General features: G+C 57.7%; 47 protein-coding genes and 1 tRNA gene (2 of these 48 cut by a window edge). 21 read left to right on the forward strand and 27 right to left on the reverse strand.

Annotated features, from left to right (window positions below):
* The 5 genes from DIT72_RS02510 to astE all read left to right on the forward strand — a co-directional run.
* Positions 1-346 carry the 3' portion of an ABC transporter ATP-binding protein gene (locus tag DIT72_RS02510; RefSeq protein WP_135953618.1) on the forward strand. It extends 425 nt beyond the left edge of the window, so only the last 346 of its 771 coding nucleotides appear in the window; its start codon lies off the left edge, out of view; it ends in the stop codon at positions 344-346.
* Between the two features lie 87 nt (positions 347-433).
* Complete coding sequence (locus DIT72_RS02515) at positions 434-1186, forward strand: transporter substrate-binding domain-containing protein (RefSeq protein ID WP_135953619.1); 753 nt, start codon at positions 434-436, stop codon at positions 1184-1186.
* A 51-nt stretch (positions 1187-1237) separates the two neighbouring features.
* Entirely contained in the window at positions 1238-1942 is a 705-nt protein-coding gene (locus tag DIT72_RS02520; RefSeq protein ID WP_135953620.1) for an ABC transporter permease, read from the forward strand.
* A gap of 3 nt (positions 1943-1945) precedes the next feature.
* Positions 1946-2668 (forward strand): ABC transporter permease, encoded by a 723-nt coding sequence (locus DIT72_RS02525; RefSeq protein ID WP_135953621.1) that lies wholly within the window; start codon positions 1946-1948, stop codon positions 2666-2668.
* Between the two features lie 34 nt (positions 2669-2702).
* Entirely contained in the window at positions 2703-3749 is a 1047-nt protein-coding gene (gene astE / locus DIT72_RS02530; protein ID WP_135953622.1) for a succinylglutamate desuccinylase, read from the forward strand.
* A gap of 14 nt (positions 3750-3763) precedes the next feature.
* Here astE and DIT72_RS02535 read toward each other — a convergent pair whose 3' ends face one another.
* Both DIT72_RS02535 and DIT72_RS02540 read right to left on the reverse strand, forming a co-directional pair.
* On the reverse strand, positions 3764-6793 hold the full coding sequence (locus tag DIT72_RS02535) for an efflux RND transporter permease subunit (protein ID WP_135953623.1): 3030 nt from the start codon (positions 6791-6793) through the stop codon (positions 3764-3766).
* The gene (locus DIT72_RS02540; RefSeq protein ID WP_135953624.1) at positions 6793-7872 is read right to left on the reverse strand and encodes an efflux RND transporter periplasmic adaptor subunit; all 1080 of its coding nucleotides are present in this window, start codon (positions 7870-7872) and stop codon (positions 6793-6795) included. Before DIT72_RS02540 ends, DIT72_RS02535 begins: the two co-directional genes overlap by 1 nt.
* Before the next feature lie 164 nt (positions 7873-8036).
* Between DIT72_RS02540 and DIT72_RS02545 the strand changes: the two genes are divergently transcribed.
* The gene (locus DIT72_RS02545) at positions 8037-8678 is read left to right on the forward strand and encodes a TetR/AcrR family transcriptional regulator (RefSeq protein WP_135953625.1); all 642 of its coding nucleotides are present in this window, start codon (positions 8037-8039) and stop codon (positions 8676-8678) included.
* Positions 8679-8982: 304 nt separating this feature from the next.
* On the opposite strand, the gene astB is transcribed toward DIT72_RS02545, so the two are convergent.
* From astB to DIT72_RS02575, 6 genes are read right to left on the reverse strand one after another with little or no spacing between them, the layout of a single operon-like run.
* Complete coding sequence (gene astB, locus DIT72_RS02550; RefSeq protein ID WP_135953626.1) at positions 8983-10323, reverse strand: N-succinylarginine dihydrolase; 1341 nt, start codon at positions 10321-10323, stop codon at positions 8983-8985.
* 12 nt (positions 10324-10335) lie between these two features.
* Positions 10336-11811 (reverse strand): succinylglutamate-semialdehyde dehydrogenase, encoded by a 1476-nt coding sequence (gene astD, locus DIT72_RS02555; RefSeq protein ID WP_135953627.1) that lies wholly within the window; start codon positions 11809-11811, stop codon positions 10336-10338.
* A gap of 5 nt (positions 11812-11816) precedes the next feature.
* Positions 11817-12863 carry an arginine N-succinyltransferase gene (gene astA / locus DIT72_RS02560; protein ID WP_135953628.1) on the reverse strand — a complete coding sequence of 349 codons (1047 nt, stop codon included), beginning with the start codon at positions 12861-12863 and terminating at the stop codon, positions 11817-11819.
* 28 nt (positions 12864-12891) lie between these two features.
* On the reverse strand, positions 12892-13908 hold the full coding sequence (locus DIT72_RS02565; RefSeq protein WP_135953629.1) for an arginine N-succinyltransferase: 1017 nt from the start codon (positions 13906-13908) through the stop codon (positions 12892-12894).
* 35 nt (positions 13909-13943) lie between these two features.
* A complete protein-coding gene (locus tag DIT72_RS02570; protein WP_135953630.1) occupies positions 13944-15161 on the reverse strand; it encodes an aspartate aminotransferase family protein in 1218 nt (405 codons plus the stop codon).
* Positions 15162-15209: 48 nt separating this feature from the next.
* Positions 15210-16661, reverse strand: a complete 1452-nt coding sequence (locus tag DIT72_RS02575; RefSeq protein WP_135953631.1) for an exonuclease domain-containing protein — start codon at positions 16659-16661, stop codon at positions 15210-15212.
* 209 nt (positions 16662-16870) lie between these two features.
* Between DIT72_RS02575 and DIT72_RS02580 the strand changes: the two genes are divergently transcribed.
* Positions 16871-18019: a DcaP family trimeric outer membrane transporter gene (locus DIT72_RS02580; protein ID WP_135953632.1), complete on the forward strand. Its 1149-nt coding sequence runs from the start codon at positions 16871-16873 to the stop codon at positions 18017-18019.
* A gap of 262 nt (positions 18020-18281) precedes the next feature.
* Here DIT72_RS02580 and aceF read toward each other — a convergent pair whose 3' ends face one another.
* Positions 18282-20003, reverse strand: coding sequence for a dihydrolipoyllysine-residue acetyltransferase (gene aceF, locus DIT72_RS02585; protein WP_135953633.1), 1722 nt, complete (start codon positions 20001-20003; stop codon positions 18282-18284).
* A gap of 10 nt (positions 20004-20013) precedes the next feature.
* Entirely contained in the window at positions 20014-22683 is a 2670-nt protein-coding gene (aceE, locus tag DIT72_RS02590) for a pyruvate dehydrogenase (acetyl-transferring), homodimeric type (protein WP_135953634.1), read from the reverse strand.
* 537 nt (positions 22684-23220) lie between these two features.
* Here aceE and DIT72_RS02595 point away from each other — a divergent pair.
* Positions 23221-24585 carry a KamA family radical SAM protein gene (locus DIT72_RS02595; protein ID WP_135953635.1) on the forward strand — a complete coding sequence of 455 codons (1365 nt, stop codon included), beginning with the start codon at positions 23221-23223 and terminating at the stop codon, positions 24583-24585.
* Positions 24586-24668: 83 nt separating this feature from the next.
* Here DIT72_RS02595 and DIT72_RS02600 read toward each other — a convergent pair whose 3' ends face one another.
* Positions 24669-26099: a hypothetical protein gene (locus tag DIT72_RS02600; protein ID WP_135953636.1), complete on the reverse strand. Its 1431-nt coding sequence runs from the start codon at positions 26097-26099 to the stop codon at positions 24669-24671.
* A 279-nt stretch (positions 26100-26378) separates the two neighbouring features.
* The gene (locus tag DIT72_RS02605) at positions 26379-27248 is read right to left on the reverse strand and encodes a tetratricopeptide repeat protein (protein WP_135953637.1); all 870 of its coding nucleotides are present in this window, start codon (positions 27246-27248) and stop codon (positions 26379-26381) included.
* Between the two features lie 215 nt (positions 27249-27463).
* Here DIT72_RS02605 and lon point away from each other — a divergent pair, with 215 nt between their 5' ends.
* From lon to DIT72_RS02620, 3 genes are all read left to right on the forward strand, one after another.
* Complete coding sequence (gene lon / locus DIT72_RS02610) at positions 27464-29914, forward strand: endopeptidase La (RefSeq protein WP_135953638.1); 2451 nt, start codon at positions 27464-27466, stop codon at positions 29912-29914.
* Between the two features lie 145 nt (positions 29915-30059).
* The gene (locus DIT72_RS02615) at positions 30060-31325 is read left to right on the forward strand and encodes a PQQ-dependent sugar dehydrogenase (protein ID WP_135953639.1); all 1266 of its coding nucleotides are present in this window, start codon (positions 30060-30062) and stop codon (positions 31323-31325) included.
* Positions 31326-31380: 55 nt separating this feature from the next.
* Positions 31381-31722, forward strand: a complete 342-nt coding sequence (locus DIT72_RS02620; protein WP_228260713.1) for a c-type cytochrome — start codon at positions 31381-31383, stop codon at positions 31720-31722.
* Positions 31723-31745: 23 nt separating this feature from the next.
* Here DIT72_RS02620 and DIT72_RS02625 read toward each other — a convergent pair whose 3' ends face one another.
* Positions 31746-32246, reverse strand: coding sequence for a MarR family winged helix-turn-helix transcriptional regulator (locus DIT72_RS02625; protein ID WP_135953640.1), 501 nt, complete (start codon positions 32244-32246; stop codon positions 31746-31748).
* Positions 32247-32462: 216 nt separating this feature from the next.
* On the opposite strand from DIT72_RS02625, the gene DIT72_RS02630 reads away from it, so the two are divergent.
* The 9 genes from DIT72_RS02630 (at position 32463) to DIT72_RS02670 (ending at position 41866) form a co-directional block, all read left to right on the forward strand.
* A complete protein-coding gene (locus tag DIT72_RS02630; RefSeq protein WP_135953641.1) occupies positions 32463-33413 on the forward strand; it encodes a tetratricopeptide repeat protein in 951 nt (316 codons plus the stop codon).
* 79 nt (positions 33414-33492) lie between these two features.
* On the forward strand, positions 33493-34605 hold the full coding sequence (locus tag DIT72_RS02635; protein WP_135953642.1) for a branched-chain amino acid ABC transporter substrate-binding protein: 1113 nt from the start codon (positions 33493-33495) through the stop codon (positions 34603-34605).
* A gap of 162 nt (positions 34606-34767) precedes the next feature.
* On the forward strand, positions 34768-35691 hold the full coding sequence (gene livH, locus DIT72_RS02640) for a high-affinity branched-chain amino acid ABC transporter permease LivH (protein WP_135953643.1): 924 nt from the start codon (positions 34768-34770) through the stop codon (positions 35689-35691).
* On the forward strand, positions 35691-36962 hold the full coding sequence (locus DIT72_RS02645; protein ID WP_135953644.1) for a high-affinity branched-chain amino acid ABC transporter permease LivM: 1272 nt from the start codon (positions 35691-35693) through the stop codon (positions 36960-36962). Before livH ends, DIT72_RS02645 begins: the two co-directional genes overlap by 1 nt.
* Positions 36963-36968: 6 nt before the next feature.
* Positions 36969-37724: a high-affinity branched-chain amino acid ABC transporter ATP-binding protein LivG gene (livG, locus tag DIT72_RS02650; protein WP_135953645.1), complete on the forward strand. Its 756-nt coding sequence runs from the start codon at positions 36969-36971 to the stop codon at positions 37722-37724.
* Positions 37725-37733: 9 nt separating this feature from the next.
* Entirely contained in the window at positions 37734-38435 is a 702-nt protein-coding gene (locus tag DIT72_RS02655) for an ABC transporter ATP-binding protein (RefSeq protein WP_135953646.1), read from the forward strand.
* A gap of 168 nt (positions 38436-38603) precedes the next feature.
* Positions 38604-39068 carry a DUF3015 domain-containing protein gene (locus DIT72_RS02660; RefSeq protein ID WP_135953647.1) on the forward strand — a complete coding sequence of 155 codons (465 nt, stop codon included), beginning with the start codon at positions 38604-38606 and terminating at the stop codon, positions 39066-39068.
* 96 nt (positions 39069-39164) lie between these two features.
* Positions 39165-41030 (forward strand): Lnb N-terminal periplasmic domain-containing protein, encoded by a 1866-nt coding sequence (locus DIT72_RS02665; protein ID WP_135953648.1) that lies wholly within the window; start codon positions 39165-39167, stop codon positions 41028-41030.
* Complete coding sequence (locus DIT72_RS02670; RefSeq protein ID WP_135953649.1) at positions 41000-41866, forward strand: alpha/beta hydrolase; 867 nt, start codon at positions 41000-41002, stop codon at positions 41864-41866. The genes DIT72_RS02665 and DIT72_RS02670 overlap by 31 nt, the downstream gene beginning before the upstream one ends.
* Positions 41867-42057: 191 nt before the next feature.
* On the opposite strand, the gene pnp is transcribed toward DIT72_RS02670, so the two are convergent.
* The 14 genes from pnp to rlmE form a co-directional block, all read right to left on the reverse strand.
* A complete protein-coding gene (pnp, locus tag DIT72_RS02675; RefSeq protein WP_135953650.1) occupies positions 42058-44181 on the reverse strand; it encodes a polyribonucleotide nucleotidyltransferase in 2124 nt (707 codons plus the stop codon).
* Positions 44182-44494: 313 nt separating this feature from the next.
* The gene (gene rpsO, locus DIT72_RS02680) at positions 44495-44764 is read right to left on the reverse strand and encodes a 30S ribosomal protein S15 (protein ID WP_135953651.1); all 270 of its coding nucleotides are present in this window, start codon (positions 44762-44764) and stop codon (positions 44495-44497) included.
* 93 nt (positions 44765-44857) lie between these two features.
* A complete protein-coding gene (truB, locus tag DIT72_RS02685; RefSeq protein WP_135953652.1) occupies positions 44858-45778 on the reverse strand; it encodes a tRNA pseudouridine(55) synthase TruB in 921 nt (306 codons plus the stop codon).
* The gene (rbfA, locus tag DIT72_RS02690) at positions 45775-46182 is read right to left on the reverse strand and encodes a 30S ribosome-binding factor RbfA (protein WP_135953653.1); all 408 of its coding nucleotides are present in this window, start codon (positions 46180-46182) and stop codon (positions 45775-45777) included. Before rbfA ends, truB begins: the two co-directional genes overlap by 4 nt.
* Positions 46182-48743: a translation initiation factor IF-2 gene (gene infB / locus DIT72_RS02695; RefSeq protein WP_135953654.1), complete on the reverse strand. Its 2562-nt coding sequence runs from the start codon at positions 48741-48743 to the stop codon at positions 46182-46184. Before infB ends, rbfA begins: the two co-directional genes overlap by 1 nt.
* 17 nt (positions 48744-48760) lie before the next feature.
* The gene (nusA, locus tag DIT72_RS02700; RefSeq protein ID WP_135953655.1) at positions 48761-50251 is read right to left on the reverse strand and encodes a transcription termination factor NusA; all 1491 of its coding nucleotides are present in this window, start codon (positions 50249-50251) and stop codon (positions 48761-48763) included.
* 41 nt (positions 50252-50292) lie between these two features.
* On the reverse strand, positions 50293-50754 hold the full coding sequence (gene rimP / locus DIT72_RS02705; protein ID WP_135953656.1) for a ribosome maturation factor RimP: 462 nt from the start codon (positions 50752-50754) through the stop codon (positions 50293-50295).
* Between the two features lie 341 nt (positions 50755-51095).
* A tRNA-Leu gene (locus DIT72_RS02710) sits at positions 51096-51180 on the reverse strand.
* Between the two features lie 7 nt (positions 51181-51187).
* Complete coding sequence (gene secG / locus DIT72_RS02715; protein ID WP_135953657.1) at positions 51188-51562, reverse strand: preprotein translocase subunit SecG; 375 nt, start codon at positions 51560-51562, stop codon at positions 51188-51190.
* Positions 51563-51611: 49 nt separating this feature from the next.
* Positions 51612-52370, reverse strand: coding sequence for a triose-phosphate isomerase (gene tpiA, locus DIT72_RS02720; RefSeq protein ID WP_135953658.1), 759 nt, complete (start codon positions 52368-52370; stop codon positions 51612-51614).
* A 75-nt stretch (positions 52371-52445) separates the two neighbouring features.
* Positions 52446-53789: a phosphoglucosamine mutase gene (gene glmM / locus DIT72_RS02725; protein ID WP_135953659.1), complete on the reverse strand. Its 1344-nt coding sequence runs from the start codon at positions 53787-53789 to the stop codon at positions 52446-52448.
* A complete protein-coding gene (gene folP / locus DIT72_RS02730) occupies positions 53786-54619 on the reverse strand; it encodes a dihydropteroate synthase (protein WP_135953660.1) in 834 nt (277 codons plus the stop codon). The genes glmM and folP overlap by 4 nt, the downstream gene beginning before the upstream one ends.
* Before the next feature lie 93 nt (positions 54620-54712).
* Entirely contained in the window at positions 54713-56656 is a 1944-nt protein-coding gene (gene ftsH, locus DIT72_RS02735) for an ATP-dependent zinc metalloprotease FtsH (RefSeq protein WP_211578536.1), read from the reverse strand.
* A 155-nt stretch (positions 56657-56811) separates the two neighbouring features.
* Positions 56812-57432: a 23S rRNA (uridine(2552)-2'-O)-methyltransferase RlmE gene (gene rlmE, locus DIT72_RS02740; protein WP_135953662.1), complete on the reverse strand. Its 621-nt coding sequence runs from the start codon at positions 57430-57432 to the stop codon at positions 56812-56814.
* Between the two features lie 155 nt (positions 57433-57587).
* Between rlmE and yhbY the strand changes: the two genes are divergently transcribed.
* Positions 57588-57671: the 5' portion of a ribosome assembly RNA-binding protein YhbY gene (gene yhbY / locus DIT72_RS02745; RefSeq protein WP_135953663.1), read on the forward strand. The gene runs 228 nt beyond the window's last position; the window shows 84 of its 312 coding nt (coding positions 1-84); its start codon is at positions 57588-57590; the stop codon falls past the right edge of the window.

Genomic DNA, 57671 nt, shown 5'->3' on the forward strand with positions numbered 1-57671 from the left:
CTATGAGCGCAAGGACTACTACCCTGCCCAGATGTCCGGCGGGCAGCAGCAGCGGGCAGCCATCGCCCGGGCACTGGCCATGGAGCCGGAAGTCATGCTGTTTGACGAGCCCACCTCCGCTCTTGATCCGGAGCTGGTGGGCGAAGTATTGAGAGTCATGCAGAACCTGGCCGAAGAAGGCAGAACCATGATCGTGGTCACCCACGAGATGTCTTTTGCACGGGATGTATCGTCCCAGGTCCTGTTCCTGCATCAGGGCGTCATCGAAGAGCAGGGTACACCGGACAAGGTCTTCGACAATCCGGATTCGGAACGAATGAGGCAGTTTCTGGCCCCCAATTTCTGATGTGCGTGCTATCTTGAAATCAGCAAAAAGGCAGGCCACTGCCGATAATAAAGCTCACAAGGCAAATAACGACTGGAGAAGTGACTCATGAAAAAAATGATTATTGCAGCAAGCGTAGCCCTGTCCATGATGGCAGGCGTCGCTCAGGCCCAGGAACGCGATCTTCGCATTGCATTCGACGTCCCCTATGCGCCTTTCGAGTACAAGGATGACGACGGCGAGCTGACCGGTTTCGAAGTGGAACTGGCCGAAGCCATGTGCGAAGAGATGAACGCTGACTGCGAATTTGTGATTCAGGCATGGGACGGCATGATTCCGGGCCTGATGGCGCGCAAGTTCGACCTGATCATGTCGTCCATGTCCATCACCCCCGAGCGTGCGGAGCGGGTCCTTTTCTCGGAGCCGTATTACAACACCCCGGGCGGCTGGTTCGCACGTGAAGGCTTCGACACCGACGTAACCGACATGGACGCCATGGAAGGAAAAACCGTTGGCGTGCAGCGCGGCACGACCATGGACACCTACGTAACCGAAGAGATGGGTGGCATCGTCAAAATCAAACGCTACACCACGGCTGACGACATGGTTCTTGACCTGGAAGGTCAGCGCCTGGATGTGGTCTTTGTGGACTACCCGGTTGGCGAGCAGACCATCCTCAGCAAAGAAGGATTCAAGGAAGTCGGGGAGCCGGTCAAGCTTGGCCAGGGTGTAGGCGTTGCCATGCGCAAGCGTGACGAGGATCTGGCAGAAGAAGTAAACGAAGCCCTCGCCACCCTGAAGGACGATGGTACCTACGACGCCATCATGAACAAGTACTTCGATTACGACATCAAGATGTAAAACTGGCCCAGGGGCAGCCGTTTTGGCTGCCCCTGCTCACCGGATGCTTCCATGATCGACTTGAAAGGCTACGGCCCGGCCTTGCTGGATGGGGCGGTGGTCACCATTGAACTGGCGCTTCTTTCCCTAGCCCTCTCTTTGACTCTCGGCCTGATTGGCGCCTCTGCCAAATTGTCCAAAAGCCGTGTGGCCAGCGGGATAGCAACCACTTACACCACCCTGATCCGCGGCGTACCGGATCTGGTGATGATGCTGCTGTTTTATTACGGCGGACAGGTTGCCGTTAATAACCTGTCTGATTATCTGTACGACGCCTATGGCGTGGATTTCTTCTTCCAGTTTGATCCATTTATCGCCGGTGTTCTTACCATTGGCCTGATCTTTGGTGCCTACATGGCAGAAACCTTTCGCGGCGCTTTCCTGGCCGTGGAACGCGGCCAGATTGAAGCGGCCCGCGCCTATGGCTTCAGCCGCTGGCGCACATTCCACAGAATCATATTGCCGCAAATGCTCCGCCATGCCCTGCCCGGCATAGGCAACAACTGGCAGGTGCTGCTGAAAACCACGGCACTGGTGTCCATTATTGGCCTGACGGATATGGTGCGCGTTGCCGAAGAAGCCGCCAAGGCCGAACGCATGCCATTCCATTTCTTCATTCCGGTGGCGTTTGTCTACCTCAGCCTGACGGCCATTTCCGAGCTGTTTATCAAGTGGCTTACCAAACGCGCCAATGTTGGCGTGGTACAGGGGAGCTGAACCATGCCCGAATTTCTCGCTGAACTGCTCAACCGGAACGACATCTTTACCGCATCCACCATCATGGAATACTGGGGTGGGCTGGTTACCACCGTTCAACTGGTTTTCCTGTCGCTGGTGCTTGGCCTGTTACTGGCGGTTCCGCTGGCCATCATGCGCACCTCGAAAAACCCGCTGATCAATACGCCGGTGTGGCTGTATACCTATGTTTTCAGGGGCACCCCCCTGCTGATCCAGCTGTACATCATTTACTATGGCCTTGCCCAGATTGAAGGTATCCAGCAGACATTCTGGTGGGAGATCTTCCGCGGCGCTTTCTACCCTGCCCTTCTGGCCTTCACCCTGAACACGGCGGCCTATACCACCGAGATCATTCGCGGTGCCATTGTGGCGACCCCCCATGGCGAAATCGAGGCGGCCAAGGCCTATGGCATGAGCTGGGCCCTGCGCATGCGCCGTATCATTCTGCCCAGTGCCGCCAGGCGCGCCGTTCAGGCCTACTCCAACGAGGTGATCTTCATGCTGCATGCCAGTGCGATTGCCAGTGTGGTGACCCTGGTGGATCTGACTGGTGCGGCGCGGAACATCTATTCCCGCTTCTATGCGCCTTTCGAGGCGTTCATCTTTGTGGCTCTGATCTATATGGCGTTAACGTTCCTGCTGGTATTTGCATTCCGCAAGCTGGAAAATTATCTGTTACAGCATCAGCGGCCCGTGAATGGCTGAATCCTGATTTCGGTGGAGGGGAGCGGAGAGTCACATGAACGTTCGGGAACTGCTTTTTGGCCGTGGTCGCGACTGGCTGTCTCACACCCTGTCCACTGCCGAGCATGCGTCCTCGGAGAAAGTCGTTGTACTTTCTGATGGTACCGGGCTGCAACTTCAGGATTCGGGGTTACTGTACCTGGAACCGCCAGCCGGGCGTCCCAATCCCGATAACGAGTCACTGATTGTTTCCGCTGGCATTCATGGTAATGAAACCGCGCCCATTGAGGTTCTCAATAGCCTGCTGAATGAACTGCTCGCTGGCAACTGGCAACTGGCCTGTCCGATGCTGTTGATACTGGGAAACCCGCCAGCGATGGATGCTGGAGAGCGGTTTATTGAGGTGAATCTTAACCGGCTGTTCGGTGAAGCCCATCGCAAACCCGAATACCGGGGGCTTGCCGAAGCAGAGCGTGCCTGGGAGCTGGAACGGGCTTGCCAGGCGTTTGCCTCGAAGCATCCTGCCAACCTCTGCCACTATGACCTGCACACCGCCATCCGTCCTTCCCTGCGGGAGAAATTCGCGCTGTACCCGTTTGTTGCGGGGCGGGACGTGCCCCGGGCACAGATTGATTTCCTGGTAGAGGCGGAGGTAGACACCCTGCTGATGCAGCACCGTGAGGGCACCACTTTTGCGTCATTTTCCTCCACCTTGCTCGGGGCAGAAAGCTTTACCGTGGAGCTTGGCAAGGCCCGGCCTTTCGGACACAACGACCTCAGCCAGTTCACCGGCATCAGCAACGCCCTGAGGCGGCGGATGAAGGGCGATGAGCCACCAGAGCCTGACAGGACGTCAAACAGGATAACGGTCTTTGAAGTGGTGCATGAGATCCTGAATACCGGCCCCGGCTTCCGCTTTCATGTGCCCGACGATGTCGCAAATTTCACCATCTATGATCCGGGAACGGTGATATGGGAAGACGACGCTACCTGCTACAGGGTCGGCGATGAGCCCGAGGCCATTGTGTTCCCCAATCGCAACGTGCCCGTGGGCCAGCGTGTGGGGCTGATGGTAAGGCACCGGCACCGCGGGCACACGTAGCCACTTCATGGCCATCAGGCCGGTGCATTCTCCGGCTCAGCTACCTTGCAACGGATCACGCGGGTACAAACCGACGGCACGACCAGCAGTGTCAATACCGTGGAAGCCAGCAACCCTGAAATGATGGCCCATGCCATCGGCGGCCACAAAGTAGAGCTCGAGAAGGCCAGCGGCAGCAGGCCGGCAACGGTGGTTCCGGTTGTCAGCAGAATGGGCCGGGTGCGTTGCTCCACAGCCTTGCGAACTGCATCGCGGATGTTGTCCCCCTGTTCCAGCTGCCGGTCCATCACGTCCAGCAGGACGATGGCGTTGTTCACCACGATCCCCACCAGCGCAATCACACCCAACAGCGACTGGAACCCGAACGGCGAGCCGGAGAGCACCAGCCCCGGAAAGATTCCTACCGCCGCCAGGGGCACCGTCAGCAAAATAATGCCCACACGACGGAAAGAATTGAACTGTATCAACAGGAAGAACAGTAACAGCAGCACCCCGATGGGGGCCGTGGTCAGCAATGCGTTGTTGGCATCGCCGGAGCCCTCGGCATCGCCACCCATTTCCAGCCGCGTTCCGGGCGGCAGCGGGTTTTCTTCGAGCGCTGAGTCCAGCCCTTCCAGAGCCTGGCTGAAACCGTAGCCGGCATGAAGGTTGGACCAGACCGTGTTCATCCGCGTGCCATTGCGCTGATAGCGGGCGGCGGACTGCCAGGAGGTTTCCACCGAGGCGATGGCCGACAGGGGTACCGCATCACCCTGGTCGTTGTAGATGTTCACTGACAGTAACCTGGGCAGTGACAGGCTGGTGCCTTCACGGGAGCGCAGCACCAACGGAATCGGGTCTTCCTCCTGACGGTATTGCTCTGCCACGACGCCAAAACTCTGGCCGTACAGGCTCTGCGCCACGTCAGACCGGTTCAGGCCGAAACGGGCAGCACTGGCATCGTCTACATTGATAGCGATACTGGGAATGCCCATATCCAGGTCGTGGCGCACATCCACAGTCCCCTCAACCCCGCGCAACGCTGCAAACAGCTGTTCCACCGCGCGGGCACGGGTTTCATCACTGGCGTGGTACACCCGTATTTCCACCGGGGCAGCGCGGGGCGGCCCCTGGCCGAGGATGCCTGCGGTAACCTCCAGCTCCGGCATTTCCTGCCGGGCATACGCCCGTATCCACTGCACCAGACCGGTAGTGTCCTCCAGGGTGGGTGTCGATACCACGATCCGGCCACGGTTGGGCGCCTGGGGCTCCCTCCGCAGATTGTAGTAGAAGCTCGGGCCGGTGAAACCGGTGAACCGGTGTACCTTGATCGCTTCCGGCCGGGTGCGAATAGCTCGCTCCAGATCCGCTGCCACCGTGGCCGTGCGCTTCTGGTCCGTGCCGTCGGGCATGTAAAGCTCAACGATTACCTGGGGGCGATCCGCATTGGGAAAGAACTGCTGTTTCATGAACGGCGTCAGCGACAGGCTGAATACCACCAGCGCCGCACCTGCGAGAATCAGGGTTCCAGGCCGCCGTGCGACCAGGCTTCCCAGGAACCGGGACAGACCAACCAGCCGGTCTTCCCGCGCATCTGCTTTGCGGGGTTTGAGAAAACGGGCCGCCAGCAGTGGCACCGCGGAAATCGCCAGCAGATAACTGACCGACAGGGTGAGCATGATCATCACCGGCACACCGCGGGTGAAATCCGCCGTTCCGCCCTTGGATAACAGCAAAGGCATAAACGCCGCTATGGTAGTGCCCGTTGAGGCACCCAGGGGCCCCGCCAGTTCCCTCACCGATCGTTTCAGGGCATCCAGCCTGCGCATGCCACCATCCAGGTAGCCCTGAATGCTCTCCACAATCACGATGGCGTTATCAATCAGGATGCCCAGGGATATCACCATGCCGATCACGGCAATCTGGTGCAGTACTCCGCCACCCAGGTCATAGAGTCCGATACTGATCAGCGCCACCATTGGCAGAATGGATGCCACCAGAATACCCATGCGGATACCCATTCCGGTGAACACCACCGCCACAATAATGATCACCGACAACACCAGGCTCCAGGCCAGGTTGTCCAGGCGCTCTTCCACCTTGTCAGGCTGGAAGAACATCTCTCGGATTTCGTAGGGGGCAAACTCATTGCGAATCACCGATAATCGTTCACGCACCCGCTCACCAAAGCGGATGGCATCGGTGGTGCCCTCCTCCATGATCATGGACACCAGTACTACACGCTCGCCGTCATACCAGGCTTCCGGTTGCCGGGGCTCGGCCGGGCCGCGCCACACGTCCGCAACAGCAGCCAGAGGGACCTGGGAGCCGTCCGGCAATTCAAGTGGCGTTGCGCGTATGGCCTCTACGCTGGTGAACTCGCTGTTGGGTAATACTGACAGCCGGCGTCCATCCGCAACGATAAACCCGCCCGGGGTGGTCTGGTTTCGTCGTGCAAGGGTGTCCAGCACTCGCGCCGGCGAAATGCCCAATCGATATATAGCGGCATCATCCAGTGCCAGGGTAATCTGCTCGTCGACATCCGCGTCCAGTTCAATGCGCGACACACCGGGAATATCCGACAGGTTCTGCTTGAGCCGCTCCGCCACATCACTCAGTTCCGTTACCGACGCGGAACCACTGACCGCCAGGATGATGGCGGGAATATCAATCATGCGATCATCGAGCACCATCTGGCCGACATCGTCCGGGAACTCCAGACGCGCCCGGTCCATGGCCTGGCGCACCCGGTCCCAGGCGGAATCGGTATCGTAGATGTTGTCGTTCAGGCGCACACGGAATACGGCCACGCCGGTGCGGGCAGTGGCCTGGGAGAAATCCACTTCCTCCACCTGCCGCAGTTCGTCGGACAGCGGCTGCAGCACCAACCGTTCCACCGCCTCGGCGCTGGCGCCGGGGTAGTTGATGGTAATCAGGCCGGCACGGTACGGAAAGGAAGGGTCTTCCTGGCGTGGCATGGTGCTGTAGGCGGCAATACCCAGAAGGCATAGCATGGTGACCACCATGCCCAGCAAACGCTGGAAGTTCAGCAGGCGCACTGACATCAGCGCACCTCCACCGCATCACCGTCGGCAATCCGGGTCATACCGGCGTAGACCACCCGGTCACCGGCGGTAAGATCGCTGGCATCCACTACCACGCGCTCGCCGATAATCCGCTGAACGTTGACCGGCACCCGGCGGACTGTGCCATCGGAGACACGAAATACGCTGGCGCCGCCATTGGATTTCATCACCGCCAGCAGTGGCACAGTCGTGGCAACAGTCTCGCGGGGTGTGATACCCACCTCCACCGGCTCCCCCGGCTCCAGAGTATCCGCAGGCAGGCTTACCAGCACAGGGTGAAGCTCACCGCGAACACCGCCAGACTGGGCAATTTCCACGATGGAACCGGTTTCTGGCGGATGGTTGCGATCCTGCACGGACCACACCGGTAACAATTGCCCCAGTGACACATGGCTGAGCATGTAAGCCGGCACCCGCACTTCCACTTCACGGCCCTCGGGGGAAGACAGCCGCATCACTGGCTGTCCGGATGCCACGAACTCGTCCCGCTCGACCAGCAATGCTTCGACCCGGCCATCAAATGGCGCTCGCAGCTCACTTTCCTGCAATAGCCGCGTGGCTTCGGCGAGGGACGCTTCCGCCGTTGCCATACTGGCCTTCAGGCTGTCCCGCCGGGAAGCCAATTGTTCCAGCCCCTGTTCCGACACCACGCCGCGCTCGTGCAACTGGCGGGAGCGCTCCCACTCCCGTTTCGCCTGATCGTACTGGGTTCTGAGCTCTTCCAGGCGCGCGGCGGCAGAATCCCGGGCCGGCTCCAGGGCCGGGTTGTATACCCGTGCCAGCAGGTCACCGGTTTTCACGGTCTGCCCCAGTTCAACCGCCCGTTCACGGAGAGTGCCACTGACCTGAAACGTCAGCGTTGCCCGCTGGGCCGCCCGCACAATACCCGAGAAGCGCAGCGACACGCCCTCGGTCTGGCCACCGGTTACCTCGGCGGCACGCACGGTAATGGGAGCAGCACCCTGGTCCGAAGCCGGCTCACTGGACTTACAGCCACTGACAGACAGAATCAGAACAGCCGCGAGAGAGACGATGGCGCGATACCGGCTGGCGTTCATTGAGAGGTCCTCTCTTCCTTGTTCATGATGTGTTGTTGATCGCCCGTCCGATGGGCAAAAATTATTAACGGACATAATGTCATTCTTTGACAATTTGTCAATAATCGGCTTATATCCCTGACCATGTATCATGAAAGTGCCGTCTCAACAATCCGGAATCCGCTATGAGTGAGCCGTTAAAAACCCGTAGAGAGAAAGAGAAGCAGGCAAGGTATGACGCCATCCTGGATGCGGCCGAGCTGGCATTTTCGGAGAAGGGCTACGAACGCACGTCGATGGATGACATTGCCCGTACCGCCGCGCTGAGCCGCGCGCTGCTGTACGTGTACTTCAGGGACAAGGCTGCCATCCAGCACGGCATCATGCTGCGCGCCGGCCACAGCCTGTGCCGCCGCTTCAGGGAAGCCCGTGAGACCGCCGATACCGGATTGGCGCAGATCAGGGCCATGGGGGTGGCCTATTACCAGTTCTACCGCGATCAGCCGGATTATTTCTCGGCACTGACAACGGCCTCCACCGCCATGGCAGCGGCGGACGATGAGCTGGCAAACGAGATGCTCTGCTGCAAGGCAGAAACCATGGACCTGATGGTAAGCGCCATTCGCCTGGGCCTGGAAGACGGCACCATGAACCGCGACCGAATCCAGGAACCGGTGGAAACAGCACTGTACCTTCGCGGAGCGCTACACGGTGTAATCATGCTCTGCCAGAGCGAAATGGACGAAAGCGGCCAGGAGGAAAACTTTCCTGCCGAGTCGCTGATCCGTCACACCATGGAGATGCTGACTTCGTCTATTGCCTCGTGAGTGAGGCTTGGCGTTAACAGCAAAGATGACAGCCTGATTTGAAATGCAGGTCAGGCAGAGAGAAGAGACATCCGATATTTTGCCATCGCCGCTGAAAGCTGTCGGATTACGCTTCGCTAATCCGACCTACGCGGAGACGTTACCAGTCAGGCGCCCGATTCAAACCGCTGTCGGATTACGCCTTTGGCTAATCCGACCTACGCTGAGAGGTTACCAGTCAGCCACCGGATTCAAACCGTAGGTCGGATTAGCCAAAGGCGTAATCCGACAAATAAAGGCATCACCACCGAAGACAGACCGAAGCTCAAAGCTGAAAGTCATACACAGACCCAAGCCCCAGAATCCCCGTCAACTCATCCAGTGCCTTGCGAACCTCCTCAAGCAGCATCGGGTCCCCAAGATCCTCCTGTGACAGTTCCTCCCGGTAATGCGCCTCGACCCACGTCGTCAGCCGCTCGTAAAGCGCATCATTGAGCAACACACCATGATGCATGGCCTTGAGTTCGTCATCATCCAGCACCACCCGCAACCGGAGACACGCCGGCCCACCGCCGTTGCGCATGGACTGTTTGACGTCGAACACTTCCACCGAGGTAATGGGCCCGGCATTCGCAACCAGTTCATCGAGATAACCGCTGACCGACGCGATTTCGCGGCACTCCCCCGGCACTGCCAGCATCATGCCGTCCGGTGTGTTCAGTAACTGGCTGTTAAACAGATAGGAAGCCACCGCATCTTCCAGTGGCACCTGATCACTGCTGACACGCACCGCTTCCAGTTCTGCACCGGTCAGGCGGGAGCGGATGTCGGCCAGAACCTGTTCTTCGTCCAGAAACGCCAGTTCGTGATAGAACAGGGTGTTGCCGTTGCCCACCGCGATAACATCGTTATGGAAGACGCCGGCATCAATGGCTTCCGGATTCTGCTGGGCAAACACCGCGCGGCTGTCCTTCAGACCATGCAGCCGGGCAACAGCCTGTGAGGCTTCCAGGGTCTGGCGGGCGGGGTAGAGCCTGGGAGCCGGTGCCTGTTCGTTGAAGGCAACTTTGCCATAGACGAACAGTTCCACACCCGGCTCGCCGTAGCCGCCACACAGACGGGTGTGGTTAGCCGCACCCTCATCACCGAACTGGCTGACTGAGGGCAGCGCCGGGTGATGGGCGAAGCGGGACTCATCCGTGAAAATGGCTTTCAGGGCCCGGCCGGTAACGGCATGTTCAATGGAACGATGGAACTTGGCGCTCAGGTTGGCCGGAGTGAAGTGCACACGGCTATCGGAGGTGTCTGCACTCGGCGACACAGTGGCGGCATTGGCCGTCCACATGGCGGATGCCGACGACACCGCCGCCAGAATGGCGGGGCTCTGTTCGGCAGCGGCCCGCAGCACATCGCTATCGGAGCCATCGAAACCCAGTGCACGCAAGGTAGCGACATGGGGGCGTTCATGGGGTGGCAGGACACCCTGAACATAACCCCGGTCAGCCAGCCGTTTCATCTTGGCCAGCCCCTGCAAAGCCGCTTCCCTGGGATTGGAGACCGCGCGAACGTTGGACCTGGAGGCCACGTTACCCCATGAGAGCCCGGCGTAGTTATGACTGGGCCCGACCAGGCCATCAAAGTTGGCTTCTACCGCGTGCTTGGCCATGTCTCGGTCCCGTCAGTCGAAATTTAATCCTGGGGCAAGGCTATCCGGCACTTCACTCTTCTTCGCTTCCAGTGAGGCCATGGGCCAGGCGCAGTAATCGGCAGCGTAATAAGCACTGGGACGATGGTTACCACTGGCGCCAACACCCCCGAACGGCGCCGCACTGCTGGCACCGGTCAACGGCCGGTTCCAGTTCACGATACCGGCACGCACTTCTTCCGTCAGTCGTTCATAGAGTTTGTGATCATCAGTCAGGATGCCGGCAGACAGTCCGTAACGGGTGTTGTTAGCGAGCTCCAGAGCCTCGTCAAAGCTCTTGTAGCGGTACACCGTCAGCAGGGGACCGAAGAACTCCTCGTCCACCAGGTCCATGCCGGTGACATCTATGATGCCCGGCGACAGCAAACCGGTGCCTTCCTTCAACCGTTTCATTTCCAGCAGCGACTGCCCGCCCCGCTGCTGCAGGCACCTCTGGTCGGATAGCAGCTTGTCGGCCGCCTCCGCCGAGATCAGCGAGCCCATGAACGGTTGCGGGTCCGCATCGAACTCACCCACTTTTATGCGGCTGACCACCTCGGTGAAGCGTTCCAGGAACCGGTCGCCCTTGGCACCCTTGGGTACCAGCAGACGGCGGGCACAGGTGCAGCGTTGACCGGCAGACAGAAACGCAGACTGCAGCGCATGATGGACGGCGCCATCCAGATCGTGGACGTTCTGCACGATCAGCGGGTTGTTGCCGCCCATTTCAAGAGCCAGGATTTTCTCGGGCTGGCCGCCAAACTGCTTGTGCAACAGATGCCCGACCGTGGAACTGCCGGTGAAGAACAGGCCGTCCAGCCCCGGGTGCGACGACAGGGATTTACCGGCCGCTGCCGCGCCCTGAACCAGATTGATCACCCCGGCCGGAAGGCCCGCCTTCTCCCATAACTTGACGATCCTCTCGCCGACACCAGGGGTCAGCTCGCTGGGTTTGAACACCACCGTGTTACCCGCGAGCAGAGCGGGAACAATGTGGCCATTGGGCAGATGGCCCGGGAAGTTGTACGGGCCGAACACCGCCACCACCCCATGGGGGCGATGCCGCAGCACGGCGTGACCGCCACCAACGTCAGATTCGGAATGTCCGGTGCGGTCGTGGTAGGCACTGACGGATATTCCGATCTTGCCAATCATTGCGTCCACTTCAGTGCGGGACTCCCAAAGGGGTTTCCCCGTTTCCAGTCCGATCAGTTGTGCCAGCTCTTCCTTGTGGTCCTCCAGCAGTCTGCCGAATTTCTCCACCAGCGTCTGGCGCTCACTGAACGGGCGCTTGCGCCAGTCAACGAATGCATTACGGGCCTCTCGCACCGCCGCATCCACATCTTCAACGCTACCGCCAATGCCGTCCCAGACCGTCTCGCCGGTAACTGGCTGAAGGGATTCAAACGGTTCCCCGTGACCTTCCAGCCAGAGCCCATCAATAAACAGTTGGCCTGTCAGCTTTGCCATTTCCATTACCTCCTTCCAGTTTCTTTTAAAGGGGCCAGCCGCACCAGGTCGCCGGATTCCACCTCCAGTGCTTCCGCCACCTCGGCCGGTATATTGACAGTATCGGGCCGGATACACGCAGCCGGTATGGTGGTTACCCGAAAGTCGCGGAAAGAACGGTTGGATATCATCACCTGCTCTTCTGCCGGCACGTTCGTGTCCAGCGGCTTTTTACTGATCATAACGTGGCGGTTAATGCCTTCGCGCACGGTGCGGATGTTGTGAATGAATGCCTCCAGCACCGGGCCACCGTCAAAGATATCCACCATGCCATTAAAGTTGAACCCTTCTGCCCGCAGCATTTTCAGCGCCGGCGCAGTGTTGTTGTGTACCCGGCCGATCACCGCGCGGGCCGCATCGGGCAGCATCGGCAGGTAAATGGGATACTTTGGCATCAGTTCGGCGATGAACGACTTGTTGCCCAGTCCTGAAAGCACATCCGCTTCACTGAATTCCATGTCGAAGAACTTGCTGCCAAGGGCATCCCACAGGGGGCTATGGCCATTCTCGTCGGATACACCGCGCATTTCGGCGAACACTTTCGCGGAAAAATGCTTGCGGAAGTCATCCAGATACATAAACCGGCAGCGCGACAGCAGAAGGCCGGTACCGCCACCCCGGTGGGAATCCGATAACAGCAGTGAACAGATCTCGGTGGTATCGGTCATGTCGTTGGACAGGTGCAGCGTCGGCGTACGCACATGCACGCCCAGCTCGCGGGAGGCGTTCACGGTAACGCTGAGGCGGTAATTGTAGAACACTTCGTCCAGCCCCACCCGGGCCTGTATACCGCTGATACCCACACAATAACCAAGCTCGGTGTCTTCCAGGGCAAACAGGTACAGCCCGGCTTCCGGTGCACAGCGCTGGTTAAACGTCTCCCGCGCGTGATCGATCTTTTTCTGCAGCGACTCCCGGTCTGCCGGCAGTGTGGTCAGGCCCTTGCCAGCCCCCTGCGCCATGGCATACAGGGCATCCAGATCGTTTTCCTGTAGTGGTCGGATCAACAACATGCCGGCCTCCTTCGTGCGATCACCCTGTTCATAACGCTGTAATCCTTACTTCGTCTCCGGAGCTTTTGCCCAGACACGTCCAGGTTTTCACCGGCACCTTTATCTCGTCGCCGAGGCTTTCGGTCAGTGTGGTCAATGTGCTGCGAAAATGCTCCCCTTCACCAGCGGAGATCAGGCACAGCTCACCCTCATCGGTATTGGCGGCATGCAAGGTTTTCGGATGACTGGTAACAACAGATTTGAGAGTGTCAGTACGGGCTTCCAGCACCGGGCCGGCATCGAAAATATCCAGGTAGCAACCACGGTGAAACCCTTCATGCTGCAGCAGCTCGAAGGTTGCCTGTGTTTGCTGGTGGGGCTGGCCCAGTGCTTCCCGGGCCGCCTTGCTCAGCAGGGTGACGTAGATCGGATTGGGCGGCATGAGTTCGGCGATGAAGGTTTTGCTCAGCACGCTGGAATACTGGTCCGCGGTTTCAAAATCCATGTTGAAAAAATGCCGGCCCAGACTGTCCCAGAAAGGCACCTCCCCGGTTTCCGTCTGCACGCCCTGTATTTCCACCACAATATGATCGGTGAAAAGCTCCCGGTGAGCGGCGATGAACAGCATCCGGGCGCGGGACAGCAATTCGAAGGCATCGGTACCGCGCAATGCCGGTCTGATCGCAAACGAGCACAGCAGGGTATTGTCTGTCAGCGCATGGGACGGGTACAGAACTTCCACCCGCCGCGAAACCCCCAGCTCATGGGAGGCATGGATAAGCGCGTCCTGGCGGTAATTGTAGAAAGGTTGCCCGTTACCCGCGCGCGCATCGATACCGGATACGCCCTGGACCTTGCCGGTGCCGGTATCTTCAAGCACAAACAGCAACCGTGTGGATTCACCGGCGTTGTTGCGGCCGGCAAAGGAACGGGCGGACTGTTCGATTTTGGCGGACAGTGCGTCCTCTTTTTTTGGCAGCGTGGATGACATCCGGGGGCCCTGCCCGCCGGCGATGTCGAGTATGTCCTTCAGGTCACCCGGCTGAGCCGGACGTACCAGCCACATAGGCGGCTCCCCTGTTCAGTGTCGTTGGTGATTGGCTATTTGCCACAAACTTTTTCCACGGCAGCTTCAAACCGCGCCAGGGCCTCATCAAGATCCGGCTCGGGAATAATCAGCGATGGCGCCAGCCGGATAACGTCGGGGCCGGCGATCAGCACCATCACCCCTTCGGCCAGGCCGGCATTGAGAAATTCCTTCGCCTTGCCCTTCCACTCTTCGGTCAACACGCAACCCAGCAGCAGGCCGGAGCCACGAACTTCACTGAAAATGCCGTAGCGCTCACCGATATCCATCATGCCCTTGCGCAACCGCTCGGAACGGACAGCCACACCCTTGAGGATGTCCGGCTGGCTGACCGTATCGATCACCCGCTGGGCAACGGCGCAAGCCAGCGCGTTACCGCCGTAGGTACTACCGTGAGTGCCAACGCCCAGGCTTTCAGCAACCTTTTCCGTCGTCAGCATGGCCGCGACCGGGAAGCCCCCGCCAAGGCCCTTGGCCGTAGAGAGAATATCCGGCGTTACCCCATACATCTGGTAGGCATAAAGATGGCCGGTGCGGCCAACACCGGACTGGACTTCGTCAAACACCAGCAGGGCGTCGTTGTCGTCACAGAGCTGGCGCAATCCCTTCAGGAACTCTGCATCGCCAGGCATTACGCCGCCTTCACCCTGGATGGGCTCTACCACCACGGCGCAGGTTCGCTCTTTGGAGATCAGTTTTTTCACCGATTCCAGGTCATTGAAGTCGGCGTGGTGAATACCGCCCGGCGCCGGCTCAAAACCTTCCAGATACTTGGGCTGGCCACCCACGCTGACGGTGAACAGGGTGCGGCCGTGGAAGGCATTCCTGAAGGCAATGATTTCGTTCTTTTGCGGGCCGAAATGCTCCCAGCCGTAGCGACGGGCCAGTTTGAAGGCAGCCTCGTTGGCCTCACCGCCGGAGTTGGCGAAAAACACCCGTTCCGCGAAGGTGAGATCACACAGGGTCCTGGCCAGACGCAGGGCCGGCTCGTTGGTCATTACGTTGGACAGGTGCCAGATCTTCTCGGCCTGATCCATCAGAGCACTCACCAGGCCAGGGTGGGAGTGCCCCAGGCAGGTCACCGCAATACCACCCGCCAGATCGATATACTCCTTCCCATCCTGGTCCCACACGTGTGAGCCCTGCCCTTTCACGGGAATCACCGATCCCGGCGCGTAGTTGGGGACCATTACCTCATCGAATAATTCACGGCTGACGGGATCTCTGTTCATCGGTTTCTCTCAGCAAAAACATGAAACGGTCTTTTTATCATACGCCACTCAGGGCATGTGCACATCCGGCTGGCCGATCGCACCCAGCTCGACCACCTTCAGCGAACGCCCATCCTGACCCATCAGGGCCTTGACCACCAGTTTGTAGGAATCCAGGTCAAATTTAACAGCCTGACCCCGAAGTGATAAATCCGGCAACTCATCCTCATTGTGCAAGGTGGCTACGTGCATCCAGTTATACACCACCAGAATGTCGGTTCTGCCGGTTGCGGCATTGTGCTCGAACACCGCCACCGGTCCCCGCCAGGGCCAGGTTTTCAGGCGCAGGCCATGGAACGCAATCTGCACCCGCAGGTTGTACTTCACCACATCCTCGCCGCCATCACAGGCGCCCCGGCAACGGCCAAGCGTGCGCTGGAAACAGGGGCCCGGGTGCTCCGGCTCCAGCGCCAGCAGCTTGTTGCAAAGATCATTTTTCGCGGCAATGCCGCTGAGAGCCCTTTCCGCGTCCTTCTTGCTACGGAACAGCCCGAAATAGTCCCCCAGCCGGTGAGGCTCGATTTCACGGGCCAGCCGTGCCTGCAGGTAACCGTCCGCATTTTCCACCAGCTCGATGCTCACCAGATTCTTGGCAGCCCGGGAGCGGCGATTGAACAGTGGGCTCAACTCCTTGATCTGCTTCAATTCAAGCAGCAACGCGCCCAGCTCGCCAGCGGTTTCTGTCCAGTCCACCCGCCGCAGGCTCTCCGACATGCGGATGCCACGGCTGGAATTGTGGTCGCCGGAGAAGTGGGAGGCCACGCGCTGGGCAATGTCAGTACTTTTACCTACATAGAGAAGAACATCGTTTTCGCCATAGAACCGGTAAACCCCCGGCCCATGTGGGAGGCCATGCAGCACATCTGTCGGCAAATTGGAGGGTATGCTCGGCCGCTGCAACAGATCGCGAACCGCGGCTTCCATGGAATGCCCGCCCTTTTCAGCCAGCGCATGCTCGAAAAAGGCCAGCATGGCAGACACATCACCCATGGCCCGGTGCCGCTGGACCTGTCCAAGCCCGTGGCGCTCGATCAGGGCATCCATGTTGTGGCGCCGGAAACCGGAATAGAGCTTGCGCGAAAGCTTGACGGTACAAAGCACTTTCGCGGAAAACAGTAACCCCAGACGCCGGAACTCGGCCTTGATAAAGCCATAATCAAAGCGGGCGTTGTGCGCCACAAAAATGGTGTCTTCAAGCTGTGATTCCAGCTCTGCAGATATATCCTCAAACAGCGGTGCCTGCGCCACCATGGCATCGGAAATGCCGGTCAGGCTCTGGATAAAAGGCGAAATGCGCGTTTGTGGATTGATCAGGGTCTGCCACTCACCCACCACCTGTCCGGCACGCCAGAAACGGATGCCGATCTCGGTGATCCGGTCGTGAGAAGCATTGCCGCCTGTCGTCTCAATGTCGAGAAAGGCAAAGGTGGCAGAGTCAAGAAATCGGGCAGGTTTTGTCATGGCAATGGTTTACAGCTTGCGGGAAGTCGCAACAGAGGTCTCTCCTTACACGGTAAGACGAATAAACACAAGTCTTAAAAAGTTCCCCTAACCTCAGGATTTCGTTGTATAGACATTCGTCTAATTAATGCAAAAAATTATTTGAAATGTCATGGCTTTGTAACTACTTTGAAATGGGTCCAACAAAAATAAGTGTGGAGACAACAAAGATGCAAAGCAATAAGTTAAGAATGGCAGTTCGTGCGACGGCAGCAGCGGCAGTAATGGGTGTTGCCTCACAAGCGGGCGCTGTCAACCTGAACGTTGGTGATGACATAGATGCCAGCCTTTATGGTTACGCTCGACTGAATATGAGTTACGACATTGACGGCGATCGCGCAGTGTCAACTCGTGCAGGTTCATTTACTCCGGCGAACGAAGACGTTACAGGACACTTCGGGGCTGACGTACAGCAAACCCGCGTGGGCTTCAAAGCCAAGCATGCTTCCGGCGTGGCAATCACTGTAGAAGGTGACTTCCGTGGTTCCGGCAGTGGCCCGGGCAGCCTGCGTATGCGTCACGCCTACGGCGAGTATAACGGCTGGATGATGGGTCGCAACTGGTCCAACTACCTGAGCTTCGTGGGTAATACTCCGACTCTCGATTTCGACAGCCTGGCAGGCACTGCTGGAAGCCAGGATCGGGCCGAGCAGATTCGCTACACCACTGGGCCAATGTCTTTCTCTCTCGAGGACCCGAGTGCGCAAGGTATCCTTGATCCTGATCAACCCGTCCTCGGCGGTGATCGCCGCGTATCCGCACCGGCATTTACTGCCCGACTGCAGGATTCTGCAGACGCTCTGTCTTATTCCGCAGCAGTCCTGGCCAGCCAGGTAACAGTAGATGACGGCACCAATGATGATAGCGCAATTGGCTTTGCCGCCTTTGGTGCAGCGAAGTTCAAGCTGAGCGACATGTTCTCTGTTCAGGGTGCAATCAACTTCACTGACGGCGCCAACGGCTATCTGTGGCGCTCCGGCAGCAACTACTACGGACCTAGCGCTTATGTAGAGGGCGACAGCCTCGAAACCATCACCGGCTATGGTGGCTCCCTTGGCGTCTCCATGGCATTGGGCGGCGGCAGGAGCATCAACCTTGGCTACGGCATGACCACTCTGGATCTGGATGATGCGTTCGACGCAGGCGCGGTCTCCAATACAACACCAGAGACCAACCAGAACGTTCTGCTGAACTACATGTGGACCCCGGTCCAAAACGTGATGTTGGGCGTTGAATACGGCTACCTGGATCAGGAAACCTATGGAGGCGAATCCACAGACGCAAACCGCGTAATGTTCGCAGCTCAGTACAGCTTCTAAACTCTTTTTAGAAGTTAGCTCACAAAAACCCCCGGCTCCGGCCGGGGTTTTTGTTTGCAGCCAATAAAAACTATCTCCGTTCCTTCTGCGCCCTGCTCTGAAAGGAAAAGCGAGGCCGGCAAGGTTGTTCAGAACCGTGGAGCGCCAGGGATGGCGCGACCGAGCCCTACAGGGACGTATCCACGGGCGTGTTCTGAAGAACCTTACCGGCCTCGCGACCGCCCCTTAACCCGCAGGCTACAGAGCGGCCAACCACCAAACGTCAAAGAAGAAGAGAGCGAATATCCCCCAACAACTGACTCAGCACCGAAGTAAACCGGGCAGCATCCGCCCCGTTCACCGCCCGGTGATCATAGGACAGCGACAGCGGCAGCAATAACCGCGGCTGGAAACTCTTGCCGTCCCAGACCGGCTTCATTGCCGCCTTGGACACACCAAGAATCGCCACCTCCGGCGTATTCACGATCGGCGTAAACGCCGTGCCCCCGATACCACCCAGACTGGTGATGGTAAAACAGGCGCCCTGCATTTCCGCCGGCTTCAGCTGTTTGTCCCGGGCCTTCTGGGCCAGTTCCGCACTTTCCGCGGCAAGCTCCCACAGCCCCTTCTTGTCCACATCCCTGATCACCGGAACCATCAGCCCGTTGGGGGTATCCACCGCAATTCCGATATGAATGTATTGCTTGCGGACCACTTCCTTGCGCTCCATATCCAGCGACACATTGAACTGCGGCAACTCCGCCAGCGCTGTGGCACAGGCCTTCAACAGGAACGGCAGCGGTGTCATCTTGACACCCTTCTTCTCGCCGGCCGCTTTCTGCGACTTGCGGAAGTCTTCCATATCGGTGATGTCCGCATCCTCGAACTGGGTGACGTGGGGTACGTTCAGCCAGCTGCGCTGCATGTTGTTGGCCGTGGCAAACATCATGCGCGACATGGATTCACGCTCTACCTCACCAAACTGGCTGAAGTCCGGCAGTTTGACACCGGGAATCCCGGAGCCACCGCCACCGGCTACCGTGCTGCCCTGCTGCGTCTGCTGCAGCTGGCTCTTCACATAGGCCTGAACGTCGTCCTTAAGAATACGGTTTTTGGGGCCGGAACCCTTGATGCGAGTGAGATCGGCGCCGAATTCGCGGGCCAGTTTGCGCACCGCCGGGCCTGCGTGAACCTTGGCGCCCGGTGTTGGCGGCTCGTAGGTTGCTGACGGCTGCGCAGGCTTTGGCTCTTCACTCTTGCCTTTGGATTCCGCCCTGCCTTCCTGTTTTTCGTCGCCGGAAGGCTCTGCAGATTCTGAAGAGGCTTCTTCCTCGTCGCTTTCTCCGCCTTCTCCACCCTCTTCCACAACGGTCATTTCAACCAGGTCGTTGCCTTCTGAAATCTTGTCGCCCTCGGACACCAGGACCTTGCCAATCTTGCCGGCGTAGGGAGACGGGATCTCCATGGTGGCCTTGTCGGACTCCACGGTGACCAGCGCGTCATCCACGGCCACCTCATCACCCTCGCTGACATTGATTTCGATGACGGGCACATCCTCGAAGCCGTCCAGTGCAGGCACCTTCACGGTTTCCTTGCGGGAACCCCCGGACTTCTTTGGTGACGACTTTTTCTTTTCGGACTTTTCTCCGGACTTTTCTTCAGTCTTCGTTTCCGCCTGGCCTTCAGAGCCGGCTTCAGCCTTTTCGTCCTTGCCGGAGCCGGCTTCTTCACCCGATTCCTTATCCTCACCAGAACCACCAGCGTCGCTGCCGGCTTCCATCATGCCAACAACATCGCCTTCCTTGACCCTGTCACCCACCTTGACGGTGATTTTGGTGATCTTGCCGGCACCGGGCGAGGGCAGCTCAACCGACGCCTTGTCGGACTCTACCGTCAGTATCGGATCTTCTTCCTCAACCGAATCCCCCTTGCTGACGAGGATTTCTATAACTTCAACCTCGTCTGCACCGCCGAGATCCGGAACCTTGATTTCCTGCTCACTCATGGCGGTCTCCTTAGCTCAGCACCGGGTTCGTTTTGTTGCGATCGATTCCGTACTTCCGCATGGCTTCGAGAACCACGTCATTCTTGACTTCGCCGTCTCGCGCCAGGGCTGCAAGCGCGGTCACCGCCACATAGTAGCGATCCACCTCGAAGTGACTCCGCAGTTTTTCACGGGTGTCACTGCGGCCGAAGCCGTCGGTGCCCAGGGTCAGGAAAGTTTTCGGGATGTAGGCACGTACCTGCTCGGAGAACAGCTTGATATAGTCCGTGGAAGACACCACCGGCCCCTGCTGCTTTTCCAGGCACTGGGCGATGTAGGACTTCTTCTGCGTATCGTCCGGATGCAGACGGTTCCAGCGCTCGACGTGCAGACCGTCGCGGGCCAGCTCGTTAAAGCTGGTTACGCTCCAGACGTCACTGGCTACGCCAAAGTCATCCTTCAGCAGCTGCGCCGCAGCACGAACCTCGTTGAGGATGGCACCGGAGCCGAGCAGCTGAACACGGGAGGCCTTCTTGCCGCCCTTGGCTTCAACGGACTCGATCTGGTACATCCCCTTGATGATGCCCTCTTCCACCTTCTTGCCTTTCGGCATGGCGGGCTGTTCGTAGTTTTCATTCTCGATGGTCAGGTAGTAGAAGACGTTCTGGTTGTCTTCAAACATTTCCTTGATGCCATGCTGAACCACCACGGCCATCTCGTAGCCGTAAGCCGGATCGTAGGACTTACAGCTGGGAATGGTCTGGGCCAGGATGTGGCTGTGACCGTCCTGGTGCTGCAGACCCTCGCCGTTGAGCGTGGTGCGCCCGGCAGTACCACCGATCAGGAAGCCGCGGGCCTGGATGTCACCAGACGCCCAGGCAAGGTCGCCCACCCGCTGGAAGCCGAACATGGAGTAAAAGATGTAGAACGGCACCAGCGGGAAATTGTTGGTGCTGTATGAGGTAGCCGCTGCCATCCAGGCCGCCATGGAACCGTCCTCGTTGATCCCTTCCTCAAGAACCTGGCCCTTCTTGTCTTCCTTGTAGTACATGATCTGTTCACGGTCTTCCGGCACGTATTTCTGGCCTTCCGACGTGTAGATACCGAGCTGGCGGAACATGCCTTCCATACCGAAAGTGCGGGCCTCATCCGGCACGATGGGCACGATCCGCTTGCCGATACGCTTGTCCTTGGTCAGTGCCGTCAGCAGTCGCACAAACGCCATGGTGGTCGAGATCTCGCGACCATTGGAGCCTTCCAGCAAGGTCTTGAAGGTATCCAGCGACGGCACCTGCAGCGGCTGACAGTCCCTGCGGCGCTTGGGATAGAAGCCACCCAGCTCCTGCCTGCGTTTTTTCATGTAGACGATTTCAGGGCTGTCCGGCGCCGGCCGGTAGTAAGGTACGTCCTTGAGCTCTTCGTCTTTGAGCGGCACCGCAAACCGGTCACGGAAGGCCTTGAGCTGATCCATATCCAGTTTCTTCAGCGAGTGCGCGGTGTTCTGGGCTTCGCCCGCATCGCCAAACCCGTAACCCTTGATGGTATGGGCCAGGATGACTGTCGGCCGCCCGCCGTTATTGTGAATGGCACGGTGATAAGCCGCATAAACCTTGTAGGGATCGTGGCCACCGCGGTTGAGCTTGGCGATATCGTCATCGGTGAGGTTCTCCACCATCTTGGACAGCTCCGGATATTTGCCGAAGAAGTGCTTGCGGGTGTAGGCCGGTCCGTTACTCTTGAAGTTCTGCAACTCACCGTCCACGGCCTCGTCCATGACACGCTGCATCAGGCCATCGGTATCCTTCTCGAACAGCGGATCCCACATCCGGCCCCAGACCACTTTCAGCACGTTCCAGCCGGCACCGCGGAAGACGCCTTCCAGCTCCTGGATAATCTTGCCATTGCCCCTTACCGGTCCGTCCAGGCGCTGCAGGTTGCAGTTGACGACAAAGATAAGGTTGCTGAGATTCTCGCGGCCGGCCACGGAGATGGAGCCGAGAGTTTCCGGTTCGTCGCACTCACCGTCACCGACAAAGCACCATACCTTGCGGTCACCCATATCAATCAGCTCACGGCTGTGAAGGTATTTCATCACGTGAGCCTGATAAATCGCCTGAATCGGCCCGAGACCCATGGACACCGTGGGGAATTGCCAGTAATCCGGCATCAGCCAGGGGTGGGGATAAGAGGAAAGGCCGTTGCCATCCACTTCTTCCCGGTATTTGTCCAGCTGCTCTTCCTCAAAACGGCCTTCCAGGTAGGAGCGGGCATAAATGCCCGGCGAGGAATGGCCCTGGAAGTAAACCAGATCCGATTCACGCTTTTCGTCCCCGCCATGGAAGAAGTAGTTAAAGCCGACATCGTACAGTGTAGCTGCCGAGGAGAATGACGATACGTGCCCGCCCAGCTCACCCGGACGCTGATTGGCCCGCAACACCATAGCCATTGCATTCCAGCGGATCAGCGAGCGGATACGACGCTCCATGAACAGGTCACCAGGCATCCGGGCTTCCTGGGTCACCGGTATGGAATTGCGGAATGGTGTGGTGATGGAATAGGGCAACTCAGTGCCGTCGCGGCTGGCTCGCTCGGAAAGCCTCTCGAGAATGTACTTGGCGCGATCAACGCCCTCCTGTTCGATCAGAGACTCCAGCGCATCCAGCCATTCACTGGTCTCTATGGGATCATCATCCTGGTGCATCAAACCTCCCCTTGGCCTTAATAAAGCGCAGCGCGCCACGATCAGCAGCAGAACGCCTTGCAGTGTTGATAAGCTGCGATGGATTGCAGAACGTTTTGTTGTGGGTATTCGCCCGTTAGTTACATTGAACAAGCATAGAACACGATTGCCGGTTTTACTGCCTGAAATGGCCTTGCCGGATCGGCTTTTGGACCTGTGCATTCAGGCAACGACACAATATTCACCTGAATCAACCCGAAAATTACGTAGTATTTTTACTACATTTTGCTGACAAATTTTATTTTTGGCATGGATTTGACTCAGCATTCCGGACTATTTCGGTTAGTTACGTAAGAATGGCGTTTTTTTCATCTTCAGACAAGCATAATCAGACCAATGTCGTAGGATTCCTACCAAGGAAAAGCCTGGCTCAGCGGTTTTATTTAGACCTGAAAATGCTTCTGGTTTTATGTATACTCGGCTGCCCGTTTTTTAACCAGCGGAGCGGTGGCGACTTCCACCCTCCTGAATTTGGCGCATAACCAAAGAGGGCGATCTATGAACTCCATCGTCACGTTCCCGAACCGCATCCCCACTGCCGAGTTCGAAGAGCGGCGCTTCAAGGTCTATACGGACCGCCAGCTCGACAAGATTGACGTCATCCAGAACCTCCCCGAAGAGACCCTGTTTGAAATGAAGGTTGTAGCCAGTGTGCTGCCCTTCCGCGTTAACGAATATGTGATCAACGAGCTGATCAACTGGGACAGGGTGCCCAACGACCCTATCTACCAGCTGGTATTTCCCCAGAAAGGCATGCTGAAGGATGAGCATTACCAGCGCATGGCAACAATGCACCGGGAAGGCGCCGACAAGAAAGAGATCCAGGCGGTGGCGAAGGAAATTCGCGACGAGCTGAACCCGCATCCAGCCGGCCAGATGGAAATGAACATGCCGCAGCTGAATGGCGAGGTCCTGGACGGCGTACAGCACAAGTACCGTGAAACGGTGCTGTTCTTTCCCGCCCAGGGGCAGACCTGCCACTCCTACTGCACCTTCTGTTTCCGCTGGGCCCAGTTTGTGGGCGACAAGGACCTGAAGATGGCCAGCACCGAAGCCGAAAAGCTTCACGGCTACCTGCAGGAGCATACCGAAGTCAGCGACCTGCTGGTGACCGGCGGCGACCCCATGGTGATGAAGACCAAACACCTGGTCCAGTATCTGGAGCCCCTGCTTGAGCCGGAGTTCGATCACATCCAGACCATCCGCATCGGCACCAAGGCCCTTACCTTCTGGCCATATCGCTTTGTCACCGACAAGGACGCGGACGAACTGATCAACCTGTTTGCACGCCTGGTCGATGCCGGCAAGCACGTGGCCATCATGGCTCACTACAACCACTGGCAGGAAATCACCACCGACATCGCCGAAGAGGCCATCCGCCGCCTTCGCGCCACCGGCGCCGAAATCCGTGCCCAGGGACCGCTGATCAAGCACGTAAATGACAACGCCGATGACTGGGCGAAGCTGTGGAACAGGGAAGTGCAACTGGGCATCATCCCCTACTACATGTTTGTAGAAAGGGACACCGGTGCCAAGAACTACTTCGAAGTGCCCCTGGTAGAAGCTTTCCACATCTACCGCGAGGCCATGAAGCAGGTGTCCGGCCTGGCCCGTACCGCCCGCGGCCCGTCAATGAGCGCCGGCCCGGGCAAGGTAGAAGTCCAGGGCATCACCGAGATCAACGGTGAGAAGGTGTTTGTGCTGCGCTTTATCCAGGCCCGCAACCCGGACTGGGTGCAGCGGCCGTTCTTTGCCAAATACAGTGAGACAGCAACCTGGCTACACGAGCTGGAGCCGGCGCTGGGGGAGGACAAGTTCTTCTTTGAGGATGAGTACGAGGAGATGAAGAGGGGGAATGGCTGACCCAATAACGGGCAATGCGATTAACACGTAACGCGCGAGGTCAGATGAAAGCTTTCATCTGACCTCTTTTTCTTTAAAGAGACTTAGTCCACTTTCACCCAACGCTGGCGGTGAGAATAGCCTTTAGTACGATTAATTACATCCGTACCGCGCACATGAGACAACTGGATCTCTTCACCCTCGTCTATAAAAGTTCCATTCAGTTGCTTAAAATCACAGACAGGTCCACAGAAATCCGCTGACAGCTGCGGATCGTCGTAGGCAAAAGTGCCGCTCGTACTTTCAAACTCACAATTGCCGTCAACAAGGTTGAGTTCCTGACCGGACACTTGGATTCCTGTTTCACTGTAGACAAGCGTTTGAATGGCAGTTACATCGGGGCAGCTCAGGTTGGAGGAGGTTACGTCCCAAGTGCCAACCATGTTTTTCGTGTATTCGGCAGCTTCCTTGCGGAAGTAAACTGTAGTGAACGTACCCCACGTGTCGACCGAAACAATGTTGCCATTTATGTCACGGGTCCGCACCTTGTCCGTTTTTGTGCGAACCATCTTATCCATGCCTGGATAGTACTTGACGACTACGACGGAGAACTGCTGAGAATCTAGCTCCCAACTTCCTGCTTCCCAATTAGGGAAATATTTATTCACTTCGTTGAAACTACAAATTCCTTGGTCACAGCCTTTTGCCGGCAGATCATCCGGCGCTGAGGCGTACGCGACTTCCATTCCTGAATACGCTACAGTGTTGCAGCTGACGATCGTGCCGTCGGAACTGCTGTTAAGCTCATCACCAGTCTCTGTGTATCCGTCTCCATCAAAAACAACGGTGGTTTCTGCAACCTCCCCACATTTCTGGCCATCTCGGACAAATGTAGTCTGAGTAAACCAGGTCCCTTTCAAATCCACTTCATTGGCATCAAGCTGGTCAACCGTTGCCTGGAAGTGATTATTTGCCGCCTCTTCCGATATAAGCACCTTGTTATCTGCCGATAAGACATTATCTACAGCCGTCTGTGAGCCAAAAGCATCAGCATCAACATCAAAATCCACCTCAATTCCATCAAGCTCGGCCTGATTTTGAACAGTCTGGGAGATGGTTATTCCGTTATCAGGATTATCATCCTGGTCAAGTGATTGAAGAAAACGAAGAACATTTGCCATTTTGCTGGTGTTGCTGTTCTCGTTAATCATATCCAATGGCGTCATTACATCTGACGCCATGGAACTCCCGACCAAAGAGTTACCTAGAAGAAAGAAGACGACCTCTCCTTCTTGATATTCGAATTCGCCATTTGCGCCCGTCAGACCCGTTTTGGTAGGCGTAACATAACGAAGTCCCTCGACGGCACTGTCCAGAAACGTACCCGTTTTCGTTGTTTGCTCTGTAGTCGTCTGTGAGCTTTCTTCTGTAACAGTGGGCCCATCGCCAGTAGAAGAGCTGGAACCTCCACATCCCGACAGTAAAAATCCACCGAACATCGCCAACACCAACGCCGAGCGCTTAAACTTCATCATCAATAACTCCTTGGTCAGGGAACTCCATGTTGCCCCCTTATTCTATTTTTTTGGGTTTTGCTATTCCTTCAGATAGCTCAGAGAGATTAGCGCATTTAACAATATTGATGATGAAAACTATTGTTAAATGATTGTTTTGCTTAATAAATATACAAATTGACCACGCTTGACCACGAAAAGAAACTTGAGCGTTGGGAGTTTTGTAATGGGGGGAGGCCTCAGTCGGGTTTCGCCTTTGGCTCTACCCGACCTACGGTAACGAAGACTCTTGCGGATCAGTTAATGCATGAGGGTGTACAGTTTGCGCCGATAGGTGCGTACGTCGGGGTTGTTATTGCCCAGCTTGTCGAATAGCTCGATCAGTGTGGTTTTGGCTACTTCGTCCTTGTACTTGCTGTCCACCTGCATCAGGCGGATCAACAGCTCCATGGCCTTGGCATTATTTTCCTGGAGGATGTGATGCAGCGCCAGCAGGTGCAGGGCGTTGGGGTCGTTCGGATCCTTGTCGAGAGCATCCTCCAGCTCCCTGATCGGCGGCAGTTCGGCGGATGCCCTGAGGAACTTGATCCGCGCCGCCAGCTGTTTGGCCTGGTGCTGCATCTTTTCTTCCGGCGGCAAACTGTCCAGTACCTGTTCGGCAGTTTCCAGGTCGCCCAGTTCGGCTTTCAGCTGGGCCAGGTCTATCAGCACCTTCAGATCTTCCGGATCGTTCCGGTTCAGCTCGGTAAGCACCGCCAGGGCCGCTTCCACGTCGCCCTCTTCCCAGAGCCGGTGGGCCCTGTCGTAGGGGGCTTCCTCTTCTTCCGGTATCTCGATGTGCTTGTCGAGAATCTTGCGGACTTCGCTTTCCTGGAGTCCGCCATTGAAGCCGTCAACCGCCTGGCCGTCTTTCACCAGAATCACCGTGGGCAGGCTACGCACCCCCAGACTGGCCGTCAGTTGCTCCTGCTCGTCGGCATTTACCTTGGCCAGCATGAAGCCACCCCGATACTCATCCGCCAGCTTCTCCAGCAGTGGTGTCAACTGCTTGCAGGGTGCACACCACGGCGCCCATACATCGATCAGGATCGGCGTACGGGACGAGGCTTCCATCACATCCTGCTGGAAGTTGTCCATTGTGGCTTCAAAAACATACGGCGAGTTACTCATGGATAGCACCTGAAAGTGAGTTCCTGAAATGTGGTCAACGAATTGTTGTTGGTTTTGGGGGCTGAGGGCGAAAATTCAAGGTTTCCCCGTCATCCTCTGACAATCCGCACAATTACCTGCCGTTACCTTGAAATCATGGCCCGCGCCGCTACATAGGCATTAGGACCGGGAGCACTGCTCCCCGGATCAACATTCCCGGAGGACGCTTGCAAGGTATGAACGACGACAACCGCAACGACTCTTTTGGAGCGCCCGAAGAAGACCTGACCGAGTACATCGGCAAGGACGAAAACAGCAAAAGCCTGGTACTGCCAAAACAGCATATGCCCAGGCGCATGTATGTTTTGCCTGTTTCCAACCGGCCCTTTTTCCCGGCCCAGGTGCAGCCGATTGTGGTTAACCAGAATCCCTGGCAGGAAACCCTGAAGCGGGTGGGAGAAACCGACCACAAGGTGCTGGGTATCTGTTTTGTGGAAGACAGCGATCCCGAACAGGGGATTCCCGGCAGTGAGGAGCTGGAAACCACTGGCTGCGCCGTACGGGTCCACCATGCCCAGGGCGAGGACGGCAAGGTCCAGTTCATCGCCCAGGGGCTGCAGCGTTTTCGCATTACCCAGTGGCTCCGGCGCCGGCCGCCCTACCTGGTAGAGGTGGAGTATCCGGAAGAGCCGGAGGAAGCGGCCGATGAACTCAAAGCCTATACCCTGGCCATCATCAGCTCCATCAAGGATCTGTTGCGCACCAACCCGCTGTACGGTGAAGAGGTGAAGCAGTACCTGTCCCGTTTCGGACCGGACGACAGCTCTCCCCTGGCAGACTTCGGCGCCTCCATGACCAGCGCGCCCGGGCACGAGTTGCAGGAAGTACTGGATACCGTGCCCCTGTTGCGGCGTATGGAGAAAGTGCTGCTGCTGATGGCGAAAGAGCAGGAAGTGGCCCGCCTGCAAAGTGAAATCAGCGAGGAAGTGAACGAGAAGGTTCAGAAACATCAGCGGGAGTTTTTCCTCAAGGAACAACTCAAGGTGATCCAGCGCGAGCTGGGTATGGCCAAGGACGACAAGACCGCCGATGCCGAACGTTTCCGTGAGCGCATGGAAAAACTGAATCCGCCGGTACAGGTGCAGGAACGCTTTGATGATGAGCTCCAGAAACTCCAGGTGCTGGAACAGGGCTCACCGGAATACGGCGTTACCCGCAACTATCTGGACTGGCTCACGCAGGTGCCCTGGGGACTGACGTCGGAAGATCACTTTGATCTCGGCGAAGCCCGCCGCATCCTCGACCGTGACCATGACGGCCTGCACGACGTCAAAGACCGTATCGTCGAATTCCTCGCCGAGGGCACTTTCAAAGGTGAGGTCAGCGGCTCTATTCTTCTGCTGGTGGGCCCTCCCGGCGTGGGCAAGACCTCCATCGGTCACTCCGTCGCCGACGCTCTTGGCCGCAAATTTTATCGCTTCAGTGTCGGCGGCATGCGCGACGAAGCCGAAATCAAGGGCCACCGCCGCACCTACATCGGCGCCATGCCCGGCAAGTTCGTGCAGGCCCTGAAAGACTCGAAGGTGTCCAACCCGGTGATCATGCTGGACGAAATCGACAAGATCGGTGCGTCCTTCCAGGGCGACCCGGCCTCGGCACTGCTGGAAACCCTCGATCCGGAGCAGAACCGGGAATTCCTCGACCACTACCTGGACGTGCGCATGGACCTGTCCAAGGTGCTGTTCATCTGCACCGCCAACCAGCTGGACACCATCCCCCGTCCACTGCTGGACCGTATGGACGTGATTCGCCTGTCCGGTTACATCTCCGAGGAAAAGGTTGCCATAGCCAAGCATTTCCTGATGCCGCGGCTACTGAAGCGGGCCGGCTTGCTGAAAAAGCAGGTGAACATCACCGATGCCGCCATCAAGCAGATCATCGAAGGCTATGCCCGGGAAGCCGGCGTGCGCAGCCTGGAAAAGCTGCTGCACAAAGTCATCCGCAAAGGCATCGTGCGGTTGCTGGAAAACCCTGGCCAGCCAGTGAAGGTGGGCGTATCCGACCTGCAAACCTATCTGGGCCAGCCGGCATTCCGCAAAGAAAAATCCATGAAAGGCGTCGGTGTCGTCACCGGTCTTGCCTGGACAGCCATGGGCGGCGCCACCCTGAGCATTGAAGCCTCACGCATCCACAGCACCCAGCGCGGCTTCAAGCTTACCGGGCAACTGGGGGACGTGATGAAAGAGTCCGCAGAAATCGCTTACAGCCATGTATCCTCTAACCTCAAGCGATTCAAAGCTGACCCGACTTTCTTCGACAAATCCTTCGTGCATCTGCACGTACCGGAGGGCGCCACTCCCAAGGATGGCCCCAGCGCCGGCGTCACCATGGCCACCGCGCTGCTTTCCATCGCCCGCCGCGAGGCACCCCGGCAGAACATCGCCATGACCGGCGAGCTCACCCTGACAGGCCAGGTGCTCCCGGTAGGCGGCATCCGCGAGAAAGTCATCGCCGCCAGACGCCAGAAAATCAGCACCCTGATTCTGCCGGAGGCGAACCGTGGGGATTATGAGGAACTGCCGGAGTATCTGAAGGAAGGGCTGACGGTGAATTTTGCGAAGCAGTACAGTGATGTGTTCCAGGTGTGTTTTGCGGATAAGCCCCGGAAGGGCGCAAGTGTTCATTGAATTAACTGGTCGGACCAGTATGTACCTGCCTTGACGCCCATGAGGGCGTTGTCTTTACTCGAATCAGCGTGAACAAAAAACAAACAGCCGGTGGCCTTTCAGCCACCGGCACCCAACTCGCTGACACAAAGAGAGCGGTACAACAATGAACAAGAAATCCTCGATCTTGGGCGTGGCCATTGGTCTCGCCTGTTTACCCCTTGCCCATGGCCAGTCTGACAATACCCTCGAAAAACTTGGCAATTTCCAGACCACTGGAGATGCCGAATTTACCGTCATCGACCAGAAAAGCGACAGCGCGGCTGCCATCCGCAAAACCCTTGAAAAGATCCGCGTGCCAAAAGGTTTCGAAATCAGCCTTTACGCGCTGGTTCCCGATGCCCGCCACATGGCTGTCGGTCCGCAAGGCGTCGTTACCTTTGTGGGAACCCGCAAAACCGAAGTCTGGGCCGTCACCGACCGGGATAAGGACCGCGTTGCCGACGAAGTCAAGAATTTTGCGCCGTCGGTGGCCAAGTCCGTTCCCAACGGCCCCTGCTTTTCGCCCTCGGGCGTGCTCTACATTGCCGAACAGAACCGGGTTCTGGCCTACCCGGCCGCCGAATTCTTCTACGAGGGCGGTGATGTCGTGGCCGCGGAGGTCATCCCCGGTGGCGAGTTGATTCCTGAAGAGTTCGTCAGTTACAACCACACAGCCAGGGTCTGCGATGTCGGCCCTGACGGCAAGCTCTATATTTCCCTCGGCCAGCCTTACAATGTCGCCCCCAAGGAGCACCTCGACACCTTTGCGGAATGGGGTATTGGCGGTATTATCCGGGTGAATCAGGACGGTACCGGGCGAGAGGTCTACACCCGCGGTGTCCGCAACTCCGTTGGTCATGACTTCAACCCCACTACCGGCGAACTCTGGTTCACGGACAATCAGGTGGACGGTATGGGTGACGATATTCCACCGGGGGAAATCAACCGCCAGACAGCCATGGGACAACACTTTGGCCACCCCTGGTATGGCGGTGGTGATGTTCGCACCAATGAGTACAAGGGCGAGGAAGTCCCCGTGGATGTGGTGTTCCCGGTCTCAGAAACGATCGCTCACGCAGCCGATCTGGGCATGGTGTTCTACAAGGGCAACATGTTTCCGAAGCAGTATCAGGGGGGGATTTTTTCAGCGCAACACGGCTCCTGGAACCGGACCGTGCCCGTGGGTGCCCGGGTGATGTTCACGCCGGTAGATGCCGAGGGCAATGTTGCCGGAGAAACGGTGCCCTTTGCCGAGGGATGGCTGGATGAGAACGGCGAATACCTTGGCCGCCCAGTGGATGTGGCACTGTTGAAAGACGGGTCACTACTGGTCTCGGATGACCTGGCTGGCGCGGTTTATCGAATCGCCTATACCGGTTCGGACTCCTGATGCCACGACCGGGGAGGAGGGTGAAAGTCCCTCCCCGGTCCTCTGGAGATGTCATATGACAAGAATGATCAAAATTGCGTTATCCAGAATATTGGTTATCGCATCTTTTGTAACCGTGATTCCGAGCGCCCATAGCGCAGACCCTGAAGAAGGGCGGAAACTTGCGACCCAATGCAAGACATGTCATGGCCTGGATGGGATTGCAAAAATCCCCGTTGCACCCCACCTTGCCGGCGAAAGCCAGATATATATTGAAAAACAACTCAAGGCTTTCCGCAGTGGCAAGCGGGAGAACGACATGATGTCTGTGGTGGCAAAAAACCTCACAGACCAGCAAATTTCAGACCTTGCAGCCTGGTACCAATCTATTGAAATTACCGCAAAGATGCCGGAATAACTATTGTGACCGATATCAGTCTCTCAGGACTGTTCATCGGCCTTCCAGCCATCGTCCTTCAGGACTGACCCTACGGTTAGCAGAGGCGCGGCATCAATATTATCCGCATCCATCATATTGGCAACCCGCTGAAGTGAGGCCAGAATCATGGTCTGTTCCCATTCCGCCAGGCTCTGGAACTTCCGTATGAATTCCTCCTGAAGCGGATTTGGGGCGCGGGAGAGGATATCCGCCCCCTCTTCCGTCAGGTGCGCATGCACTTTTCGCTTGTCCCGGGTACTGCGAACCCGGTAAACCAGCTTGCGAAGCTCCAGCCTGTCCAGAATGGTGGTCACCGTCGCCTGGCTCAGGCTGACCGTGTCAGCAATGGTGCCAATGGTCACCTCACCCAGGTCACGAATGCTACGCATGATGAGCAGCTGCGGACCCGTCAGTCCCGCATGCTTGCTCAGGCGTTTGGAATGCAGGTCTGTTGCACGAATGACCCGGCGCAACGCCACCAAAACCTCTTCATAATTATTCAACGCACCACTCCGCTTGATGTCTGCCAGATTCTTTATACCACTAACTATTAGAGGTCTTTGCTCCCCATATTGCAAGCCGCAGCAACCGTAACCCAGGGCATCTATTACACTGACCTGCCGGCACTTTCCAGAATCTCGCAGAATCTCGGCATTTTTCCGGCAGTCACTATGCTAAGGTCACCATCCTGTTGAATTTAAGCAAACGGACATGGCCAGATGGACACCCGAATACACCAGATTTTCTCCCATTTCCCCTTCGGAAAACGCCTGACAATACTCGCCGCCTCATGCCTTCTGGCGCTGCTTTTCAGTGCCGGAACCCTGGCACAGGACCCCGGCGAGGACCTCACCGCTGACGATGTGCAGCAGAGGATCGACACCCTCGAAGAGCCCATGTATACGCCCTTTGTCGAGCTTTACCTGCTGGAGGAAAGCAAGGCCCTGCGCAAGGAAATGATGAACACCCGGGCCGAGCTGATTGAGAAGGTGGTCGACAAGGAGCTGTCGGTGGCGGACAAGACCATGTCCTACGCTACGGATACGGTCACCTATTTCTTCTACCTGATCGCCGGCGCCACTTCCATTCTGGTGATGGTCGGCTGGAATTCCATTCGCGACATGCGTAACCAGCTCACGACCCTGGCCGAAAAACGTGTCAATGAACTGGTGGTGGAGTATGAGAAACGGCTGGAGTTCATCGAGGATCAGCTCAGGCAGAAATCCGATATCATCCAGCAGAACCAGGCGGAAATTGAACGCACCAACGAAGTGCACTCCCTGTGGCTGAAAGCCAGCCAGGAGACGTCCCAGCAGAACAAGATTTCTGCCTATGACACCATTCTGGACCTTCGCCCGGACGATGTGGAAGCACTCAGTTACAAAGCCGATGCAGTCCTGGAGATGCAGGAGCCCTTGTGGGCCATCAGTCTTTGTCAGCGCGCGCTGAAACTCGCGCCGGATAACGGCCATGCCCATTACCAGCTGGCCTGCGCCTATGCCGAGATCGGCCGCTGGGAAGATGCGGTGGCAACGTTGCAGAAAGCCATTGATATTTCCGAGGCTTACAAAGACGACGCTTCAGTTGACCCCAGCTTCGAACAGCTGCGGGATCACGAAAGCTTCCGGAAACTGATCTTTCCGCAAGACGAGACCCAGTCCGACACCTGACTGCTTGACAAGGAAGCATGTGTGGTGTTTGTTTACATCTCTGAGAACATAAGAATAACCCTGAGACAGGACACACCCAATGAGTACATCAGTCAAAAAACTCGTAACTGCTATTGGCGCTTCTATCGCGGTAATGGGCGCAGGCCACGCTGCCGCTGAAATCAAGATCGGTATCGCGGGGCCAATGACCGGCCCTGTCGCCCAGTACGGTGATATGCAATTTTCCGGTGCCCGCATGGCGATCGAACAGATCAACGCCGACGGCGGTGTCATGGGAGAGGAACTCGTTGGCGTTGAATACGACGACGTATGTGACCCGAAGCAGGCGGTAACCGTTGCCAATAACATGGTGAACGATGGCGTGCGGTTCGTGGTTGGACACCTTTGTTCCAGTTCCACCCAGCCAGCGTCGGACATTTACGAGGATGAAGGCATCCTGATGATTACACCGGCATCCACCAGCCCGGAGATTACCCAGCGTGGTTACGAGATGGTGTTCCGCACCATCGGCCTCGACAGCATGCAGGGCCCGGTTGCCGCCAATTATCTGATCAGCCAGGAGCCGGAGCGCGTTGCTGTTATTCACGACAAGCAGCAGTACGGTGAAGGCATCGCCACGGCGGTACGGGACACCCTTGAAGAGGGTGGTGTTGAAGTGGCAATGTTTGAAGGCATTACTGCCGGCGACAAGGACTTCTCCTCACTGGTTACCAAGCTGCGGCAGGCGGATGTGGACTACGTCTATTACGGTGGCTACCATCCGGAACTGGGCCTGATCCTGCGTCAGGCGCGCCAGGCCGATCTGGACACCACTTTCATGGGCCCGGAAGGCGTTGGCAACAAGGACATCAACACCATAGCCGGCGAAGCAGCTGAAGGCCTGCTGGTCACCCTGCCGCCGAGCTTCGACGAAAAAGAGGAAAACCAGGAACTGGTCGAGGCCTTTGAAGAGAAGGGCGAAGACCCCTCCGGTCCCTTTGTACTTACCTCCTACACTGCCGTACAGCTGATTGCCGAGGGCATTGAAGCCGCCGGGTCCAAAGACCCGTTCGAGGTCGCCGAAGCTCTGCGGGAGGGCACCTTCGAGACGCCAATCGGTACCGTTGAGTATGACAGCAAGGGCGATATGGAGTCGTTCGAGTTTGTTGTCTACGAATGGCATTCAGATGGCAGCAAAACTCCGGTAAACTGAGCCAAAATCGTTAACAAACGGTAATCATGAGAACACCTTCTCACCGCGATCCGGGAGAAGGTGTTTTTCTAGGCTCCTGTTGATCCTGTAATCAGTGCGCCCGGCACCCCGGGGCCATGCCTGATCGCAGTGAAGGGGGCAGGCTATCGGAGTCCCACACAGATGCAAGATCTCCTTTATTTCATTCAGCAGCTCATTAACGGGCTGACGATCGGGAGCACCTATGCCCTGATCGCCATCGGTTACACGATGGTTTACGGCATCATCGGCATGATCAACTTTGCCCATGGTGAGATCTACATGATTGGCGCCTACACCTCGCTGATCGCGATTACCGGCCTTGCCGCCCTGGGTATCGCCTGGCTGCCACTGGTACTGATTGTGGCACTGATTTGCGCGATGATCGTCTCCAGCTCAATGGGCTGGGCTGTCGAACGGGTCGCATACCGGCCAGTTCGCGGAAAACACAGGCTGATTCCGCTGATCTCGGCCATCGGCATGTCCATCTTCCTCCAGAACTACGTCCACCTGGCACAAGGATCCCGCAACATCGGTTTCCCTGCGCTGATTGAGGGCGGTTTCCAGTTCGGTGCCGAAGACTCGTTCCAGACTTCGGTTTCCTACATACAGATCATGATCTTCGCTACCACCCTGGTTTGCATGACCGTCCTCTCCCTGTTCATATCCCGATCCCGCATTGGTCGTGCCTGCCGTGCCGTATCCCAGGATCTGGGGATGGCCAACCTGCTTGGCATCGATACCAACCGCATCATATCGGCAACATTTGTGATTGGTGCCGCGCTGGCAGCAGTCGCCGGCCTGCTTCTGGGCATGTACTACGGCTCCATCGACCCGCTGTTCGGATTCATCGCCGGGCTCAAGGCCTTCACGGCTGCGGTGCTTGGGGGCATTGGAAGCATTCCCGGCGCCATGCTCGGCGGGCTCATTCTCGGGGTTGCCGAGAGCATGACCTCGGGTTATCTCAGTGGTGAGTACAAGGACGTGGTGTCCTTCGCACTGTTGATTCTGATTCTGCTGTTCAAACCCACCGGCCTGCTTGGTAAACCGGAGGTTGAAAAGATCTGATGGCTGCTCATAACCTGAAACACGCGCTGTTTTGCGCCATTATCACTCTGGTAATCTCCTATCCCATTCTGGGTTTCAACCTCGAGAGCGAGGGCACTTCAATCATCCTGGAAGGGGCCGGGGCGACCACGATCCTGGGCGTACTGCTGGCTGCAGTGATTGTCTTCCTGTTCCAGCTGTTCCGGGATAGCGTGATGGGCTCATTGCGCCAGTTACCCGCCATCAATCCCCTTGCCAACCGCAAGCCCATGGAGCAGAGCAAACGGCTCAGGCTGGAGTCCACCCTGCTCACACTGATGATTATCGGGGCACTTATCTGGCCTTTCCTTGCTTCACGCGGCGCCGTGGACCTGGCGACCCTGGTGCTTATCTACATCATGCTGGCGCTGGGCCTGAATGTGGTGGTGGGTCTGGCTGGCCTGCTGGACCTGGGCTACGTGGCTTTCTATGCCGTTGGCGCCTACACCTTCGCGCTGCTGTCCCAGTACTACGGCGTCTCCTTCTGGTTCGCCCTGCCCATCGGTGCCTTGCTTGCTGCGCTGTTCGGGCTGGTGCTCGGCTTTCCGGTACTGCGATTGCGGGGGGATTATCTGGCGATCGTGACCCTCGGCTTCGGCGAGATCATCCGCATCCTGCTGAACAATATGACCAGCCTGACCGGTGGTCCCAACGGTATCGGCGGCATTCCCGACCCGACCCTGTTCGGCATGGAATTCGGTCGCCGGGTCAAGGAGGAAGGCAACACGTCTTTCCACGAAACCTTCGGCATTGCCTACAGCGGTGAGCACAAGGTGATCTTCCTGTACCTGATTGCCCTGGTGCTGGCCGTGATCACCGCTGTCGCCATCCGCCGCCTGATGCGCATGCCGGTGGGCCGTGCCTGGGAAGCCCTGCGGGAAGACGAGATTGCCGCCAAGTCCCTGGGCCTGAGCCGTACCGCGGTGAAGCTGTCTGCGTTCACTATCGGTGCCTTCTTTGCCGGCTTTGCGGGCACCGTGTTTGCCTCCAAGCAGGGCTTTATCAGCCCGGAGTCGTTCGTGTTCCTGGAATCGGCCATTATCCTGGCCATTGTGGTGCTCGGTGGCATGGGCTCCCAGATGGGCGTAATCCTCGCAGCCATCGCCGTCACCATCCTGCCGGAACTGGCACGGGAGTTCTCCGAATACCGGATGCTGATTTTCGGTGCCGCCATGGTGCTGATGATGGTCTGGCGGCCCCAGGGCCTGATGCCCATGCGACGCATCCATATCGAACTGAAACGGCAGGAGTGACGGATAATGCTTGAAGTACAGAATCTGTCGATGCGCTTCGGCGGGCTGCTGGCGGTGGACCAGGTATCGCTGGACGTACAGGAACACGAAATTGTGGCGATTATCGGCCCCAACGGGGCCGGTAAAACCACGGTCTTCAACTGCATGAGCGGTTTCTACAAGCCTACCGGTGGCAAGATCCTTTTTGAAGGACGTGAGATTCAGGGCAAGCCGGACTACAGAATTTCCCGCCTTGGCCTGGTGCGGACCTTCCAGCACGTGCGGCTTTTCAGCCGCATGACGGTCGTTGAGAACCTGCTGGTGGCCCAGCACCGTCACCTCAACACCAACCTGCTCTCGGGTATTCTCAAAACGCCCAACTACCGCGAAAAGGAGCAGAAATCCCTGGACCGTGCGGCTTACTGGCTGGACCGGGTCGGCCTCACGGATATGGCCAACCGCGATGCCGGCAACCTCGCCTATGGCCAGCAGCGACGGCTGGAAATTGCCCGCTGCATGGTCACCGAGCCCAGGCTGCTGATGCTGGACGAGCCGGCTGCCGGCCTTAACCCCGCGGAAACCAAGGACCTCAACCAACTGATCATCAGTCTGAAGGAAGACTACAACGTTTCCGTGGTGCTGATTGAACACGACATGAGTCTGGTGATGGATATCTCCGATCGCATCAATGTGATCAACCAGGGCCGCCCCCTGGCCACAGGTACGCCGGATGAGATCCGCCGCAACGATGACGTTATCAAAGCCTATCTGGGTGAGGCCTGAGGAAAAACCATGCTTGTACTAGAAGACGTCCATACCCATTACGGCAAGATCGAGGCACTTCACGGTGTCTCTGTGGAAGTAGAGAAAGGTGAGATTGTGTCCCTGATCGGTGCCAACGGCGCCGGCAAAACCACGCTGCTGATGACCGTCTGCGGCAACCCCCAGGCCACATCCGGCCGGGTCATTTTTCAGGGGCGGGATATAACCCGGGAGATGACGTCCAACATCATGCGCTCGGGCATCGCCATTGTGCCTGAAGGCAGGCGCGTATTTTCCGGCCTGACCGTGGAAGAAAACCTCCATATGGGCGGCTTCTTCAACACCAAACCGGAAATCCGCAAAAGCCAGGACCACGTCTACGAGCTGTTTCCGCGCCTGAAAGAGCGGGAACACCAGCGAGCCGGCACCATGTCGGGCGGAGAACAGCAGATGCTGGCCATCGGCCGCGCACTGATGAGCAGACCCAACATGATCATCCTGGACGAGCCCTCTCTGGGGCTGGCACCGCTGGTGATCAAGCAGATCTTCGAGATCATCGGCAAGCTGCGTGAGGAAGGCATTACCGTGTTCCTGGTGGAACAGAACGCGCACCAGGCCCTGAACTTGGCAGACCGGGGCTATGTTCTTGAGACAGGCCGCATCCGTTTACACGATACCGGTAAAAACCTGCTCGCCAACCCGGATGTTCAGAATGCCTACCTGGGAGGTTAACGGAGTCATCTTTGTAATTTGCCTTCCTGATATATGAACTATACTCAGACGTAACGGTCGACCTGTCTCCACGGCAAATCAGTCAGGGCCGTTAGCGCGCCGCCCCGGCACCGTCCGAGGCGCTGCGGCGCGTTTGCGACGACAGCTAAATCAAACAAGGAGTGGATAATGAAAAAACTGATCGCAGGTGCACTGCTCATGGGTGCTTCCACCCTCGCTTTCGCCCAGCCTGGTTGCGGCGTTGGCGCCATGATCTGGAAAGGACAGTCCGGCATCGCCCCCCACGTTCTGGCGGCAACCACCAACGCTACCTTTGGTAACCAGACCCTCGGTATGACCACCGGAACCCTCGGCTGCCAGACCAACCAGTCTGTGCAATCCATGGCCATGTACATGGAAAGCAACATCGACAAGGTGGCCCGTGACATGTCCCGCGGCTCCGGCGAGAACCTGGATACCGTGGCCGTGCTGCTGGGTGTCGAGGAAGCCGACCGTGATTCATTCCGCAGGGTTCTGCAGGATAACTTCGCGACCATCTTCCCGTCTTCGGACACCACATCCGGTGAAGCGGTGGACGCCATCGTAGCACTGCTGGAACAGAATGAATCGCTGAGCAAGTATGTAGCTGCCTGATTCTCCCGGCTTGTAACAGGAATCGACGTGCCAAGGACGGCGCAACCGCTATCGAGATACCCATCCGTCTTTCAACCCGGAACTGACTGACCATCCATGCGCACTTCGCTTCGGTTCGCGCTGGCCCTGCTTTGGCTGGCAACAGGTTTTAACGCGTACGCCAACCCGCTGCCAGACCCAGGAGATCTCCACCAACAACCTGCATGGCTGACCCTCGTCCACTACCAGTCTGAGCGCTTCGGTGACCGCTACATCAGCCAGGCCGATGATGACAGTTTCTTCCTCAGTGAGCGGGGCAAAACCTCTCCCAAAGCAGAGCTTGATGCCACACTGAAAGCGATCACCCAACCCGGAAGCGGCGATAACCACGCCCGCTGCCGTTTCCCGGCCAGGGATCGCTGGCTCAGACAGCAACTGGATTTGCCACAGCAACCGGCCGATTGCCCTGCCTACGAGGAATGGACTGAAGAGCTGAATACGGAAACTGTAACTCTGGTATTTGCAGCTTCCTACCTCAACAGCCCGTCGTCGATGTTTGGCCATACCTTCCTGCGCCTTGATCCGCCCCAGGAAGACGAGGAAACCAATCTGATTCTGGCCAACACCATTTCTTACGCTGCCGACGCTGCCGCCCACGACAACGAGATCATGTTTGCCTACAAAGGCATATTCGGCGGCTACCCGGGCATCACCTCCATCCAGCCCTATTACGAAAAGATCCGCCTCTATTCCGATATCGAACATCGGGACCTTTGGGAGTACCAGCTCAACCTGACCCAGACAGAAGTCGATATGATGCTGGCCCACACCTGGGAGATCCGCGACCGTAACTTCGACTATTATTTCTTCGACGAGAACTGTGCCTACCGGCTGCTGGCCCTGATCGACGCTGCCCGCCCCGGCACCAATCTGCTGGACGAAGTCGGCACCCACGCCATTCCCTCCGACACCGTCCGCTGGGTAGTTGACCGGGGTCTGGTGGAGGAGGTTTACTACAGACCCTCTGCAGCAACCAGCGTCAGCCACAGCATCGACTCCCTGCCCGGCGATCACCAGACCCTCGCTGCCGCCATTGCCAACGGCTACGTGGCTGCAGACGCGCCGGAGGTAAGAGCATTAAGCGATGAAGACCGGGCCCGGGTACTGGACACCACCTATGACTATGTCCGTTACCAGAGCGAGGCCGACGGCTGGCCCCGTGAACATGCGGCGCCCCTGTCGCACGATCTACTGCGGGAACGCAGTCAGATTCGTGACGTGGCCGTCGAGGACGGCCCACCCAATCCTGCCATCCGTGATGATCAGGGCCACGATACCTTCCGCGCCAGTGTCAGCGGCGGGCAACTGGGGGATCGCAACTTCACTGAGCTCACCCTTCGTCCGGCCTATCACGACATTCTCGACCCGCCCGCCGGCTATCGCAGCGGCGCCCAGCTTCAGTTCCTGCGCCTGGACGCCCGTCTGTATACCGACAATAACGAATTGCAGATCGAACAGCTGACTGGCGTGGAGATCCGTTCGCTTTCGCCCCGCAACCAGTTCTTCTCGCCATTATCCTGGCAGGTCGGCTTCGGTGGCCGCCGCACGGACACCGAAAACAACCGCGTTTTTACCCCCTATCTGGAAGGGGGTGCCGGCGGCAGCTGGCAACTGGCCAGGGGAACCCAGGCCTTCGCCATTGCCACCGCTGATCTGGAAATCGACGACGACCTGCGTCGGGGCTACGATGTTGCTCCGGGCGCCGACCTGGGCCTGTTTCACCAGAACAACCAGTTCAGCCTTCTGGCTGGTGTGAAAACCAGGGCCTGGATCGTCAGCAGCCAGCATCGACAGGACCAGGCCTATCTGGAAGCCAACTGGCACTTCGGACGGGAGTTCAGCCTGTTCGGAAAATTCAGCCGTGAAGACCACTACGACAGGTACCGCAGCACATGGCAACTCGGACTCCACGCCTACTTCTGAAAACATTCGCCGGCACCGCTGCCGCCTTCATTTTGCTACTGCAGGCCGGCTGCAGCAGTCTGTTCTTCTATCCCGACCAGGTCATTTACGTTACCCCGGACCGCCTGAACCTGGAATATGAAGACGTATTCCTGAACACCGCGGACGGCGAGACTCTCCATGGCTGGTGGCTGCCCGCAAAATCGGAGCCCAAAGGCACCGTCTATTTTCTCCACGGCAATGCCCAGAACATCAGCAGCCACATCATGAACGTCGCCTGGCTCCCCGAAAAGCGCTACAACGTATTCCTTATCGACTACCGGGGATATGGCCGCTCAACCGGAGCACCGGACATAGAGGGCAGCCTGCACGATGCCGAGACCGGCCTGCGGTGGCTGACTGACCAGCCGGACATACAGAACCGGCCACTGTTCCTGCTGGGCCAGAGCCTCGGCGGAGCACTGGGCACCAACCTGGCCAGCGAATGGGTAAAACGCAACGAACAACCGCCGCTGGATGGCGTAATCCTCGACGGCACCTTCTCCGGGTTCCGCAGCATTGCCCGTGAGAAACTGGGCGACTTCTGGCTTACATGGCCACTGCAGATTCCCCTGAGCTGGACAGTTACTGACGAATATGAAACCTATGAGCACATCGGGAATATCAGCCCCGTGCCGGTAATGGTGATCCACAGTGTCCGCGATGGCATTATCCCGTTTCATCATGGGCGGCGGTTGTATGAGGCTGCGGAAGAGCCCAAGGAATTTCTGCGGACGGATACGGGCCATGGGGCGACGTTTGTGATTCCGGGATATCAGGCAGCGGTGCTTGGATTTATGGATGCTAATGGTGAATAGGGGGCCTGGGTTTGTCGGATTACGGCTTTGCCTAATCCGACCTACGGGTCTTGCAAAACCGTGGAGCGCCAGGGCTTGCAGGCCTGGAAATGAAAAGCCCGCCGGACTCTGATGAGTGGCGGGCTTTTTTTGTCGGATTACGGCTTCGCCTGATCCGACCTACGGGTTGGTGAAACCCGCGGCATCAAGGCTTACAGCGCGGAGAGATCCGTGGGCTGTTCGCCTTCCTTTACTTCTTTCATGGACAGTTTTACGCGTCCGCGGTTGTCTACGTCCAGTACCTTCACCAGAACTTCCTGGCCTTCGCTGAGCTCGTCGGTGACGTTCTCGATGCGGCGGTCAGAGATCTGGGAGATATGTACCAGACCATCCTTGCCGGGCAGGATGTTAACGAAGGCACCGAAGTCCACAATGCGCTCAACACGGCCCCTGTAGATGGCGCCAACCTCGATTTCCGCAGTGATTTCCATCACCCGCTTCATCGCGGCGTTGGCCGCATCCTGGTTGTCGGCATAGATCTTCACATTACCGTCGTCATCCAGATCAATGGAAGCGCCGGTCTCGTCACAGATGGAGCGGATGGTGGAGCCGCCCTTGCCGATGACGTCGCGGATCTTCTCCGGGTTGATCTTGATGGTGGTGATGCTTGGCGCGCGGCTTGAAAGTTCCTTGCGCGGTGTGGCAATCACCTTCGCCATTTCGCCCAGGATATGCATACGCGCTGCGTTGGCCTGGTCGAGAGCGACTTCCATGATTTCGTCGGTGATGCCCTGGATCTTGATGTCCATCTGCAGCGCCGTGATACCTTCAGAAGTACCCGCCACCTTGAAGTCCATATCACCGAGGTGGTCCTCATCGCCGAGGATATCGGTCAGAACCGCGAACTTGTCGCCTTCCTTGACCAGACCCATGGCAATACCGGCCACTGGCGCCTTGATCGGCACGCCGGCATCCATCAGCGCCAGGCTGGAACCACAGACGGACGCCATGGAGCTGGAACCGTTGGACTCGGTGATCTCGGATACCGCGCGGATGGTGTACGGAAACTCTTCCATGGAAGGCATGACCGCAGCCACACCACGCTTGGCCAGACGGCCGTGGCCGACTTCACGACGACCCGGCGTACCGACACGACCAGCTTCGCCGACGGAGTACGGAGGGAAGTTGTAATGGAACAGGAACGGATCCTTGCGCTCCCCTTCCAGGGCATCGATGATCTGCATGTCACGAGCGGTACCCAGTGTGGTGGTCACGATGGCCTGGGTTTCACCACGGGTAAACAGCGCCGAACCGTGGGTGCTGGGCAGAACGCCGACTTCCACTTCGATAGGACGGACTGTCTTGTTGTCACGGCCGTCAATGCGCGGCTTGCCGTCGATAACCTGCTTGCGCACAATGGTCTTTTCGACCTTGCCGAAATACTTTTTGACATCATCCGCAGAAGGCTGGCCTTCCTCTTCGCCTGCCAGCTTCTCAACCAGCGCGCTCTTGATCTCGCCCAGCCGTGCGTAACGCTCCATCTTGTCGCGGATGCTGTAGGCTTCCTCGATGGCAGCGGCAGCCTCGGCGTTAACGGCATTCAGCAGCTCGGTGTTTTCCGGCTCCGGCTGCCAGTCCCAGCGGGGCTTGCCAACTTCTGCGGCAAGTTCCTTGATGGCAGTAATCGCTGTCTGCATCTCCTGGTGGCCAAAGAGCACGGCACCCAGCATCTGGTCTTCGATCAGGCCCTTGGCTTCTGATTCAACCATCAGAACCGCATCCTCGGTACCGGCGACCACCATGTCCAGCAGGGAGGTTTCCAGCTCTTCGAAGGTCGGGTTGAGGAAATAGCCGCGCTCGTTGGTGTATCCTACGCGCGATGCACCAATCGGACCGTCAAAGGGAATACCGGAGATGGACAGGGCTGCCGAAGCGGCCAGCATTGCGGCGATGTCCGGGTCCTGGTTCTTGCTGGATGACATCACCGTGGTAATGACCTGGGTTTCGTTCATGAACCCCTTGGGGAACAGCGGACGAATCGGACGGTCGATCAGACGGGAAGTCAGGGTTTCTTTCTCGGACGGACGGCCTTCACGCTTGAAGAAGCCACCCGGGATTTTGCCAACGGCGTAGGTCTTCTCGAAGTAGTTCACGGTCAGCGGGAAGAACGGCTGACCGGGCTTGGCGTCTTTGGCAGCAACCACGGTACCCAGTACCGAGATATCATCAACGGTTACCAGCACTGAGCCGGTGGCCTGACGGGCAATGCGGCCGGTTTCAATCGTGACGGTCTTGCCGCCAAGTTCAAACGTTTTCTTTACGGGTTTGAGATCCACTGTAACTCCTGAATTCATCATTTCAAATTGACTCGGACAGCCCGCCCATGCGGACTGTCCGTTTTAACTGCACCACGGCCTGAACTGATGAACTGAAGAGCAACCCGTCTGAAAGCTAACAGGCTGTTGCAAAATCCCGGGCCGGGCAGTATTCCCCTCGGGAAATCCGGGGCCGGGGTTTTCAACAACCTGCTATCAATTTCAACTTTCCAATACGACAGGGAGTTTCTTCAGGTTTCACTGACAGACACGATGCAGGGGAGAAGCACAACCAGCGGGGCAAATGCCCCGCTGGTTGTTAAGTACAACCGGACTAGCGACGCAGGTTCAGACGCTGGATCAGTTCCAGGTAGCGGTCTGCGTTCTTACGCTTCAGGTAATCCAGCAGCTTGCGGCGCTGGTTAACCATCCGGATCAGACCACGGCGGGAATGGTGATCCTGCTTGTTGGTCTTGAAGTGACCCTGCAGCTTGTTGATGTTGTGGCTCAACAGTGCAACCTGAACTTCAGGAGAACCGGTATCGCCATCACCCTGCTGAAAATCCTTAACGATCTGTGCTTTCTCATCGGCAGAAAGTGCCATAACTCACCTCAATTGTCGCGATGCTATCGAATTCGGCCGAACCACGCATCTCTACAGCCCGGCTAATCAGCCCCAACCATTATCAAACGGTTGTCAGCTACTCTTCACCAGACGACGAGGCACCAGCTTGGTGGCCTCCCCCTCCGGGAATCCTTCCGCCAGCCCGACAAAGCGCCCGTTGCCATAAAGGCGAACGTACCCTTCGACTGGCTGACCCGATATTCTAACTGTTTGTCCATTCAATATCGACACCAGCGCACTGCCTTCCAGTTGCTGTTCCGGAAACATGGAGAGCGCGGCATCCGGGGCCACCAGCAGGGTATCCAGACTTTCTCCCTGTTCACGCATGGATTCCAGGGTGCTGACGTTGCAGGCATCTGCCAGAGTGAAGCCTGAAGCCATGGTGCGGCGCAGGGCCGTCACATGGGCACCGCAACCCAGAGCCTCGCCAATATCTTCCACCAGCGAACGGATATAGGTGCCCTTGGTGCAACTGACCGCGATATCGATCTCGGTTTCACGCACCTCCAGCAGTTTCAGTTCATAGATGGTGACCGGGCGGGACGGGCGCTCCACTTCAATGCCTTGCCGCGCGTATTCATAGAGAGGGCGACCCTTGTGTTTGAGCGCTGAATACATGGAAGGAACCTGCTGGATATCACCGCGGAAACGGTCGAGCACCGGCTCCAGGGCCTCCGCATCCAGTCCCGGCGGTACCGGATGTTCAGCCACCACCGCGCCTTCACTGTCGCCGGTTTCGGTGCGAACACCCAGGCTCGCGGTGGCGATGTACGCCTTGTCGCTGTCCAGCATCATCTGGGAAAACTTGGTGGCCTCGCCAAAGCACAGCGGCAACACGCCGGTGGCAAGCGGATCCAGGGCACCGGTATGGCCAGCCTTGGCCGCGCCGAAAAGCCGCTTTACCTGCTGCAGAATGCCATTGGAAGTGATATCCATTGGCTTATCGATAACGAGGATGCCGTTTACGTCACGACCTTTGTGGCGTCGGCTCAATCGTCTCGCTCCGTATCATCGCGATCAACCGCCGGCTTGTCACCGACGGCCTCACGGATCAGATTGTCCATATGGCGACTGTGCCCAAGCAGCGAGTCGAAGTGGAAGCGCAGCTGGGGAGTTACCCGTAACTTCATGGCACGGCCAATCTGGCCGCGCAGGAAGCCGGAGGCCTTGTTCAGAACCGCCAGGGATTCCTTTACCTGCGGCGACTCCGCGGTCAGTTCCTCGGTGGTGAGCAGGGATACGTAGATATCCGCGTATCCCAGGTCACGGCTGACCTTGACGGCATTCACCGTGACCATGCCCACCCGCGGGTCTTTGATTTCCCGCTGGATGAGCTGGGCCAGCTCACGTTGCATCTGATCGCCAATGCGATCTATCCGGCTGAACTCTTTTGGCATCAGGCCCCCGTAGACTCAAGCTTACGCTCGACGCGGACACGATCGAATACCTCGATCTGGTCACCGACTTTGACGTCGTAACCCTTGACGCCGATACCACACTCCATGCCGCTGCGGACTTCCGGTACGTCGTCCTTATAGCGACGCAGGGATTCCAGCTCGCCCTCGAAGATCACCACGTTGTCCCGCAGAACGCGAATGGGCTTGTTCCGGTAAACCGTGCCTTCAATCACCATGCAACCGGCCACCTGGCCGTACTTCGGTGAACGGAACACATCCCGCACCTCGGCAATGCCCACGATATCCTCACGGAATTCCGGTGCCAGCATACCGGTCAGGGCTGCCTTAACATCATCAATCAGATTGTAGATGATGCTGTAGTAGCGCAGATCCAGGCCTTCCTGTTCAACCAGTCGCTTCGCCGCTGTATCGGCACGCACATTAAAGCCGAAGATAACGGCATTGGTGGCCATCGCCAGGCTCACGTCCGTCTCGGCAATACCGCCAACGCCGGCAGACACGATCTTCACCTGTACTTCCTCGTTGCCCAGATCCTTGAGCGACTTGATAATGGCTTCCAGAGAACCGCGGACGTCGGTCTTGAGGACCACGTTGAGGGTTTTGACCTCGTCCTTGCCCATGTTCTCGAACAGGTTCTCCAGCTTGGCCGCCTGCTGCCTGTGCAAACGCTGCTCGCGCTCACGGGTCTGGCGGAATTCGGCCAGTTCCTTGGCCTTCTTCTCGTCGGCCACGGCAAAGAACTCATCACCGGCATTGGGCGTACCGTTCAGGCCCAGAATCTCCACCGGGATCGACGGCCCGGCTTCCCGGACCTGCTTACCGGCTTCATCGGTCATGGCGCGGACCTTGCCGAAGTAGCCACCGGCAACAACCATTTCGCCCTGGCGCAGGGTGCCGTTCTGGACCAGCACTGTGGCCACTGAGCCACGGCCGCGCTCCAGACTGGACTCGACAACCACACCCTTGGCCGGCGCGTCCGGAGACGCTTCCAGCTCAAGAATTTCGGCCTGCAGCAACAATGCTTCAAGCAGGTCGTCGATGCCCTCACCGGTGTGGGCGGATACCGGAATGAACTGGACGTCACCGCCCCAGTCTTCCGGAATCACTTCCATACCGGCCAGTTCGGTCTTGATGCGGTCAGGATCCGCCTCTTCCTTGTCCATCTTGTTCATCGCAACCACGATGGGCACACCGGCAGAGCGGGCGTGCTGGACAGCTTCCTTGGTCTGGGGCATGACACCGTCATCGGCCGCAACCACCAGGACTACAATATCCGTACACTGGGCACCACGAGCACGCATTGCCGTAAAGGCGGCGTGACCCGGAGTATCCAGGAAAGACACCATGCCGTGATCGGTCTCCACGTGGTAGGCACCGATGTGCTGGGTAATACCACCAGACTCACCGGAAGCGACCTTGGTACGACGGATGTAGTCCAACAGCGAAGTCTTGCCGTGGTCGACGTGACCCATCACGCTTACAACCGGGGCACGCTTGGTTCTGTCCTTACCCTCGAAGGCAAACCCGCTGAGCACCTCTTCCTCGAACGCGTCCTCGCTGACCGTGTTGGGCTTGTGGCCCAGCTCTTCGGTCACCAGCACCGCAGTTTCCTGATCGAGAGCCTGGTTGATCGTTGCCATTACCCCCATGCCCATCAGCTTCTTGATCACATCCGCTGACTTGACTGCCATCCGCTGGGCAAGTTCGCCCACGGTGATCGTTTCGGGAATATCGACTTCTCGTACCATTGGTTTGGTCGGCCTCTCGAAAGCATGACGCTTTTCTTTCGGTTTCTTTTTCGCGCGAAGTGGCTTGCGCAGCGTGGTGTCTTCTTCCTCTTCACTGACAATCAGAGGTTCATCCACCGGACGGTTACGAGGCCCGCGATGCCCGGCGGACTTCTTCTTGGGCTTGCCTTCGTCAGTCTCATCACCACGCTCACGGGCTTTTTCTTTCTTTTTCTTCGGCTTGCGATCCTTACCCTCGCCATCTTCAGGCGGCGGAATCGGCATGTCTTCCGGCGCGGGAACCGGCGACGGTTCCGGCTCGGCAGCCACTTCCGGCTTTTCTTTCTCTTCCGGCTTCTCTTCGGCAACCGGCGTTTCAGCCGGCGCCTCTGAGACCGGAGCTTCCGGCTTCGGCGCTTCTGCAGGTTGTGCCTGCTGAGCTGCTACCGCCGGCGTTTCCTCCGGCGCTGTGGTGGCCTGCTCTTCTGCAGCCTCTTCCGGCTTCGGCGCTTCCGGCTCCAGCTCAGCGCGCTTGATATAAGTACGGCGCTTGCGGACCTCAACATTAACCGTTTTTGCACGGCCTGCTTTCAGCGTGGTTGTTGTCTTGCGCTTGAGAGTAATCTTCTTTGGCTCGGACTCATCCTCACCATGATTCTTTCTCAGATAGGTCAGCAACTGTTGCTTCTCGTCACTGGTAACTGAATCTTCTTCGGAGCGGGCTTTCAGGCCAGCCTCCACTATCTGTCGCAGCAAACGATCCACGGGAGCGCCTACATCTGCGGCCAGTTGTTTTACCGTTACATCAGCCATACTGGTCCTCCTCCCGATTAAGCCTGGTCTTCAAACCAGGGGGCGCGTGCAGCCATAATCAACTGGCCAGCACGCTCTTCTTCCATTCCTTCAATGTCGATCAGGTCATCGACCGACTGCTCTGCAAGATCTTCCATGGTGCGGATACCCATACCGGCCAGCTTGAATGCAAGCCCCCGGTCCATGCCGTCCATTGCCAGAAGATCTTCCGAAGGTTCCGCTCCCTCTAGTGCCTCTTCACTGGCCAGGGCCTGATTCAGCAGGGCATCTTTGGCACGACGACGCAATTCGGTGACGGTCTCTTCATCAAATCCTTCAATAGCGAGCATCTCCTCCATGGGGATGTACGCTACTTCCTCAATGGAGGTAAAGCCTTCCTCGATGAGAACGCCGGCAAATTCCTCGTCCACATCCAGATTCGCTGTAAAGTGCTCCAGCAAGGTATTGTATTCCTGCTCCTGACGCTGGCCGGCCTCTTCCTCGGTCATCACGTTCAGTGTCCAGCCCGTCAGCTCTGTCGCCAGGCGTACGTTCTGCCCGTTACGGCCGATAGCCTGCGCCAGATTATCCTCGGCAACAGCCACTTCCATGGTGTGACGATCCTCGTCCATCACGATGGAAGCCACTTCCGCCGGCGCCATGGCGTTGATAACCAGCTGAGCCGGGTTGTCGTCCCAGAGCACGATATCAACACGCTCGCCACCGAGCTCATTGGAAACCGCCTGTACCCGCGAACCACGCATGCCCACGCAGGCGCCCACCGGATCAATCCGGCGGTCATTGGTTTTCACCGCGATCTTGGCGCGGGAACCCGGATCCCGGGCCGCGCCGCGGATTTCGATCAGCTCCTCCGCGATTTCCGGAACCTCGATGCGGAACAGTTCAATCAGCATCTGCGGATCGGTGCGACTGAGGATCAGTTGCGGGCCGCGGTGATCGGTACGGATTTCCTGCAGCAGGGAGCGAACCCGGTCACCCATGCGGAATGTCTCCCGTGGAATCAGGTGTTCACGGGGCAGCAGGGCTTCTGCGTTGGCACCCAGATCCACGATGACGTTGTCCCGTGTCACTTTCTTTACGGTACCGGACACCAGTTCGCCCACGCGGTCACGATAGCTGTCGACAATCTTGGTACGCTCGGCTTCCCGTACTTTCTGGAAGATAATCTGCTTGGCCGCCTGGGCACCGATACGTCCGAAGGCAACAGATTCCACTTTCTCTTCGTAGATGTCGCCCGGCCTGAGATTCTCGTCAATTTGCTCGGCTTCCTGCATGGTCAGCTCGGTGCCAAGGGCAGGAACGGCATCATTATTAACCACCAGCCAGCGGCGGTAGGTCTCATATTCGCCGGTACGGCGATCGATGGAAACGCGGATATCGGCTTCCTCGTCGTAACGTTTTTTGGCAGCGGTAGCGAGTGCCAGCTCGATCGCTTCAAAGATCACATCCTTCTCGACACCTTTTTCATTCGAGACGGATTCAACCACCAGCAAGATCTCTTTACTCATTTAATTGCCCTGCCCTTAAAATAAACTTTGCGTCCACTGACTTATTCAAAAACCGGAACGATGTTGGCTTTCTCGATGCTATCGAACGGCAGCAGGTACTCGTGATCATCAACAACCACGACAACGTCCTCGCCCTCAACGCCTTTAATCAGACCCTGAAACTTGCGACGCCCCTCAAATGCCATCCGTAATTTGATCTGGACCTGATGGCCGGCGAATGCCTCATACTGCTCCAGTCGGAACAACGGCCGGTCCATGCCCGGAGACGAGACCTCCAGGGTGTATTCTGTCTGAATGGGGTCTTCCACATCCATCACGCCGCTTGCCTGACGGCTGACTTTTTCACAGTCTTCGATGCCGATACCGTTTTCGGCATCGTCAATAAAAATCCTTAACAGGGAATGGTGTCCCTGGGCGCGAAATTCAATGCCCCAATACTCGTAACCCAGGCCTTCGACAATCGGTCTGAGTATTTCTTCCAGCTGCTTCAACTTGGCTGACAAGGCTATTCGGTCTCCATTACTGGTTTTTTCGACCCCCTAAAAACAAAAAAAGGGCTGTTGATCAGCCCTTTTAATGCACCAGGGCCTGATGCGCCAGGCCCCTTAATCAAAAAGCCCCGAAAAAATTGGGGCTCTTTGTTGCAAGAACTCACAGAGGAAAAACCACATACCGACAAGACCCCCTGCTGACAGACACCTGGCCTGTCAGGAACCGGCCGGACAAATAACTAAACGCCCGAAGCCTGCTCCAATATTCGCCGGAGTATAGAGATGCCGGCCTTACTGGTCAAGGACTGACCAAAAAAAACGGCCTGGTAATTCCAAGCCGTTTTTCTTCTATATGGTGCCCAGGGCCGGACTCGAACCGGCACGGCTTTCGCCACTACCCCCTCAAGATAGCGTGTCTACCAGTTCCACCACCTGGGCAACACCTTTACTCGAGCTCGGGGAGTTCATTTTCATCCCCGCGCCCGGCTTCGCCTTCATCTGCCGACTCACTTCCAGCCTGCCCGGCAGCGGAACGGGATTCCTCAACTACAGGAATACCTGCTTCCCCTGCCACTTCAGCACGCTGCTTGGCGAATACAGCCAGCGAAAAACTTGTTACAAAAAACACAATGGCCAGTAAAGTCGTTGCACGTACCAGAAAACTGCTACTGCCCTCACTGCCGAATACTGTCTGGGAGGCACCGCCGCCAAAAGCAGCGCCAGCATTGGCACCTTTACCATGCTGGATCAGCACCAGACCCACCAGTGCCACCGCGATGACCACGTGGAGAACGACAACCAGTGTTTCGACCCAATCCATAATGTCTCTCTAATGACTCGTGTTAATGGCTTTCGCGAACCTTTAACGTTCAGGACTTGCCCGGCATTGCCCGGCAAATACTCATAAAATCTTCCGCACTTAGCGATGCGCCACCAATCAGGCCGCCATCAATATCCGGTTGGGCAAAAAGCGCGACCGCATTATCCGGCTTTACGCTACCGCCGTAAAGCAGGGATATTTCTTCTGCCGGCGCCCCCAGGGACTTCAACACGCCCCGGATTGTCCCATGCATGGCCTGTGCATCTTCAGCGGTGGCCGTTTTCCCGGTCCCTATGGCCCAAACTGGCTCATAGGCAACCACAACCTGCTGCCACTGCCCGCCACCGACATCGGCAACAGCTTTCCGGACCTGGGCCGAAACAACATCTTCGGCCTTCCCTGCTTCCCGCTGGTCTAGGGTCTCACCGACGCAGATTATCGCGTCCAAACCTGACGCCAGCGCCTTTACAACCTTGACCGTCACTTCGTCATCAGTTTCGCCGAACAGCTGCCGGCGCTCTGAATGCCCCACCAGGGAGTAATCACACCCGGAGTCTTTGGCCATTCCCGCGGATATCTCCCCGGTGTAGGCACCCGAGTCCCAACAGGCAATATTCTGTACGCCAACGGCAATCTGATCACCTGCCTGCCTGACAACATCGCCAACAAACAGGGCGGGAGGAATAATGACAGCCTCCACACCGTTATCAAGCGATGCCAACCCCGACCGGACCTGCCCGACCAGACTGTTTACCAGGTCTTTCGACCCGTTCATTTTCCAGTTTCCGGCAACGATCTTACGGCGCATACGTAACCCCTTATTCGAGGGAGGGCAAACTATACAGCAGTCTTTTGCAGCAGACAACTGTACCTGGACACAAAATCAGGCCCGGGAATGCTCCACAACAACAGCAAGTTCCTCGGCAATCTTTACAATTTCCGACTCATCCTGCCCTTCCGTCATTACCCGGATCAGCGGTTCAGTGCCGGAGGCCCGCAACAATACACGGCCACTGCCGCCAAGCCTGGCTTCCGCTGACGCCACAGCCCTGACAATATCATCACGCCCAAGGGGATCAAACCGCTTTTCCACACGTACGTTGATCATTTTCTGGGGCAACTTGCTCATACCCTGGCGAAGATCCGCCAGCGAACTGCCAGCGCGGCTGACAGCCAGCAAGACCTGAAGCGCTGAAACAATGCCATCACCAGTGCTGGTGCAGTCACGGATGACCATGTGACCGGAACCTTCGCCACCCAGCAGCCAGCCCTTGCTGATCAATCTTTCCATAACGTAGCGATCGCCCACCTTAGCGCGCTCGAAATCGATACCCCGCTCCCTCAGTGCCAGCTCAACCCCCAGGTTGGTCATCAATGTACCGACGACACCGCCCTTGAGGGTGCCCGCAGCGTGACGCTGGGCTGCGATCACGTAAAGCAACTCGTCGCCATCCACTTCCGAACCGTCATGATCCACCATCAGCACGCGGTCACCGTCACCATCAAAAGCAATGCCAAGGTCTGCCTGTTTCTCTACGACCGCTCTGCTGAGAGTATCCAGATGGGTGGAGCCGACGTTAAGATTGATGTTCAGGCCATTGGGGTCACCGCCGACGACCGAAATTTCTGCGCCCAACTCCCGGAAAACCTTGGGGGCGACGTGGTAAGTCGCCCCATGGGCGCAGTCCAGCACAATATGCAGACCTTCCAGGGAAAACTCGTTGGGCACCGTGCTCTTGCAGAACTCGACATAACGGCCCGGTGCATCATCCACCCGAAACGCCTTGCCAAGCTCCATGGCGTCGCAAACTTCAATGGGCCTGTCCAGCCAGCGCTCGATTTCGGTCTCAAGGCCGTCGTCCAGCTTGGTGCCGTCGGGGGAGAAAAACTTGATGCCGTTATCCTGGTGCGGGTTGTGGGAAGCGCTGATCACAATACCCGCAGAGGCCCGGAAGGTGCGGGTCAGGTAGGCTATAGCCGGCGTAGGCATGGGGCCAAGCAGCTTCACGTCCACTCCGGCCGCTGACAGACCTGACTCCAGAGCGGACTCGAACATGTAACCCGACAGGCGCGTATCTTTGCCGATCAGTACGCTGTTGCGCTGGCCATCGCGCTTGAAAGCCTGTCCGGCGGCCCAGCCCAGATGCAGCATAAAGTCCGGCGTGATCGGATATTCACCTACCCGGCCCCGGATACCATCCGTGCCGAAGTATTTTCTGTCACTCATTGCCCAGCTTCCTCCATTGCCGCTACCACTTTAACGGCATCAACTGTTTCCCTGACATCATGAACGCGAATAATGGATGCGCCCTTGATGGCGGATATTGTCGCGGCAGCAAGGCTTGCAGGCAAGCGCTCACTGATATCCCGGCCGGTAATATGGCCTAGCATGCTCTTGCGGGATATCCCCACCAGTACCGGATGGCCCAGCAACTGGAGCTGTTCCAGTGAAGCCAGCAGCTGCAGATTATGCCGGAGGGACTTGCCAAAACCAAAGCCGGGATCAAGGATGATGTTCTCGGACCTGACCCCGGCCTTTTCGATAATTCGCATTCTTTCGGTAAGGAATGAACTGACTTCCCTGCGCACATTACGATAGCGCGGATCGTCCTGCATGGTATCCGGTTCGCCCTGACTGTGCATCACACATACCGGAATGCCCGCCGCGGCAGCCATCTCCGGCGCGCCGTCCCTCTGCAGCGCCCGGACATCATTGATCATGCCGGCGCCCAGCTTTGCCGCTTCAGCCATAACCCGGGGTGAGCTGGTATCGACTGACACCACAACATCAAGCTCGCGGACAATAGCCTCCACCACCGGACAAACCCGCCCAAGCTCCTCTTCCACGGGCACCGGGGTTGCTCCGGGGCGGGTGGACTCGCCGCCGACATCAATGAAGAGTGCACCATCCGCCACCATTTCACGGGCCCGCGCCAGGGCGGCGTCCACCTGGTTAAAGCGACCACCGTCCGAAAAGGAATCAGGCGTTACATTGAGTATTCCCATGACATGACAGCCGGACATATCGAGCTTTCGGCCCGCGAAGTTGATTTGCATAAGCGACCTTTAGTGCAACCTGCAAAAACAAACGCCGCCCCGGACGGGGCGGCGTATCCTGGTTGATGATCTCTGGCGCGGCATTAAGCCGGGTCAGTGCTCACCGGCCGGGCGGCCAACACCGGGCTGGCGCCCGTCGTCAGAACCTTTGGGAGCAGGGGCCTGCTCTGGCTCGTCAGCCGCTACGCCACCGGAGGGGCCGTTATCACCCCACCCTTTTGGCGGCCGAGGCTCGCGCCCTTCCATGATGTCATCGATCTGGAAACGATCAATGGTTTCATACTTCATCAGGGCCTCGGCCATCAGGTCGAGCTTCTCGCGATTATCAATCAGCAGCTGACGGGCCTTTTCATAGCAACTGTCAATAATGTTGCGAACTTCCTCGTCAATCCGTTGCGCTGTCTCCGGAGAATACACCGTCTGCGACTGACCGGCAGAGCGACCCAGGAAAGGCTCTTCACTGTCAGTGTCATACTGCAGCGGGCCGAGCTTCTCAGACAGGCCCCAGCGGGTGACCATGTTACGGGCGAGGGTGGTTGCCCGCTCGATATCGTTGGAAGCACCGGTGGTGACGCCATCGAAACCAAGGGTCAGCTCTTCGGCGATACGGCCACCGAACAGACTGCAGATGGAACTGATCAGGAAGCGCTTACTGTGGCTGTACTTGTCTTCCTCAGGGAGGAACATGGTGACACCCAATGCCCGACCACGGGGAATGATACTGACCTTGTAAACCGGATCATGCTCGGGCACCAGACGACCTACGATCGCGTGACCGGACTCATGATAGGCCGTATTGCGCTTCTCTTTCTCACTCATGACCATGGACTTGCGCTCGGCGCCCATCATGATCTTGTCTTTGGCGAGCTCGAACTCTTCCATGGAAACCAGGCGCTGGTTGCGACGGGCAGCGAACAGTGCTGCCTCATTCACCAGGTTGGCCAGGTCGGCACCCGAGAATCCGGGCGTGCCACGGGCAATCAGCTGCGGTTCGACACCATCAGACAGAGGGACTTTTTTCATGTGGACTTTGAGGATCTGTTCACGACCGATGATGTCGGGGAGACCAACAACCACCTGGCGGTCGAAACGACCGGGGCGCAACAACGCAGGGTCAAGCACATCCGGACGGTTGGTGGCAGCGATAACAATTACGCCTTCATTGCCCTCGAAGCCGTCCATCTCGACCAGCAACGCATTCAGGGTCTGCTCACGCTCGTCGTGACCACCACCCATGCCGGCACCACGGTGGCGACCGACCGCATCGATCTCATCGATGAAGATAATACAGGGGCTCTGCTTCTTGGCCTGCTCGAACATGTCACGGACACGGGACGCCCCCACACCCACGAACATCTCCACAAAGTCCGAACCGGAAATCGAGAAGAACGGCACCTTGGCTTCGCCGGCGATCGCCTTGGCGAGCAGGGTCTTACCGGTACCCGGCTGGCCCACCATCAGGACGCCCTTGGGAATGCTGCCGCCAAGCCGCTGGAATTTGCTGGGGTCCCGCAGGAAATCCACCAGTTCCTTGACGTCTTCCTTGGCCTCATCCACACCGGCGACGTCGCCAAAGGTGGTCTTGATCTGATCCTCACTCATCAGCTTGGCTTTGCTCTTGCCAAAGGACATGGGTCCTTTGCCGCCGCCACCGCCCTGCATCTGCCGCATGAAGAACACAAACAGCGCAATAATGATGAGAATCGGGAACGCAGCCACCAGTAGCTGGGTCCAGAGACTTTGACGCTCCGGCTCCTTGCCAATGACTTCCACGTTGTTGGCCAGCAGGTCGTCCATCAGTTTCTGATCAGCCAGCTGAGGCCTGATGGTCTGGAACTGGGAGCCGTCGCCACGGACGCCCTGAACCTCGAGCCCGTCAATGGTTACCTGACGGACCCGGCCGTCCTGCACCATTTCCACGAACTGCGAATAATTGACCTGTTGACCGCTGGTGGTGGGAGTGAAATTCTGAAACACCATCAGCAGTACCGCGGCTATAATTAGCCAGAGAACCAGATTTTTAGCCATATCGTTCAAGGATCACCACCTGTGAATTGAAGGATCGCCCCGTCAGGAGAAAGCCTTTTCTGACACCTTACACCAATTGTACGCCCGCTCACCAGAATCGGCCCATCCATGTCGGCCACTGCAGGGGTGTCAATTCCCATGGCCGCTTCCGATATCCGGGCGGGTCAGCCCTTAAATCCCTTGCACACCTGATAGATCTCCCTCGATCGTGAGCGGGAGGAGTCAGGCTTCCTGCTGACAACGGTGCCGAAACTTTTACGCATTTCGGCCAGCAGGGTATCAAATCCCTCGCCCTGAAAAACCTTGGCAACAAACACACCGCCCGGCTTCAGTACCTGCCTCGCCATATCCAGTGCCAGTTCCACCAGGCCCATGGCATTGGGAATATCCACCGCAGCCATACCACTCATATTGGGTGCCATATCTGAAATTACAACATCAGCCCGACGGTCACCCATTAATTCCAGCAATTCATCCAGCACTGGTTGCTCGGTAAAATCGCCCTGGACAAACTCCACGCCCGCAAGCGGGCTCATTTCGAGAATGTCGCTGGCTATGACCACGCCGCTGTCGCCAACCCGCTCCACAGCCACCTGGGACCATCCGCCGGGAGCCGCGCCCAGGTCCACAACAATCTGCCCGGGCCTGAACAGGCGGTCTTTATCATCAAGCGCAATCAGCTTGTAGCTGGCGCGGGAGCGATAGCCGTCTTCCCTGGATTTTTTGACCCAGACATCATCGAAATGTTCCTTCAGCCAGCGATCACTGGTTTTTGAACGGGCCAAAACCTACCTCCAAAAAACATACTGCCCGGAACCTGGATACGTGGTAACTGCGATTTCACCGGCCGGGCGATCTGTTACAATCCTGACATTATACGGAATCGTCCGCTGTTTAGCCGCTGACGTTTTGTTAATTGCATCCATAAAGAGAATACATAATGAGTCTTTCGCCAGAACAGCGCCGGGAATACCGGGGCATCGCCCATGACCTGAAGCCAGTCATCATTGTTGGCGACAAGGGC

Origin of the sequence: Marinobacter orientalis (assembly GCF_004792665.1) — a bacterium.
GTDB classification, from domain to species: Bacteria; Pseudomonadota; Gammaproteobacteria; order Pseudomonadales; family Oleiphilaceae; genus Marinobacter; species Marinobacter orientalis.

Coding starts and splice junctions, on each gene's coding strand:
- DIT72_RS02515 (WP_135953619.1), top strand. CDS start 434: ATGAAAAAAATGATTATTGCAGCAAGCGTAGCCCTGTCCATGATGGCA.
- DIT72_RS02520 (WP_135953620.1), top strand. CDS start 1,238: ATGATCGACTTGAAAGGCTACGGCCCGGCCTTGCTGGATGGGGCGGTG.
- DIT72_RS02525 (WP_135953621.1), top strand. CDS start 1,946: ATGCCCGAATTTCTCGCTGAACTGCTCAACCGGAACGACATCTTTACC.
- astE (WP_135953622.1), top strand. CDS start 2,703: ATGAACGTTCGGGAACTGCTTTTTGGCCGTGGTCGCGACTGGCTGTCT.
- DIT72_RS02535 (WP_135953623.1), bottom strand. CDS start 6,793: ATGTCAGTGCGCCTGCTGAACTTCCAGCGTTTGCTGGGCATGGTGGTC.
- DIT72_RS02540 (WP_135953624.1), bottom strand. CDS start 7,872: ATGAACGCCAGCCGGTATCGCGCCATCGTCTCTCTCGCGGCTGTTCTG.
- DIT72_RS02545 (WP_135953625.1), top strand. CDS start 8,037: ATGAGTGAGCCGTTAAAAACCCGTAGAGAGAAAGAGAAGCAGGCAAGG.
- astB (WP_135953626.1), bottom strand. CDS start 10,323: ATGGCCAAGCACGCGGTAGAAGCCAACTTTGATGGCCTGGTCGGGCCC.
- astD (WP_135953627.1), bottom strand. CDS start 11,811: ATGGCAAAGCTGACAGGCCAACTGTTTATTGATGGGCTCTGGCTGGAA.
- astA (WP_135953628.1), bottom strand. CDS start 12,863: ATGTTGTTGATCCGACCACTACAGGAAAACGATCTGGATGCCCTGTAT.
- DIT72_RS02565 (WP_135953629.1), bottom strand. CDS start 13,908: ATGTGGCTGGTACGTCCGGCTCAGCCGGGTGACCTGAAGGACATACTC.
- DIT72_RS02570 (WP_135953630.1), bottom strand. CDS start 15,161: ATGAACAGAGATCCCGTCAGCCGTGAATTATTCGATGAGGTAATGGTC.
- DIT72_RS02575 (WP_135953631.1), bottom strand. CDS start 16,661: ATGACAAAACCTGCCCGATTTCTTGACTCTGCCACCTTTGCCTTTCTC.
- DIT72_RS02580 (WP_135953632.1), top strand. CDS start 16,871: ATGCAAAGCAATAAGTTAAGAATGGCAGTTCGTGCGACGGCAGCAGCG.
- aceF (WP_135953633.1), bottom strand. CDS start 20,003: ATGAGTGAGCAGGAAATCAAGGTTCCGGATCTCGGCGGTGCAGACGAG.
- aceE (WP_135953634.1), bottom strand. CDS start 22,683: ATGCACCAGGATGATGATCCCATAGAGACCAGTGAATGGCTGGATGCG.
- DIT72_RS02595 (WP_135953635.1), top strand. CDS start 23,221: ATGAACTCCATCGTCACGTTCCCGAACCGCATCCCCACTGCCGAGTTC.
- DIT72_RS02600 (WP_135953636.1), bottom strand. CDS start 26,099: ATGATGAAGTTTAAGCGCTCGGCGTTGGTGTTGGCGATGTTCGGTGGA.
- DIT72_RS02605 (WP_135953637.1), bottom strand. CDS start 27,248: ATGAGTAACTCGCCGTATGTTTTTGAAGCCACAATGGACAACTTCCAG.
- lon (WP_135953638.1), top strand. CDS start 27,464: ATGAACGACGACAACCGCAACGACTCTTTTGGAGCGCCCGAAGAAGAC.
- DIT72_RS02615 (WP_135953639.1), top strand. CDS start 30,060: ATGAACAAGAAATCCTCGATCTTGGGCGTGGCCATTGGTCTCGCCTGT.
- DIT72_RS02620 (WP_228260713.1), top strand. CDS start 31,381: ATGACAAGAATGATCAAAATTGCGTTATCCAGAATATTGGTTATCGCA.
- DIT72_RS02630 (WP_135953641.1), top strand. CDS start 32,463: ATGGACACCCGAATACACCAGATTTTCTCCCATTTCCCCTTCGGAAAA.
- DIT72_RS02635 (WP_135953642.1), top strand. CDS start 33,493: ATGAGTACATCAGTCAAAAAACTCGTAACTGCTATTGGCGCTTCTATC.
- livH (WP_135953643.1), top strand. CDS start 34,768: ATGCAAGATCTCCTTTATTTCATTCAGCAGCTCATTAACGGGCTGACG.
- DIT72_RS02645 (WP_135953644.1), top strand. CDS start 35,691: ATGGCTGCTCATAACCTGAAACACGCGCTGTTTTGCGCCATTATCACT.
- livG (WP_135953645.1), top strand. CDS start 36,969: ATGCTTGAAGTACAGAATCTGTCGATGCGCTTCGGCGGGCTGCTGGCG.
- DIT72_RS02655 (WP_135953646.1), top strand. CDS start 37,734: ATGCTTGTACTAGAAGACGTCCATACCCATTACGGCAAGATCGAGGCA.
- DIT72_RS02660 (WP_135953647.1), top strand. CDS start 38,604: ATGAAAAAACTGATCGCAGGTGCACTGCTCATGGGTGCTTCCACCCTC.
- DIT72_RS02665 (WP_135953648.1), top strand. CDS start 39,165: ATGCGCACTTCGCTTCGGTTCGCGCTGGCCCTGCTTTGGCTGGCAACA.
- DIT72_RS02670 (WP_135953649.1), top strand. CDS start 41,000: ATGGCAACTCGGACTCCACGCCTACTTCTGAAAACATTCGCCGGCACC.
- rpsO (WP_135953651.1), bottom strand. CDS start 44,764: ATGGCACTTTCTGCCGATGAGAAAGCACAGATCGTTAAGGATTTTCAG.
- rbfA (WP_135953653.1), bottom strand. CDS start 46,182: ATGCCAAAAGAGTTCAGCCGGATAGATCGCATTGGCGATCAGATGCAA.
- infB (WP_135953654.1), bottom strand. CDS start 48,743: ATGGCTGATGTAACGGTAAAACAACTGGCCGCAGATGTAGGCGCTCCC.
- nusA (WP_135953655.1), bottom strand. CDS start 50,251: ATGAGTAAAGAGATCTTGCTGGTGGTTGAATCCGTCTCGAATGAAAAA.
- secG (WP_135953657.1), bottom strand. CDS start 51,562: ATGGATTGGGTCGAAACACTGGTTGTCGTTCTCCACGTGGTCATCGCG.
- tpiA (WP_135953658.1), bottom strand. CDS start 52,370: ATGCGCCGTAAGATCGTTGCCGGAAACTGGAAAATGAACGGGTCGAAA.
- glmM (WP_135953659.1), bottom strand. CDS start 53,789: ATGAGTGACAGAAAATACTTCGGCACGGATGGTATCCGGGGCCGGGTA.
- folP (WP_135953660.1), bottom strand. CDS start 54,619: ATGCAAATCAACTTCGCGGGCCGAAAGCTCGATATGTCCGGCTGTCAT.